Source organism: Bradyrhizobium sp. CCBAU 51753 (genome assembly GCF_015291565.1).
GTDB lineage: Bacteria > Pseudomonadota > Alphaproteobacteria > Rhizobiales > Xanthobacteraceae > Bradyrhizobium > Bradyrhizobium ivorense.
Genome location: NZ_CP030037.1, coordinates 8,146,053 through 8,199,817, shown reverse-complemented (window position 1 = coordinate 8,199,817; position 53,765 = coordinate 8,146,053). Strand labels below are relative to the sequence as shown.

The 53,765-nt window shown below is 65.3% G+C and carries 64 protein-coding genes and 1 tRNA gene (1 of these 65 only partly in view); 39 read left to right on the top strand and 26 right to left on the bottom strand.

The features are described 5' to 3' along the window. Nucleotides 1-232 carry the start of a PAS domain-containing protein gene (locus XH93_RS37695; RefSeq protein WP_194471332.1) on the bottom strand. It extends 3,497 nt beyond the left edge of the window, so 232 of the gene's 3,729 nt are visible here — the first part of the coding sequence; its start codon is at nt 230-232; the stop codon falls past the left edge of the window. A gap of 344 nt (nt 233-576) precedes the next feature. Between XH93_RS37695 and XH93_RS37690 the strand changes: the two genes are divergently transcribed. The 9 genes from XH93_RS37690 to XH93_RS37650 all read left to right on the top strand — a co-directional run bounded on the left by XH93_RS37690 (nt 577) and on the right by XH93_RS37650 (nt 8,157). Further along, nucleotides 577-960 (top strand): phasin family protein, encoded by a 384-nt coding sequence (locus XH93_RS37690; protein ID WP_194471331.1) that lies wholly within the window; start codon nt 577-579, stop codon nt 958-960. A 261-nt stretch (nt 961-1,221) separates the two neighbouring features. Beyond that, nucleotides 1,222-1,656: a phasin gene (locus XH93_RS37685; protein ID WP_139486520.1), complete on the top strand. Its 435-nt coding sequence runs from the start codon at nt 1,222-1,224 to the stop codon at nt 1,654-1,656. A 189-nt stretch (nt 1,657-1,845) separates the two neighbouring features. Further along, nucleotides 1,846-1,922, top strand: a tRNA-His gene (locus XH93_RS37680). Nucleotides 1,923-2,503: 581 nt separating this feature from the next. Then, the gene (locus tag XH93_RS37675) at nt 2,504-4,843 is read left to right on the top strand and encodes a hypothetical protein (RefSeq protein ID WP_194471330.1); all 2,340 of its coding nucleotides are present in this window, start codon (nt 2,504-2,506) and stop codon (nt 4,841-4,843) included. 93 nt (nt 4,844-4,936) lie between these two features. Next, nucleotides 4,937-5,953, top strand: coding sequence for a TAXI family TRAP transporter solute-binding subunit (locus XH93_RS37670; protein ID WP_194475494.1), 1,017 nt, complete (start codon nt 4,937-4,939; stop codon nt 5,951-5,953). Next, nucleotides 5,950-6,507, top strand: a complete 558-nt coding sequence (locus XH93_RS37665) for a hypothetical protein (protein WP_139857759.1) — start codon at nt 5,950-5,952, stop codon at nt 6,505-6,507. The genes XH93_RS37670 and XH93_RS37665 overlap by 4 nt, the downstream gene beginning before the upstream one ends. A gap of 30 nt (nt 6,508-6,537) precedes the next feature. Continuing rightward, nucleotides 6,538-7,104, top strand: a complete 567-nt coding sequence (locus XH93_RS37660; protein ID WP_194471329.1) for a DsrE family protein — start codon at nt 6,538-6,540, stop codon at nt 7,102-7,104. 261 nt (nt 7,105-7,365) lie between these two features. After that, complete coding sequence (locus XH93_RS37655; protein ID WP_139486516.1) at nt 7,366-7,671, top strand: hypothetical protein; 306 nt, start codon at nt 7,366-7,368, stop codon at nt 7,669-7,671. Between the two features lie 60 nt (nt 7,672-7,731). Further along, a complete protein-coding gene (locus XH93_RS37650; protein WP_371814861.1) occupies nt 7,732-8,157 on the top strand; it encodes a hypothetical protein in 426 nt (141 codons plus the stop codon). Between the two features lie 9 nt (nt 8,158-8,166). Here the strand turns inward: XH93_RS37650 and XH93_RS37645 are convergent, their stop codons facing one another. Then, nucleotides 8,167-8,364 carry a hypothetical protein gene (locus XH93_RS37645; protein WP_139857757.1) on the bottom strand — a complete coding sequence of 66 codons (198 nt, stop codon included), beginning with the start codon at nt 8,362-8,364 and terminating at the stop codon, nt 8,167-8,169. Nucleotides 8,365-8,398: 34 nt separating this feature from the next. Between XH93_RS37645 and XH93_RS37640 the strand changes: the two genes are divergently transcribed. Next, a complete protein-coding gene (locus tag XH93_RS37640) occupies nt 8,399-9,079 on the top strand; it encodes a ParA family protein (protein WP_139486513.1) in 681 nt (226 codons plus the stop codon). Nucleotides 9,080-9,256: 177 nt separating this feature from the next. Here XH93_RS37640 and XH93_RS37635 read toward each other — a convergent pair whose 3' ends face one another. Together XH93_RS37635 and XH93_RS37630 are read right to left on the bottom strand one after the other, a co-directional pair. Beyond that, a complete protein-coding gene (locus tag XH93_RS37635; protein ID WP_194471328.1) occupies nt 9,257-9,409 on the bottom strand; it encodes a hypothetical protein in 153 nt (50 codons plus the stop codon). Between the two features lie 146 nt (nt 9,410-9,555). After that, nucleotides 9,556-9,849 (bottom strand): DUF4282 domain-containing protein, encoded by a 294-nt coding sequence (locus XH93_RS37630; RefSeq protein WP_139857755.1) that lies wholly within the window; start codon nt 9,847-9,849, stop codon nt 9,556-9,558. Between the two features lie 329 nt (nt 9,850-10,178). On the opposite strand from XH93_RS37630, the gene XH93_RS37625 reads away from it, so the two are divergent. The 3 genes from XH93_RS37625 to XH93_RS37615 all read left to right on the top strand — a co-directional run bounded on the left by XH93_RS37625 (nt 10,179) and on the right by XH93_RS37615 (nt 11,425). Continuing rightward, entirely contained in the window at nt 10,179-10,637 is a 459-nt protein-coding gene (locus XH93_RS37625; protein ID WP_194471327.1) for a MaoC family dehydratase, read from the top strand. A gap of 1 nt (nt 10,638) precedes the next feature. Beyond that, nucleotides 10,639-11,121, top strand: coding sequence for a MaoC family dehydratase (locus tag XH93_RS37620; RefSeq protein WP_139486510.1), 483 nt, complete (start codon nt 10,639-10,641; stop codon nt 11,119-11,121). 160 nt (nt 11,122-11,281) lie between these two features. Next, complete coding sequence (locus XH93_RS37615; protein WP_172627152.1) at nt 11,282-11,425, top strand: hypothetical protein; 144 nt, start codon at nt 11,282-11,284, stop codon at nt 11,423-11,425. A 51-nt stretch (nt 11,426-11,476) separates the two neighbouring features. Here XH93_RS37615 and XH93_RS37610 read toward each other — a convergent pair whose 3' ends face one another. The 6 genes from XH93_RS37610 to XH93_RS37585 form a co-directional block, all read right to left on the bottom strand. Further along, nucleotides 11,477-11,614: a hypothetical protein gene (locus XH93_RS37610; RefSeq protein WP_172627151.1), complete on the bottom strand. Its 138-nt coding sequence runs from the start codon at nt 11,612-11,614 to the stop codon at nt 11,477-11,479. 282 nt (nt 11,615-11,896) lie between these two features. After that, nucleotides 11,897-12,313, bottom strand: a complete 417-nt coding sequence (locus tag XH93_RS37605) for a hypothetical protein (protein ID WP_139486508.1) — start codon at nt 12,311-12,313, stop codon at nt 11,897-11,899. A gap of 152 nt (nt 12,314-12,465) precedes the next feature. Beyond that, nucleotides 12,466-13,389, bottom strand: a complete 924-nt coding sequence (locus XH93_RS37600) for a hypothetical protein (protein WP_194471326.1) — start codon at nt 13,387-13,389, stop codon at nt 12,466-12,468. A gap of 244 nt (nt 13,390-13,633) precedes the next feature. Beyond that, entirely contained in the window at nt 13,634-14,071 is a 438-nt protein-coding gene (locus tag XH93_RS37595) for a nuclear transport factor 2 family protein (protein WP_194471325.1), read from the bottom strand. Nucleotides 14,072-14,527: 456 nt separating this feature from the next. Further along, nucleotides 14,528-14,788, bottom strand: coding sequence for a hypothetical protein (locus XH93_RS37590; protein WP_194471324.1), 261 nt, complete (start codon nt 14,786-14,788; stop codon nt 14,528-14,530). A gap of 133 nt (nt 14,789-14,921) precedes the next feature. Then, complete coding sequence (locus XH93_RS37585; RefSeq protein WP_194475493.1) at nt 14,922-15,365, bottom strand: nuclear transport factor 2 family protein; 444 nt, start codon at nt 15,363-15,365, stop codon at nt 14,922-14,924. A gap of 414 nt (nt 15,366-15,779) precedes the next feature. Here XH93_RS37585 and XH93_RS37580 point away from each other — a divergent pair, with 414 nt between their 5' ends. Further along, nucleotides 15,780-16,010, top strand: coding sequence for a hypothetical protein (locus XH93_RS37580; protein WP_139864817.1), 231 nt, complete (start codon nt 15,780-15,782; stop codon nt 16,008-16,010). A gap of 83 nt (nt 16,011-16,093) precedes the next feature. Further along, nucleotides 16,094-16,285, top strand: a complete 192-nt coding sequence (locus XH93_RS37575) for a hypothetical protein (RefSeq protein ID WP_229177207.1) — start codon at nt 16,094-16,096, stop codon at nt 16,283-16,285. Between the two features lie 221 nt (nt 16,286-16,506). Here the strand turns inward: XH93_RS37575 and XH93_RS37570 are convergent, their stop codons facing one another. The 5 genes from XH93_RS37570 to XH93_RS37550 all read right to left on the bottom strand — a co-directional run bounded on the left by XH93_RS37570 (nt 16,507) and on the right by XH93_RS37550 (nt 21,568). Then, entirely contained in the window at nt 16,507-16,923 is a 417-nt protein-coding gene (locus XH93_RS37570; protein ID WP_194471323.1) for a pyridoxamine 5'-phosphate oxidase family protein, read from the bottom strand. 3 nt (nt 16,924-16,926) lie between these two features. Next, complete coding sequence (uvrB, locus tag XH93_RS37565; RefSeq protein WP_194471322.1) at nt 16,927-19,851, bottom strand: excinuclease ABC subunit UvrB; 2,925 nt, start codon at nt 19,849-19,851, stop codon at nt 16,927-16,929. A 234-nt stretch (nt 19,852-20,085) separates the two neighbouring features. Then, entirely contained in the window at nt 20,086-20,292 is a 207-nt protein-coding gene (locus XH93_RS37560) for a hypothetical protein (protein WP_371814860.1), read from the bottom strand. Continuing rightward, nucleotides 20,289-20,525, bottom strand: coding sequence for a hypothetical protein (locus tag XH93_RS37555; protein WP_139486500.1), 237 nt, complete (start codon nt 20,523-20,525; stop codon nt 20,289-20,291). Before XH93_RS37555 ends, XH93_RS37560 begins: the two co-directional genes overlap by 4 nt. 140 nt (nt 20,526-20,665) lie before the next feature. After that, complete coding sequence (locus XH93_RS37550) at nt 20,666-21,568, bottom strand: LysR substrate-binding domain-containing protein (RefSeq protein ID WP_139864812.1); 903 nt, start codon at nt 21,566-21,568, stop codon at nt 20,666-20,668. A 309-nt stretch (nt 21,569-21,877) separates the two neighbouring features. On the opposite strand from XH93_RS37550, the gene XH93_RS37545 reads away from it, so the two are divergent. Continuing rightward, nucleotides 21,878-22,639 (top strand): sulfite exporter TauE/SafE family protein, encoded by a 762-nt coding sequence (locus XH93_RS37545; protein WP_194471321.1) that lies wholly within the window; start codon nt 21,878-21,880, stop codon nt 22,637-22,639. Between the two features lie 31 nt (nt 22,640-22,670). Continuing rightward, a complete protein-coding gene (locus XH93_RS37540) occupies nt 22,671-22,904 on the top strand; it encodes a hypothetical protein (RefSeq protein WP_139486497.1) in 234 nt (77 codons plus the stop codon). A 6-nt stretch (nt 22,905-22,910) separates the two neighbouring features. Here the strand turns inward: XH93_RS37540 and XH93_RS37535 are convergent, their stop codons facing one another. Together XH93_RS37535 and XH93_RS37530 are read right to left on the bottom strand one after the other, a co-directional pair. Further along, on the bottom strand, nt 22,911-23,510 hold the full coding sequence (locus XH93_RS37535; protein WP_371815139.1) for an SCO family protein: 600 nt from the start codon (nt 23,508-23,510) through the stop codon (nt 22,911-22,913). A 23-nt stretch (nt 23,511-23,533) separates the two neighbouring features. Then, nucleotides 23,534-24,649, bottom strand: coding sequence for an MBL fold metallo-hydrolase (locus XH93_RS37530; protein ID WP_194471319.1), 1,116 nt, complete (start codon nt 24,647-24,649; stop codon nt 23,534-23,536). A 223-nt stretch (nt 24,650-24,872) separates the two neighbouring features. Here XH93_RS37530 and XH93_RS37525 point away from each other — a divergent pair, with 223 nt between their 5' ends. Then, entirely contained in the window at nt 24,873-25,580 is a 708-nt protein-coding gene (locus XH93_RS37525) for a glutathione binding-like protein (protein WP_194471318.1), read from the top strand. A gap of 117 nt (nt 25,581-25,697) precedes the next feature. Here XH93_RS37525 and XH93_RS37520 read toward each other — a convergent pair whose 3' ends face one another. Continuing rightward, the gene (locus XH93_RS37520) at nt 25,698-26,489 is read right to left on the bottom strand and encodes a crotonase/enoyl-CoA hydratase family protein (protein ID WP_194471317.1); all 792 of its coding nucleotides are present in this window, start codon (nt 26,487-26,489) and stop codon (nt 25,698-25,700) included. Nucleotides 26,490-26,580: 91 nt separating this feature from the next. Between XH93_RS37520 and XH93_RS37515 the strand changes: the two genes are divergently transcribed. Then, on the top strand, nt 26,581-27,189 hold the full coding sequence (locus XH93_RS37515) for a TetR/AcrR family transcriptional regulator (RefSeq protein ID WP_139486492.1): 609 nt from the start codon (nt 26,581-26,583) through the stop codon (nt 27,187-27,189). 16 nt (nt 27,190-27,205) lie between these two features. Here the strand turns inward: XH93_RS37515 and XH93_RS37510 are convergent, their stop codons facing one another. Then, complete coding sequence (locus XH93_RS37510; protein ID WP_246799422.1) at nt 27,206-27,931, bottom strand: HAD family phosphatase; 726 nt, start codon at nt 27,929-27,931, stop codon at nt 27,206-27,208. A 284-nt stretch (nt 27,932-28,215) separates the two neighbouring features. Here XH93_RS37510 and XH93_RS37505 point away from each other — a divergent pair, with 284 nt between their 5' ends. The 3 genes from XH93_RS37505 (at nt 28,216) to XH93_RS37495 (ending at nt 31,530) form a co-directional block, all read left to right on the top strand. After that, nucleotides 28,216-29,775: a DUF1800 family protein gene (locus XH93_RS37505; protein ID WP_194471316.1), complete on the top strand. Its 1,560-nt coding sequence runs from the start codon at nt 28,216-28,218 to the stop codon at nt 29,773-29,775. A gap of 2 nt (nt 29,776-29,777) precedes the next feature. After that, nucleotides 29,778-31,001 (top strand): DUF1501 domain-containing protein, encoded by a 1,224-nt coding sequence (locus XH93_RS37500; protein ID WP_194471315.1) that lies wholly within the window; start codon nt 29,778-29,780, stop codon nt 30,999-31,001. A gap of 178 nt (nt 31,002-31,179) precedes the next feature. Beyond that, complete coding sequence (locus XH93_RS37495) at nt 31,180-31,530, top strand: endonuclease domain-containing protein (RefSeq protein WP_371814859.1); 351 nt, start codon at nt 31,180-31,182, stop codon at nt 31,528-31,530. A gap of 60 nt (nt 31,531-31,590) precedes the next feature. Here XH93_RS37495 and XH93_RS37490 read toward each other — a convergent pair whose 3' ends face one another. From XH93_RS37490 to XH93_RS37480, 3 genes are all read right to left on the bottom strand, one after another. Beyond that, complete coding sequence (locus XH93_RS37490) at nt 31,591-32,532, bottom strand: aldo/keto reductase (RefSeq protein WP_194471314.1); 942 nt, start codon at nt 32,530-32,532, stop codon at nt 31,591-31,593. Nucleotides 32,533-32,823: 291 nt separating this feature from the next. After that, a complete protein-coding gene (locus tag XH93_RS37485; RefSeq protein WP_194471313.1) occupies nt 32,824-33,285 on the bottom strand; it encodes a GNAT family N-acetyltransferase in 462 nt (153 codons plus the stop codon). 87 nt (nt 33,286-33,372) lie between these two features. After that, the gene (locus tag XH93_RS37480) at nt 33,373-34,188 is read right to left on the bottom strand and encodes a PAS-domain containing protein (RefSeq protein WP_194471312.1); all 816 of its coding nucleotides are present in this window, start codon (nt 34,186-34,188) and stop codon (nt 33,373-33,375) included. A gap of 212 nt (nt 34,189-34,400) precedes the next feature. On the opposite strand from XH93_RS37480, the gene XH93_RS37475 reads away from it, so the two are divergent. Continuing rightward, complete coding sequence (locus tag XH93_RS37475; RefSeq protein ID WP_139486484.1) at nt 34,401-34,754, top strand: DMT family protein; 354 nt, start codon at nt 34,401-34,403, stop codon at nt 34,752-34,754. Between the two features lie 86 nt (nt 34,755-34,840). On the opposite strand, the gene XH93_RS37470 is transcribed toward XH93_RS37475, so the two are convergent. The 3 genes from XH93_RS37470 to XH93_RS37460 form a co-directional block, all read right to left on the bottom strand. Next, on the bottom strand, nt 34,841-34,981 hold the full coding sequence (locus tag XH93_RS37470) for a hypothetical protein (RefSeq protein WP_172628408.1): 141 nt from the start codon (nt 34,979-34,981) through the stop codon (nt 34,841-34,843). Between the two features lie 62 nt (nt 34,982-35,043). Continuing rightward, nucleotides 35,044-35,220, bottom strand: coding sequence for a hypothetical protein (locus tag XH93_RS37465; RefSeq protein WP_172628407.1), 177 nt, complete (start codon nt 35,218-35,220; stop codon nt 35,044-35,046). 201 nt (nt 35,221-35,421) lie between these two features. Next, nucleotides 35,422-36,072 (bottom strand): glutathione S-transferase family protein, encoded by a 651-nt coding sequence (locus tag XH93_RS37460; RefSeq protein ID WP_139486483.1) that lies wholly within the window; start codon nt 36,070-36,072, stop codon nt 35,422-35,424. Nucleotides 36,073-36,666: 594 nt separating this feature from the next. Here XH93_RS37460 and XH93_RS37455 point away from each other — a divergent pair. From XH93_RS37455 to XH93_RS37420, 8 genes are all read left to right on the top strand, one after another. Beyond that, nucleotides 36,667-37,869, top strand: coding sequence for a pyridoxal phosphate-dependent aminotransferase (locus XH93_RS37455; protein ID WP_194471311.1), 1,203 nt, complete (start codon nt 36,667-36,669; stop codon nt 37,867-37,869). Nucleotides 37,870-38,114: 245 nt separating this feature from the next. Next, nucleotides 38,115-38,639, top strand: coding sequence for a DUF992 domain-containing protein (locus XH93_RS37450; protein ID WP_139864797.1), 525 nt, complete (start codon nt 38,115-38,117; stop codon nt 38,637-38,639). A gap of 238 nt (nt 38,640-38,877) precedes the next feature. Further along, on the top strand, nt 38,878-39,363 hold the full coding sequence (locus tag XH93_RS37445) for a DUF992 domain-containing protein (protein ID WP_139486480.1): 486 nt from the start codon (nt 38,878-38,880) through the stop codon (nt 39,361-39,363). Nucleotides 39,364-39,550: 187 nt separating this feature from the next. Beyond that, complete coding sequence (locus tag XH93_RS37440; protein WP_139864796.1) at nt 39,551-41,599, top strand: elongation factor G; 2,049 nt, start codon at nt 39,551-39,553, stop codon at nt 41,597-41,599. Nucleotides 41,600-41,795: 196 nt separating this feature from the next. Next, entirely contained in the window at nt 41,796-42,437 is a 642-nt protein-coding gene (locus XH93_RS37435) for a YoaK family protein (RefSeq protein WP_194471310.1), read from the top strand. 31 nt (nt 42,438-42,468) lie between these two features. Continuing rightward, complete coding sequence (locus XH93_RS37430) at nt 42,469-43,311, top strand: shikimate dehydrogenase (RefSeq protein ID WP_246799420.1); 843 nt, start codon at nt 42,469-42,471, stop codon at nt 43,309-43,311. A gap of 69 nt (nt 43,312-43,380) precedes the next feature. Beyond that, nucleotides 43,381-44,007, top strand: a complete 627-nt coding sequence (locus XH93_RS37425) for a hypothetical protein (RefSeq protein ID WP_194471308.1) — start codon at nt 43,381-43,383, stop codon at nt 44,005-44,007. 451 nt (nt 44,008-44,458) lie between these two features. Beyond that, nucleotides 44,459-45,067 (top strand): hypothetical protein, encoded by a 609-nt coding sequence (locus tag XH93_RS37420; protein ID WP_194471307.1) that lies wholly within the window; start codon nt 44,459-44,461, stop codon nt 45,065-45,067. Nucleotides 45,068-45,306: 239 nt separating this feature from the next. Here XH93_RS37420 and XH93_RS37415 read toward each other — a convergent pair whose 3' ends face one another. Further along, nucleotides 45,307-46,443, bottom strand: a complete 1,137-nt coding sequence (locus XH93_RS37415; RefSeq protein WP_139864791.1) for an alpha-hydroxy acid oxidase — start codon at nt 46,441-46,443, stop codon at nt 45,307-45,309. 121 nt (nt 46,444-46,564) lie between these two features. Between XH93_RS37415 and XH93_RS37410 the strand changes: the two genes are divergently transcribed. The 8 genes from XH93_RS37410 (at nt 46,565) to XH93_RS37375 (ending at nt 53,734) form a co-directional block, all read left to right on the top strand. Then, entirely contained in the window at nt 46,565-46,738 is a 174-nt protein-coding gene (locus tag XH93_RS37410; protein ID WP_172627132.1) for a hypothetical protein, read from the top strand. Nucleotides 46,739-46,953: 215 nt separating this feature from the next. After that, nucleotides 46,954-48,300 (top strand): phosphoglucosamine mutase, encoded by a 1,347-nt coding sequence (glmM, locus tag XH93_RS37405; protein ID WP_139486387.1) that lies wholly within the window; start codon nt 46,954-46,956, stop codon nt 48,298-48,300. 703 nt (nt 48,301-49,003) lie between these two features. Further along, nucleotides 49,004-49,855 carry an outer membrane protein gene (locus XH93_RS37400; RefSeq protein ID WP_172628405.1) on the top strand — a complete coding sequence of 284 codons (852 nt, stop codon included), beginning with the start codon at nt 49,004-49,006 and terminating at the stop codon, nt 49,853-49,855. A gap of 182 nt (nt 49,856-50,037) precedes the next feature. Further along, nucleotides 50,038-50,856, top strand: coding sequence for an outer membrane protein (locus XH93_RS37395; protein ID WP_172628404.1), 819 nt, complete (start codon nt 50,038-50,040; stop codon nt 50,854-50,856). A gap of 154 nt (nt 50,857-51,010) precedes the next feature. After that, nucleotides 51,011-51,601 carry a glutathione S-transferase family protein gene (locus XH93_RS37390; RefSeq protein ID WP_172627129.1) on the top strand — a complete coding sequence of 197 codons (591 nt, stop codon included), beginning with the start codon at nt 51,011-51,013 and terminating at the stop codon, nt 51,599-51,601. Nucleotides 51,602-51,629: 28 nt separating this feature from the next. Beyond that, nucleotides 51,630-52,100, top strand: a complete 471-nt coding sequence (locus XH93_RS37385; protein ID WP_172627128.1) for a GNAT family N-acetyltransferase — start codon at nt 51,630-51,632, stop codon at nt 52,098-52,100. A 170-nt stretch (nt 52,101-52,270) separates the two neighbouring features. Next, a complete protein-coding gene (locus tag XH93_RS37380) occupies nt 52,271-52,483 on the top strand; it encodes a hypothetical protein (protein ID WP_139864787.1) in 213 nt (70 codons plus the stop codon). Between the two features lie 78 nt (nt 52,484-52,561). Next, the gene (locus tag XH93_RS37375; RefSeq protein WP_139864786.1) at nt 52,562-53,734 is read left to right on the top strand and encodes a phosphoserine transaminase; all 1,173 of its coding nucleotides are present in this window, start codon (nt 52,562-52,564) and stop codon (nt 53,732-53,734) included. Nucleotides 53,735-53,765: the final 31 nt, after the last annotated feature.

Here is a 53,765-nt window from a genome sequence, read left to right as displayed (position 1 = left end):
CCAGCGTCCGGCCGAGCCTTGCGACCTGGCGGCGGTGCGGATCGGCCGGACCGAAGGCGCGCTTGGCGAGCTCGGTGGCGTTTGCGGCACCAAACACCTGCGCGCCGACCGGATTGGCCCAGAGGATCCGGGCGCCGTCGGCCGACCACAGCCAGGCCGGCAGGCCGCTGGCCGCGTGGTCGGCTAGCCTCGCATCGCCGAGGGCCTGGATCTGGAATTCCGCGTCATTCATCGCGCAAGATTGGGTCGCATGGGTTGAGCTTTCCTCCTCGATCGCCGGAGCGGCCGGCGGCCCAGAAAGCCTTCAAGGGGGACAGCCTTAACAGATGGTTAGTATCGCAAGCCGACAGCGGCAGGTCCACGGCACGGCCCGGCCGGGGCGCGGCAAAGGCGGGATAACGTTAACTCGGCTGAACGATCCACCGCGCTCTTGCGTTGAAGGGAAGCCGTTGCAGCAGGCGCAGGACGCGGAACCGGAGCGGCGCCGCGTCACACCTGCGATGCGGCACCCCGGTATATCTGCCGCGGCCTGCCAGGGCCATCCGGCAGGTCGATCATTCAGCCAAGGAGACGCCAATGACCAGTAACGGGCGTGACCATTTCGAGATTCCGAAGGACGTGCGATCGATGGCCGAAACCAGCTTCGACCAGGCGCGCAAGGCGTTCGAGCAGTTCGTCTCGAACGCGGAAGCCGCGGCTGACCGGGTCGAGGAGCGCAACGCCACGATGCGCGCCGGCGCCAGGGACATTTCCGCCAAGGCGCTCGCCTATGCCGAGCAGAACGTGCAGGCATCGCTGGACTATGCCCAGTCGCTGCTCAAGGCCAAGGATTTCACCGAGATCATGAAGCTGCACGGCGAATATGTGCAGGGCCAGATGCGTGCGCTGGCCGAGCAGGCCAGCGAGATGGGCCAGACCGTCGGCCGCGCGGCGATGGAGGCGGTGAAGCCGAACAACTGACCGCCGGCCGAGCTGGCCGGCATCCCTTCGCCGGGCGCAGGTAATCGAATATTCCGTGTCATAAAAAATATGGCGTCGCACACGATCTTACGTTGCGTTGCACAAAATTGACATGATATGGGTGTTTACTTGTGAGGCCCGACGAAGGGCATTCCCCGTGAACCAAGGCAGCGTGATCCTCCTCAACGTTCGGACTTTCCAGGTTCCGGGACGTCGCGAGGGGTCACATCGATTACCACCCGTTGCGAAGGATGCACGTCAATGACCAATCCGTCCGATCCGTTTTCCGCTTCGATCATCCCGTTTGAGGTTCCCGAGCAGATGCGTGCGTTCGCCGAAAAGGGCGTGCTGCAGGCCCGCGACAGCTACGCCAAGTTCAAGGACGCTGCCGAGACCCACAACTCCACGGTCGAGGCCGTGTTCTCGTCCTACAACAAGGGCGCCAGCGCCTACTCGGCCAAGCTGATCGAGTTCTTCAAGGCCAACACCACCTCCTCGCTCGACTTCGCGCAGGAGCTGTTCGGCGTGAAGACGCCGTCGGAGGCGCTCGAGCTGTGGACGGCGCACGCGCGCAAGCAGTTCGAGACCTACACCGCGCAGGCCAAGGAACTGGCCGAGCTCGGCCAGAAGGTCGTCAACGAGGCCGCCGAGCCGATCAAGGCCAACGCCTCGAAGTACTACAAGCCGGCCGCCTGAGCGCGACCCGCAGACCATCAGCGAAGGCCCGGGCCGCGCGTCCGGGCCTTTTTCTTTAACGATGGGGCGCGAAAATCGCCCATGCCGAAGGTGCAAAAGCCTGCGTTACGGCCTTGCCAAACTCCGGCGTTGCACCTAGTTTCCGCCCGAAATCGCCGCCCCCCTTTCGGCGGGGCCGCGCGTCAGGATGCAGTTGTAGCTCAGTTGGTTAGAGCGCCTGTCTGTGGAACAGGAGGTCGGTGGTTCGAGCCCACCCAACTGTACCATCACCGTTTGCAGCGCTCAGCCCTCAGCGTCTTACCGACGGGCCAGATCTGTCGCCCAAATCTGCTTGCCTCCGCGACGTTGGCGCAGCCCCACCGAACGCGTTGACCTCGCGGAATCTTCGCCTCGAGGTTGCGGTTGATGCGTTGGGCTGAGGTGCTCCTTCCACCCAATTGAGCTCGACGATCCAGTCCACTCGGCCTTTGCGCCTGCTTCACTGTATTGCGGTGGCCGCTCCACATGGAACCGTGCCAGTGGACGCGCTGACGCCATCGCTATTTTTTCACCTTCGCCGCAGGCACAAATTCGGTACCCCTGAAGGAGTATTGAGGCGCTGTCCGTGCGGGCATAGCGTGCCGCGCTGGGGGAATGGAGCTGGAATAGTCCGATCACATCGTCAAAATAAATAATCGTCCTTGCTATGCGCCACGCGATCGAGACTGCACCGAGGGACGGGACAGTACTTATCCTCGAGCACGATCCGACTGGGACCAGTGATATCGCTTACTGGTCAGTTGAAGCCGGTCAATGGGTCGCTGAAGATGGTACGCCAAGCGAGATCACGCCGACGCATTGGCGGTCAGTGTCGGACGACGATGAATATCTCCCAGAAGAGTTCGATCAATCGAGCAACTCCTCTCGACTTGGACAGTGGTCGTTGGGCGCGCGGCTGCTTGCGGCCTGTCTGATCGCTGCGGCGGTCTTCGCGGCGGCGTATATGCGAATCAATTCCGATCTTGAGCAAGACAGCTTGTTAGCGGGCGAGGGCTCGCGGAAGACCGAGATGTCGGCGCTTCAGCAGCAGTCCGGGACCAAGGCCACACCGCAGGCGGCCGTGCGGGCCGGGCAGTCCGTGGACGCGTCGACGTCGCAGACGCAATCATCTCTGGAGCCGCGTCGAGAGTTCCTGGCGAACGAACTGTCCGAGGCCCGGCAGGCCGTCGAGCGGCTCGATGCGCAGCTAAGGGCGGAAGCCGCGAGGAGCGCGCAATTGCTGGACAAGGAGCAGCAGAAAACGGCTGCTCTCGCGCAGGAAGCCGCAGCCGCGCGACAGGAGCTGGCCACAAGCACGGCAGGACATCGTCAGGCGCTCGACGACGAACGCGCACGGAGTGCCGCGTTGGCGAGCGAACTCGCCACCGCGCAGCGCGACAACGAGGTGCAGGCTGCGCAATTGCGCAAGACGCGTGCGGAAATGGAGCAGCTCAGACAGGCAAAAGCTGCAGATAGCGCCCAATTGCTCGACCAGGAGCGGCAGAAAACGAATGCCCTCGCGGAGGAAGCTGCAGCCGCGCAGCGAGCGCTGACCGCAAGCACGGCAGCACATCGTCAGGCGCTCGACGAGGAACGCGCGCACAGCGCCGCCTTGGCGAGCGGACTCGCCACTGCGCAGCGTGAAAACGAGATGCAGGCGGCGCAATTGCGCAAGGCGGGCGAGGAGATGGAGCGGCTCAAGCAGGCGAGAGCGGCGAACAGTGCACAAGCGCTCGACCAGGAGCGACAGAAGACCGATGCCCTCGCGCAGGAGGCGGCGGCCGCGCGAGAAGAGTTGACCACAAGCACGGCAAGACATGATCAAGCGCTCGACGAGGAGCGCGCGCACAGTGCCGCACTGGCGAGTGCGCTCGCCGCAGCGCAGCGCGAAAACGAGACGCAGGCGGCGCAATTGCGCAAGGCGAACGAGGACGCAGAGCGGCTCAAGCAGGCGGCAACAGCGAACGACGCACAATTGCACGACCTGGAGCGGCAGAAGACGGATGCCCTCACGCAGGCCGCGGCCGCGCAACAAGCGCTGACCGCGAGCACGGCAAAACATCGTCAAGCGCTCGACGAGGAACGCGCGCACAGCGCCGCGCTGGCAAGCGGACTCGCCACGGCGCAGCACGACAACGAGATGCAGGCGGCGAATCTGCGCAAGACGAGCGAGGAAGCCGAGCAGCTCAGGCAGGTGGAAGCCGCGAACAGCGCGCAGGCGCTCGACCAGGAGCGGCAGAAAGCGGCTGCCCTCGCACAGGAGGCCGCCGCCGCGCGACAGGAGCTGGCTACGAGCACGGAGGAACATCGTCAAGCGCTCGACAAGGAACGCGCGCGCAGCGCCGCACTGGCGAGCGCGCTCGCCACGGCGCAGCACGACAATGAGGCGCAGGCGACGCAATTGCGCAAGACGGGCGACGAAGCCGAGCAGCTCAGGCAGGCAGAAGCGGCGAGCAGCGCAAAATCGCTCGACCAGGAGCGGCAGAAGGCGGCTGCCCTCGCACAGGAGGCCGCGGCCGCGCGGCAAGAACTGGCCACAAGTACGGAAAAGCATCGTCAGGCGCTCGACGAGGAACGCGCGCGCACTGCCGCACTGGCGGACGAACTGGCCACCGCGCGGCGCGACAACGGGGTACAGACGGCGCAATTGCAGAAGGCGAGCGAGGAAACGCTGCAACTCCGGCGTTCGACGGAGAGTTCGATGACCGAGTTGCGACAAGCCCTGCAGCAAGAGCGCAGCCGGACCGAGGCGACGGCACGCGACGTCGAGTCCGCGCGGCGTGCGACCGATCTACGTGTTCCCGCCGAGGCCGCGGTCAACAGTAACACCTCCAGAACAGCGCAGGCGACGGACGCAGCGGCGACGGTGCAGCCGGCGACCGGAGAAGCGCGAGAAAATCCGGAGGCAACGAGGCTGATCGCGCGCGCCCGCACGCTGCTCGGTCAGGGAAACATCGGCGCGGCGCGGACCGTGCTCCAGCGCGCCGTCGAGACCGGCAGCGCACTGGCAAACTTCACGCTCGCGGAGACCTATGATCCCGGCATTCTCTCCACATGGGGAACGTACGGAACACGGGGCGATGCGACGAAGGCGCGGGAATTTTACGTGAGGGCGCAGGCCGGCGGAATTCGGGTTGCGAAGGATCGATTGGACAAGCTGAATCAGTAGAAGAATTGACGTCGGATATTTTGCGCGTCGGGCTTCGACGTGGCCAGCGGCACCGAAGCCGAGGCGGTTTTGCGAGGGAGTTTTCCGATGAATATGACCCTTATATCGCGCTTGTTGCTCGCCGTGTTGGCGCCGGCGATTCTGGCTCTTCAGCCCGTCACTGTGGAGGCGCAGACGCAGCGCGTCCGCCAGATGCAGCGTTCTCCCGCCGAAATAGAAAGAAGGGAGCGGATGAATGCCTGGACGGTCGGCCTTGCCGGCGGGTTGATCGAGGGGGCGCCGCTTCGGCTTGCGGCGGAGATCGCTCGCGTCGTCGACGACGGGCCGAATCTGCATGTCCTGCCGATCGTCACCCGCGGCGCCACCGAGAACCTGAATTCGCTGCTCTATTTGCGCGGGGTCGATGTCGCGATCATCAATTCCGATGCGCTCGAAGAGTACAGGATCCAGGTCCCGGGGATTCAGCGCCGGATCACTTACCTGCTCAATCTCTTCCCCTCGGAGCTGCATGTTTTTGTTCGGCCCGAGATCCAGAGCCTGCAGGATCTCGCCGGCAAGAAGGTGAATTTCAACACCCAGGGCACGGCTGCCGCCTATTCGGGGCCGCTGATCTTCAGCCGTCTCGGCATCGAGGCGGAGAAGACCTTCATTCCGCATCAGGTCGCGCTGGAGCAGATGCGCAAGGGCGAGATGGCGGCGGTCGTTTTCATCACCTCGAAGCCGGTCGATGCGTTCGTGCGCGGACGCTGGGATCCCGGCTTCAAGTTCCTCCCCGTGAAATATGAAAGCAAATTCGAGGATTACTATCTTCCCGCGGTGCTGGAGGCGCGCGAGTACCCCAACCTGATCAAGGAGGACCAGAGCATACCGACCATTGCGGTGCCGACCGCCCTGGTTGCGTATAACTGGCCGGCTGAATCCAACCGCTATCAGCGCGTCGCCCGCCTCGTCGATACCCTGTTTTCCCGGATCGATAAGCTGCAGGCGCCGGGCTTCGACCCGAAATGGCAGTCGATCAATCTCGCCGCGACGGTGCCCGGCCTCGACCGGTTCGGGGCAGCGCAGGAGTGGCTGGATCGACAGGCGCGTACTGCGCGCGTATCGCGATGAGAGCGATCGCTCTGGCCATCGCATTGGAAATCGTGAGCGGGTTCGCTCTTGCGCAAGGCGCGACCGATGCGACCGGGGCTCTTGGGCCGGCTCGCCCGGCCACGGCGGTCGACAATTGGATTGTCAGCGCGACGACGTCGCCCGTGGACTACAAGCCGATTGTCACCGCCACGACCTTTTCGCGCGACGGCTCAAGTGGCTCGTCGATGCATCTGTCGATTCATTGCCATGCCGGCCGTACGGAGCTTGTCGTCGCAGGGCCGGCCTTCGAGCGCAGCAGGGACGGTTACGCGATTTCCTATCGCATCAATGACCATCCGCCGGTGACGCTTGCGGGAGCTTCGCCATTGTCTGGAACGGGCGTTGCGTTCACCGGCGACGTCGTGGGCTTGCTGCAATCTTTTCCTGAAGAGGGAGAGGTTGCCATCCGTCTTGTGAGCCGAAACGGAGCGGCACTGGAAGGGCATTTCCTGCTTGCCGGACTGAAGAGGGTGCGGGGTCGGTTCGCCGAGGTGTGTAAATGGCCACAAGCCGCAGCGAAGCCACGCGGCTGAGTGTAGTCGAACTCTCAAGGGAGATACGTCATGATGAAGAGTGGAAATACCGCCGCAGTGATGGCCTGGGTCATAGCGCTGTTCATCGCGGTGTCGCCATCTGCGGTCGCACAGGAGAAAACGCTCGCGACGCCGCCGTCGGTGGCAGCGCAGCCGAAGGCGCACGTGGCGCCGTCGTCGGCGAAGAAGCATGTGGCGACGGCGCAATCGAAGGGCCCTGCCGCCGCAAAATCGCATCGCCTGATCCTTCAGGTCAATGCCAACGATCCCGCGATGATGAGCCTTGCGCTCAACAACGCAACCAACGTGATGCAGTATTACAAGGACCTCGGCGAGGAGGTGAAGGTCGACATCGTCGCTTACGGTCCTGGCCTGCACATGCTGCGCGACGACACCTCGCCGGTGAAGACGAGGATCAAGACCATCTCGGAAAACTCGCCATCGATCTCCTTCGAAGCCTGCGGCAATACGCGGGAAAACATGAGCAAGGTTGAAAGCAAGGAGATCCCCCTGATTTCGGAGGCGAAGGTCGTGAAATCGGGCGTCGTGCGTGTCATGGAGCTGCAGGAGCAGGGTTGGTCGTATGTGAAGCCGTGACGCGCTGCGATAGCAACGCCGAACCGGCACCATCACCGCTCCGCATCATCTCCGTGATGCCGCCCTGCTGCGTCACGGAGCCAGATCTCGGGAAAAAATATAAGGATCAAGCCTATAAAGGGGGCCAAAGCCCCCAACCACCCCGGCGTGTCATCTCGCCCGCTTGCGCTTCCTCGTCCGTTCACCCACTATCCCCCGAAACGCCGCCTTGGGGGGATGCGCATGGGGATCGCTGGTTCAAGGACAGTTTCGTTTGCGCTGATGTCAGCTTTCGGGCTTGCGGTCGCGCTGGTGCCGAGCCGGGGCGAGGCTTATACAGCCGAGCAGCAGCAGGCCTGCACGCCGGATGCGTTCCGGCTCTGCGGGCCCGAGATCCCGGATGTCGATCGGGTCACCGTCTGCATGATCAGGAACAAGGCGCTGCTGTCGCCGGCGTGCAAGGCGTTCTTCCGCCCGGGTCCGGAACCGCGCGAGGCGCGCGAGCGCATGGAACGGCGGCCGGTCGCGGTCAAGCGCAAGCCCGCGAAGTCGCACCGGGCGAAGAAGCCGAAACCGGCGGCCAACTGAGCGCGTTGGTCCACGCAGCCGGCGCCTGGCTGTGAACGCGTCGGCGGTTTCAAGGCCTGCATGCGCGACAGACTGACGCGTTGTGACGCTGTCACGCAGCATCATCTCTGCTGCTTGTGTGCTTTACGGACTCCGTTCCGCCATGCGGGATGGATGGAGAGGACAAGCGTGAGCGAATACTACAAACTGGAAATCGATCGGCACTTCGCCTGGTTCGAGGCCAAACTTCCCGCCGGGCCGGCGCGCTTCGTCGCGTGGCTGCGCAAGCCGTCGTCGATCTATGTGCGGATTCCGCTCGCGTTGCTGTTGATCGTCGGCGGCATCTTCAGCTTCCTGCCGGTGCTCGGACTCTGGATGCTGCCGCTCGGACTCCTTTTGTTCGCGCAGGATGTTCCGTTCCTGCAGAAACCCACCGCGCAATTGCTCGGCTGGATCGAACGCAAATGGATCGAGCGCGAGCGCGCGAAGGCCGCCGAAAAGCGCTAGGGCCTCGAGTCAAATCAAGCGGTTAGCTTTTTGTTTTGACTCGGCTTCTTCACACGGGACGCCGCTCGCGTCGCGCGCAAATCCATGCTCCATTTCCGGTTGTGTCATAAATGAAGTGTGACTCAAAAACCAGAATGCGCCGGTAATCTTGGCGGCTTTGCGATTTGCAAGAAGTTTTTTCTTTCGCGAATCATCGTGCTGATTCATTTTCGCCTCCTGGGGTCAATGTGGAGGCCAAGGTATGAACGTCATTGTTTTCGCTTCGCGTAAGGGGGGCTCGGGGAAAAGCACCCTGGCTGCTCACCTCGCCGCGCAAGTGCACAAGGCAACGAAGCCGTGTCTGCTGATCGATGCCGATCCGCAGGGCTCGCTGACCCTGTGGCACAAATTGCGCGGCACCAACGAGCCGCAGATCAAGACGGCCGTGAACTCGGTCAGTGGAATCCTGGCGCAAGCCAAGCGTGACGGTATCGAATGGGTGTTCATCGACACGCCGCCGAATCTCTCGGCCGTCGTCGACGACTCCATCAAGAACGCAACGATGGTGATCATTCCGGCGCGGCCCGGCGTGTTCGACGTCAATGCGGTGCAGGAAACCATCCAGACCTGCCGCTCGATGCGCAAGCCCTACGCCGTCGTGATCAACGGCGCGCCGGCGCAGCGTGACAATGCCGAAAGCCGCATCGTCGCGATCGCGCGCGAGGCGCTGGCGAAATTCCGCGCACCGGTGTGGAGCGGCCAGATCACCAACCGCGCCGATCTCTTGATGGCGCTCGGCCAGGGTGAAGGCGCCCGCGAATACTACGCGGAAGGCCGCGCCGCCGCCGAGATCCAGCGGCTGTGGGGCGCGATCGAACGCTCGATCAAGGCGATCCGCGGTACGGCGTCGGCGTCCGGCGCGATGCACAAGCAAGCGGCGTAACAACGCCGCTTTTTTTTGCCCGAACTGGAAGAACGCGCGGGACCCGCGCGTTTTTTGTGACTGCAACATGTCTAGTCTAAGAGACATTCCGGGGCGCTCGTTAGAGCGAACCCGGAATCTCGAGATTCCGGGTCTGGTGCTCGCGCACCATCCCGGAATGACAGGATGGGATTGGCCTCAGGCCACCATCAGCAAATAAAACAGGATCACCGGCGCCAGGGTCAGGATCACCGACCAGATGCCGACAGCCCACAAAATATCCTCGGTGGTAAAGCCCGGCTTGACGACAAGTCCCGGCCTCACCGCAATCAAACGGCTATTCGAATTCACGACGCCCCCGCGTTGGTCTTCAGCTCAGCGGGGACGCTGATACGCGACCGGCCTTTAAAATCCCGGTCGCGATTTGTTTGGCATTTGCCGGCGGCTGCTACTTCGGATTAACCACGCGCGGGCCGATCGGACGTCCGCAGCAAGGCTCAGCGCGTGCCGCCCTGGTCGCGGATCGCGCCGAGATGCTCGTTGATGCGAAACACGATCAGGATGAACTCGGCGACGATGCGCGAGAACACGATGCCGACGATGACGCTGGCGATCGATGCCAGCAGCAGGATGAAGCCGACGAACGGGCTGATCGCCATCGCCGACAGCGCCGACAGGATGCCGGAGATCCCGAACAGCACGATGACACCGATCACCAGCCAGTAGAACGTCTTGATGATCGTGGGCGTGATGAAGCGGTCCCACTGGAACAGATCCTGGAAATCGAACATCGATGGTTCTCCCGGCAAGCCGAATGTGATTCGCGTCTCATCCTACTGCGTCATAACCGGCCTGATTACCTCATCCTGAGGCGCCTGCGCAGCAAGCGTCGCGGCGGACGAGGGCACCGGCCGGGCCGCATGGTTCGAGAACAGCGCCAAGGCGCCTCCTCGCCATGAGGCCATTCAAGCCGCAGCAAACTGTCCCCGCAAAGGGCCGGCCCTCAGCCGCGCGCCGGCGGCGAAGGGCGAGCTATGCGAGTGGGCCGGTTGTGATTGCCGCAAATAACGGCCACAATCGGGCTCCCTCGGCACATATCCTCATCCCATCACCGCGCTAAATGACCACGCTGACCTTCGAAGACTTCAAGCCCGGCCGCCTCGGAACGTTCGGCCCGCGCCATGTTTCGCGCGAGGAAATCCTCGCTTTTGCCGCCGAATTCGACCCGCAGCCGATGCATCTCGACGAGGAGGCGGCGAAAAAATCCATGCTCAGGGGGCTTTCCGGCTCGGGCTGGCACCTGGGCTCGCTGATGATGCGGATGCTGTTCGACGGCTTCATCGGCCGCACCGCCTCGCTCGGCTCGCCCGGCGTCAACGAGATGCGCTGGATGGCGCCGCTGCGTCCCGGCGACGATCTGACGCTCGACGTCGACGTCGTCGAGGCCCGCGTCTCGAAGAGCCGCCCCGCGACCGGCATCGTCACCTTCAAGGGCACGATCCGCAATGCGCGCGGCGAGGTGCTGTGCGAGATGGAGTCGCCGATCATCGTCAGCCGTCGCGACGGCGGGGGTGTGTAACATGGCCTTCTTCGAAGACATCGAGATCGGCGACCGCCGCGCCTTCGGCTCGTTCACCTTCACGGCGGAGGACATCAAGCGCTTTGCCGCGCAGTTCGATCCGCAGCGCTTCCATCTCGACGAGGAGGCGGGGCGCAATTCGCTGTTCGGCGGGCTTGCCGCGTCGGGCTGGCACGTCGCCGCGGTCTGCATGAAGCTCTTGGTCGCCGACGGCCAGCGGCGGTCGGCGGAAGAGGCCGCGCGCGGCGAGACGGTCGCGGTCTGGGGCCCGTCGCCGGGCTTCCGCGAGCTGCGCTGGATTCGCCCGGTGTTGGCCGGCGACACCATCAGCTTCACCAACGAAGCCGAGACCAAGCGCACCTCGTCGAGCCGGCCCGAATGGGGCATCCTGCAGGCCCGCAACACCGGCACCAATCAGCGCGGCGAAGTGGTGTTCTCGTTCCTCGCGACCGCCTTCGTGCCGCGCCGCAATCCCGGTTCCTGATGTTGCCCGCGGGCATCTGATCTGTTGCGCCAAAGCCATGGTTGGCAGGCGACTTGCCGGCCCGCGCAGTTGTGCGTTGCATGGAACCCATTTTTTGCTAACGCATTTTGAACCTTTGTGCCTGCCTATGGATCGCGGGCACGAACTTCAGGGGATGACCATGGCAGACCGCAGCGCACTGAAGCTGGTCGGCATTATCTTCGCAACGGTGACGCTTGTGGTGATGTTGGCCACCGGTCTGGTCGTGAAGGGCTTTGCCGACGGCAATTACTCGTTCGAGACCACCGCGAGCATCAATCGCTAGTTCAGACACCGCTAACCATCGGCGCGGATCCGCGCCCGATCCACACCTGACTTATCGATTCCAGATCAGCACCAGCACCACGGTCGCGGCCAGCAGCAGTCCGACAAACCGGATCATGATCGTGCCGACGCTGGTCTGTGGCCGGCGCAGCGGAATGGGATCGGTTTTATCCGGTCGAATGCTCTGCATGAACGCCTGCCCCAGCCTGCCCGCCGCCTGATCGCGGCTGGAATTGGTCGCGGCCTGCGCATTTAAAGTTCAAATCGAATTCTGCAAGTTGTTTGGGCAACGGTCTGGGCCCCCGGGGGCTCCCGTAGCCCGGATGAGCGAAGCGACATCTGGGTCTCGTGCAACAGGAAGCACCGGTCCCGGATATCGCTTCGCTCATCCGGGCTACGGACCTTACCCCGCCGCAAATGAAAACCGCCGCCTCGGAGAGGCGGCGGCTGTCAGGTTAACGCAGGTCCGAGATCAGCTGTTGCGCAGGCCGTCGGCGGCGCGCTTCCACTGCGAGACGTTGTCGGCGATCATGCGCGTCGACTTCATCGCGGCCTGGCTGAGCTGGGCATAGCCGGAGATCTCGCGCTGGACGCGCTGGCCTTCGGCATGCAGCAGGTCGCGCAGGCTCTCGAGCTCACCGATCAGCTTCTCGATCTCGGCCAGCGAGGTGCCGGCGACGCGCTGGATCAGCGAGTTGACGTTGTTGACGGTGGCGTCGGTGTTGGCCTCGACCGGCGCGGTCTCCGGGCTCGCCACCGGCCGCCGCAGATAGGCGATGTCATTGCGGACGAAGTCACGGATGCCGGCCTCGACCTCCGAGACCGCAGCGAGATTGGTGTCGACCTCCGCCGTCTGTTCAACGTCTTCGGTACGGTTGGTAGCGTTCATCGGCTTTTCCCCTGGTGCATCGCGAAGCGCGGCTGTCCCCCGCACGACGAAGTGATGAAGTTACCGGCCCATCAGTCCCGCCGAATTTGACAGCATCTGGGCCAAGTTGCGGCAATGATTGATCATTTAGCACGACAAGGCTAACGGAGTGTTCACCATGTGCGCTTGTAGCCGGCGCGGATGCTCTTGTCGGTGGTGCCCTGCGCGGTCTCGCCGACCGAGCCCGAGACGGTGACGCCGTCGAACAGTTTCTGCTCGGCGCCGACCCGGCGCAGCCATTTGTCGTCGGAGGTCAGGGTCTGGCCCGCGGTGATGCTGGTGCCGGTATCGTTGACCGAAAGGCTGGCCGACTGCTCGGTGTCGTAGCTGCGCTGCGGGTGGCCGACGATGCCGCCGACGCCCTGCTGGGTGACGTTGTAGCCGTTCTGCAGGGTCAGCGAATACTGCTCCGACAGCGGCACCGCCTTGCTGATCGAGGTGCCGAGCTTGGTCTGGTCGGTGCCCGGATCGACCCGCGCCTCGACCGAGGTTTTGTCCCAGATCGAGGCCACGCCGGGCGCCGAGATCGTGGCCCAGGCCGAGCCGCCGGATTGCGGCAGGCTGCCGCCATTGGCGAGCCGTTCCGAGATCTGCTCCTGGGTCGTCATGGTGCCCTGCCGGGCGACCGTCATGTCGGCGCCGATCCGCGTGTCGAGAAACGGCGAGACCTGTTGCTTGACCGAGACCGCCGACGAGCCATTGCCGTTGCGGTTGGTCGACCACGACGGATCGTTGCTCGCGGTGCTGCTCGGCGTGGCCGAGCGGCGCGGCGCCAGCGTCGGCAGGCTGGTCGAGTCGGTGTCGAGCTGGCTCCAGTCGAGCTTGCTTACGTCGATGTCCTTCAGGATGTCGGCGTTGGCGTCCGCCGGGGCATTGGCATCCGCCGGCGCGGTCTGCTCGGTCGCCTGCTCGCTTGCCTCGTCAGTGTCGACCTGCGCGGGCGGGGTTTGCGCCGCTGCCGAAAGCGCCATGGCCATGCCGAAGCCGGCCGCCAGCACTGGCAGCCTTGCCCAGCCAAATCGTGATGTAAGAGTCATTCCCAGCCCGCAAATTCCAGGCCCGCATCATGCGGTTTTCGTTGGTACAAAATTGTGGCGACGGCGCCGTGACGGCAAGACGTCGACAAGACGCCGTCATGTCCGGGCTGCACGACAGGATCGCGCAGCATCCGGCCCGCGGCCCGTTCGGGGCTGGCAAAACACGCCGCGGAGGCCGGAGCATCGACGCGAAGCCTTCGCGCCGGTGGCCCGGACATGACGAACTCGTGAGATCAGGAAAGCGTCAGACCGCGACCATGCGCGGCAGATGGATCGGATAGCCCACCGTCTGCTCGACCAGATCGAAGGTGTCGACCAGCACGCGGAAGCTCGTTAGCTTGCCATCGCGGAACTGGGCGAAATGCGCGATCCGGAGCGAGATCGGCTTGTTGGAATCCAGCGCCGTCAGCGAATAGCGCAGCATCGAGGCCGCCGAATCCGTACCCAGCATGATCTGCTCGCGGTCGAAGCGGTGCACCCGCAGGTTCTCGCCGATCTGCTTGATCACCTCGAGCACGGCGGCCTTGCCGTGGCGCGAGCCGAAAAACGAAAACAGGTCGATCGGTCCGAAGATCGCCCATTCGACCTCGTCATCGAGCAGCGGCTCGATGTCCTCAAGCTGGCGTTCGTTGATCGCGCGATGCAATGCGCGCGAAAAACGCCAGAGGCTGTGCTCTGTCATTTTGTCGTGGTCCTGAAACTGGATTTTCAAAGCGGCCGGCGAGGGCCTCAGCGTCGACGCCGTGCCCAATTGCTGCACACGCTATTGCACGGTGAAATAGTACGGAGCGGCCAAAACGCAACTGCAGATTTTGCATTGCACAATTGCGCGGAATTCTACGGGAATGTGAACGACGTCACGTAACGCGAGTCGGACTGGCACGCTGCCGTGCCGTGGTGAGGTGAGCACGCCGGTCAGGCTCCCTCTCCCCTTGCGGGAGAGGGTCGGGGAGAGGGGTGGCCCCGGGCGAGATGGATTGAAGCGAGCGCGCGCACGCAACAACGGTTACCGGCGTTCAGGTGCAGATCGAGAGAGCACGTCGCGCGGTACCCCTCTCCCCAACCCTCCCCCGCAAGGGGGGAGGGAGCCCTTCCAGGGTGCTCACCTCACGTTGTGGGGAATAGACCCGCCAGTCGCCTAACGGTCGCGATGCCGCACCGGCTGGCGCTCGATCATGATCTCGGCGTCGCGGATCGCGATCACGGCGAACAGCAGCGCGCCGGCGATGCCGCCGATCGCGGCGCCGAGCGGCATCAGGGTGAAAAACACCAGCGCGCCGTTGTCGATGCTCGCCGTTCTGACGAGGCCGACCCAGGTGAGTCCGGCGCCGATGCCGAGCGCCGCGCCGCCAAGCGCGCCGAGCGCCAGGCCAAGCAAAGCCAGCAATGTGATTTTCATGGTGGTGTTCAGCCCCCGCCGTCCGCAACAGCCCAGTGAGTACGTCAGCGCGGGGTGCGGGAGGTTCAACGCCGGGGTGCCGTTCACCGGCTTGTGACGCCGGGCGTCGCACGAGGCAGGAGATGGGCCCGCGCTACAGCCCGGTGCGGCCGGTCAGCAGGGCCGAGATGTCGCGCTCCAGCACCTGCTGCACCAGGTCGAAGGTGTCGATGATCTCGCGGATCTCGGTGATCAGGCCGTCGCGCAGGGTGTAGAACACCGCGACGTCGAACTGCACCACGCGCTCATTGGTGCGCTTGCGGAAGAATACGCGCAGTTGCGCGGCGACCCGGTTGCCCTGCGCCACCACCACAGGCGCCTCGTAGCGCATCTCGGAATAGCGCTCGTGGATCGTGGTCCACATCTGGCGCAGCGCGGCCTTGCCGCGGTGCTGGCCCATATGCGGCAGGATGTCGACCGGCGCATTGGCGAGGAACGCGATGTCGTCGCTGCAGCGTTCGAGCGCGCCCTCGATGCCGCCGGCATAATAGACGTCGAGGAAATTCAGCACGCGCTGTCGGTTTGCATCCTCGCCCATGTACTCGCCCATGTCAGCTCCGCAGGTTTGGTCCGACTCGGCGTCGCATTGTAGCCCGAACCGGTCCTCGATCGATCAAATGTTTGACGCGCCAGCGGCGATTTGGTTCGGCAACCAGGGCGTGCATCTGTAGCGAATCTGCACGCCAGAGATCAAGCCGTCGCGACCGGATCGTGAAGAGCGCCGGGCTCGCCGTGGCGCGGTCGGCTTGCTGCGATGGCGCGACCTTGCGGTCACAAGATCGATGGTGAGCGAAGAACGATGCCGACATCGGAGCGATGCTGCCGTTGGAAATGATACGCACGGCCGTCTCCGTTTGCCGGCCCCGCGGTTCGGACGCGCTCGGCTTCACCAGGAACCGGCCTGCCACCATCGCCGTTGAGAGCATGAATCTTTCAACGGAGTGATTGCATCATGAAATCGATCGTTCTCGCTACCGCCATTGCCGTCACCGCGCTTGCCGCCGCAACTCCGGCCGACGCCAAGGGCTGCATCAAGGGCGCCGTCGTCGGCGGTGTCGCCGGCCATTATGCCGGCCATCACGGCATGCTCGGCGCCGCCGCCGGCTGCCTCTACGGCCGCCATCGCGCCAAGGAACATGCGCGCGAGCAGCAGGCGCCCCCGCCGCGGCAGGAAAAGCTGTGAGGCCACCGGCCAAGATGTGAAGAGAGGTTTCCGGAACGCCGTCCGCGCGGGCGGCGTTGTCTCCTTGCGTAACGGAGACACTGATGACGAAACCAAAGACAACAAACATCCGGCCCGTTCCCGACGACAACCAGAGCCACAAGGGTCCCGGCAGCGCGCCCGGCGTTCCCCTCGACACCACCAAGGGCCATCGCGACGACGAGAAGCACAACATCCGCGAACAGGCCGCGCACGGCAACCTGACCCAGAACACCAGCAACCGGCGATCGGGGTAGGGTAAGCGGCGGCGCTTTGCTGCGCGCGAGTGATGCCGAGCGGAGTTCCCGCTATTTCCACGTCATTGCGAGGAGCCAACGGGTCGCGCGAAAACGCGCCCGATGACAGGCTCCGCGACGAAGCAATCCATCGACCCGCATATGCGGAGCCATGGATTGCTTCGCTTCGCTCGCAATGACGGGGTGCGATCAGGCAATCCGAACGCAGGAGATGACGCTGTCTAAGGCAGCGTCATCTCCTCGATCCGCGGCGGTGTCTGCGCAAAATCGCTGAACCTCACCCATTGCGGCCGCATCCGCACATAGCCGATGTTCGGCCACGCCTCGCGCCCCGGACCGTCGGGCCACGCCGCGAAGTAGACCTGCTTGCACGCGGCAAGCTCCGCCCCAACAGGAAAATCGGCGACGCCCTCGTATTGCACGGTCTGTTCGGCGTCCCAGCCGATCACCAGCGCCGCGCGGGGATCGCTGCGGAGGTTGTTGTACTTCCGCGACGTCGTCAGCGTGTCGAAGATGATCTCGAGGTCGTCGGTGACGGCGATGCCGACGACGGCGGCCTGCGGCGCGCCGTCATGGAGCGTGCTGACGACCGCGAGCCGATGCATCCGCAGGAAAGCGAGGAGCTCGGCGCGGGTCATGGCCTACCTTTTCTTCCACCCGCCCCGCTTCCCCGGCGCGCCGCCGCTGCTCCGCGGCGAAGGTCCGAACTCGGGCCCCGACTGCCGCGAGTCGGTCGGTTGGATGATTCGGCTGCTTCCGCCGAACGGCTTTGCCGGCAGCGCGCCGGCGGGGCGGAACGGCAACGATTCCGGGCCGTGCATCTCGTCGAGATGGGGCTTGTGGACCCGTGAGCCGGACTTGGCGCCGCGGCCGGCCTTGACCGAGGTTTGCGCCGCCTTGTTCTTCAGCGCGCTGACCGGGAGGTTGGCGGCGTCGCCGTATTTTCTGGTGCCGGCGTAGGCGCCGGCCTGCTTCTGCACGTTGCGCTGTTTCGCGGTGGGGTCGTCGACCACAGCCATCTCGGTCGCGCGCAGGCGCTTGACCTCGTCGCGCAGGCGCGCGGCTTCCTCGAAATTCAGATCGGCAGCGGCTTCGCGCATCCGGGTTTCGAGGTCGCTCAACACCGCCTCGAAATTGTGGCCGATGCTGATGACGTCGTCGGCCATGCCGCCGTCGCCGATCTCGACCAGCACGTGGTCGCGCTCGTAGACCGAGTTGAGGATGTCGCCGATCGACTTCTTGACGCTCTCCGGCGTGATGCCGTTGGCCTCGTTGTACTCGACCTGCTTCTCGCGACGGCGGTTGGTCTCGGCGATGGCGCGCTCCATCGATCCGGTCATGCTGTCGGCGTAGAGGATCACCTTGCCGTCGACATTGCGCGCGGCGCGGCCGATGGTCTGGATCAGCGAGGTCTCGCTGCGCAGAAAACCTTCCTTGTCGGCATCGAGGATCGCGACCAGCGCGCATTCGGGAATGTCGAGGCCCTCGCGCAAGAGGTTGATGCCGACCAGCGCGTCGAACGCGCCGAGCCGGAGATCCCGGATGATCTCGATGCGCTCGATGGTGTCGATATCCGAATGCATGTAGCGGACGCGAATGCCCTGCTCGTGCAGGTATTCGGTGAGATCCTCCGCCATGCGTTTGGTCAGCACCGTGATGAGCGAGCGATAGCCGGCAGCCGCGGTGGCGCGCACCTCGCCGACGAGGTCGTCGACCTGGGTGCGGGCCGGACGAATGTCGACCGGCGGATCAATCAGCCCGGTCGGGCGGATCACCTGCTCGACGAACACGCCGCCGGACTCGTTCAACTCCCAGCCGCTCGGCGTCGCCGACACGGCGACGGTCTGCGGCCGCATCATGTCCCACTCCTCGAAGCGGAGCGGGCGGTTGTCCATACAGGAGGGCAGGCGGAAACCGTATTCGGCCAAGGTCGCCTTGCGGCGGAAGTCGCCGCGGAACATGGCGCCGATCTGCGGCACGGTGACGTGGCTCTCGTCGGCGAAGATCAGCGCGTTGTCGGGGACGTATTCGAACAGCGTCGGCGGCGGCTCGCCGGGGCGGCGGCCGGTCAGATAGCGCGAATAGTTCTCGATGCCGGCGCAGCTCCCCGTCGCCTCCATCATCTCGAGATCGAAGGTGGTGCGCTGCTCGAGCCGCTGCGCTTCCAAAAGGCGGCCCTGGTCGTTGAGCTGGTCGAGGCGGATCTTCAGCTCCGACTTGATCGACTTGATCGCCTGCACCAGGGTCGGGCGCGGCGTCACATAGTGCGAGTTGGCGTAGATCTTGATGAATTCGAGCTCGTCCTGCTTGTGGCCGGTGAGCGGATCGAACTCCTCGATATTCTCCACGGTGTCGCCGAACAGGTTCACGCGCCAGGCGCGGTCTTCATAGTGCGCCGGGAAGATGTCGATGACATCGCCGCGGACGCGGAAGGTGCCGCGGGTGAACTCGGCCTGGGTGCGCTTGTACTGCAGCGCGACCAGGTCGGCGATCAGCTGCCGCTGGTCGATGCGCTCGCCCTTCTTCAGCGCAAACGTCATCGCGGTGTAGGTCTCGACCGAGCCGATACCGTAGATGCAGGACACCGAGGCCACGATGATGACGTCGTCGCGCTCGAGCAGCGCGCGCGTCGCCGAGTGGCGCATGCGGTCGATCTGCTCGTTGATCGACGAATCCTTCTCGATATAGGTGTCGGTCCGCGGCACATAGGCCTCGGGCTGGTAATAGTCGTAATAGCTGACGAAGTACTCGACCGCGTTGTCGGGGAAGAAGTTCTTGAACTCGCCGTAGAGCTGCGCGGCCAGCGTCTTGTTCGGGGCGAGGATCAGGGCAGGGCGCTGCGTCGCCTCGATCACCTTGGCCATCGTGTAGGTCTTGCCCGAGCCGGTGACGCCGAGCAGCACCTGGGTGCGGTCGTTGCGCCCGATGCCCTCGACCAGCTCGGCGATCGCGGTCGGCTGATCGCCCTTCGGCTGATACTCGGACTTAATCTCGAAGCGCACGCCGCCTTCGGACTTTTCCGGACGCGGCGGCCGGTGCGGGGTCCACACCCGCATCGAGCCGTCGTCCTTGCGGAATTCGGGGCGGCCGTCGCGGATCAGATTCTCCAGCGCGTCGGCGGTCGCCTTGACGCCGAGCGCCTCCATCTTGCTGCGCGGCGGGCGGGCCAGCGCCTCGTCGTCGTCCTCCGCAGTCGGCAGGCCGAGCTGCCGCGCCAGCTCGGGGTCGAGCGTCGGCACGGTCGCCGAGGTGCCGTAATTGGCCTGCGGGGCCTCGCCAAGACCCGCGCCAGGACCCGTGGCATCGCGCTTCGCGACATCGCCACTGGTCTCGCGCGTCGATGCCCGGGCGCGATGCGCCGCGGCCTCGCCGCCTGCGCGGCGATCCCAGGAATTGTCCGGCGGCGGCTGCAGGCCGGTGCCGGAGCCCATGCCGGCGTCGCCGCGATTGATCGCGGGATTGAGCAGCTCAGCCAGTGCAGGCCCGATCGGTTGGACGTCGGGCCGGTGCGCTTTGGATTTTGGGGTTTTGCCGGGCTTTTTCGGAGTGCTGGGTGTCTTCGCCATGGCCGGAATATGGGACGAGTCCGGCAGCGAGAAAAGGGCAAAGGGCGCGAGCTCTTGGCCCGGAATTTAGCTGTCAGCAGATGTCAGTAACGCTCTCGTTCCCGTTCTTCACGGGAAGAGGGAAAGGGTGAGGGGCCTATCCACGAGTTCAGCGAGTTGTGAGACCTGTACCCCCTCACCCGGGTCGCATCTTGCGATGCGATCCGACCTCTCCCCGCAAGCGGGGGCGAGGTATCAGCCTCGCGGCCGGTCGACGATGTCCATGTGGATGCCGCCGCAGCCGGCGCAGCGCAGGGTCCAGTATTCGGCGGCGCGGCCGGGGATGACACGCAGCAGTTCGAGCCTGGCGGTGCAGTCCGGGCAGCTGGTGCGCACTTGCGCGGGCCACACCGGATCGGGTTCGCATTGCGGAACGACGGCGACCATGGCGCTGCCGTTCACGACAAGGCTTCGGCTGACGGCACTATCGTGGCAAATCGCTGCGGGAACCGGTCGATGAGCCGCCTCGCGTCCGCGATCGCCGCATCCGGATCTGACCACGCAAAGCCGATGTCGAGCGTCGGAAACGACATGCCATCGATGACGACCGGCCTTTGATCGACCCGTTGAATCCTGGCGTGCCATTGCCCCTTCCCCACCTCGAATGACTTGATTTCACAATCGCCGTAAATCATCCGCCGTCCTCTGACGTCCTTGTCAATCGAAGCACGGGCGCGCGGTGCCGAGTGTGAAGGAGATCACAAACCGGCTGGTTTATTTGTGCGGGGCAGCGCCGGAACCGGCGCGTCGACGCTGGGCCGGTATGGGGATGGGATCAGCCGGCGCTGCGCGCGCCCTTGCGTGCGGCGGCGGGCTCGGCCGCGGCGCGGATGATCCAGCGGCGGAACGCGGCGAAGTCGCGCTGCTCGGCATGGAAGCCGCGATAGACCAGATACCAGCGCATCCCCTTCGGCACGCTGAGCGCGAACGGCGCCACCAGCCGGCCGGCGGCGAGGTCGTCGTCGATATAGGGCCGGATCCCCATCGCGATGCCGAGCCCGTCGCTAGCTGCCTGCAGTGCCTGGCCGTAGAACTGGAACTCGGGCCCGCGCGCGGTCAGCCGCGGCACGCCGGCCGCCTTCAGCCAGGACGGCCAGTCGTCGGGCGAATGCGCCACCCGGATCAGGCTCGGCCCCTTGAGGTCGGCGGGGCGTTTCAGCGTGTTGGCGAGCCGCGCCGTGCACACCGGCATGAGGTCGGCGGCGAACAGCGGCTCGGCGACGAGGCCCGGCCATTCGCCGTCGCCGAGCTTGATGCCGCAGCTCCAGTCGTCGCCGAACGGCACCGCGATGCCGCCGGTGGTGATCCGCACCTCGATGTCGGGCTCGGCTTTGCGGAATTCGGCGAGGTGCGGGATCATCCATTTCATCGCGAAGGTTGGGCCGACGCCGACGGTCAAGACGCGCGTGCTGGCGGCGGTGACCTGCGCGGTGAGGCTCGCCAGCGCGTCGAAGATCGGCGTCAGCCCGCTCTGATAGGCGCGGCCCGCCGCGGTGGTGACCAGCCGGTTGGCCTTGCGCTCGAACAGCGCGACGCCGAGCCGCTCTTCCAACAGATGCACCATCCGGCTGATCGCGGCGGCCGAGACGTTGAGCTCATGGCCCGCGGCTGCAAAGCTGCCGGTCCGCGCCGCGGCCTCGAATGCCTTGATGCCGTTGAGAAAGAGCAGCCGCCGCAATTTGTCACCCTCAGGAAAGCTGATGCAAGGGCAAGATATCTCAGTTTGCGGGAATACGCCAAGCGGAGCAGAAGAGTGGGCATTCGTTTAGTTGCCGAGTCTGCGCAGTTTCTTCGCCTCTCCCCGCCTGCGGGGAGAGGCCGGATCGCATCGCAGATGCGATCCGGGTGAGGGGGAGCGCCCACGAACCGGTTCTCACCGACCTCGCGGAGAACCCCCCTCATCCCGACCTTCTCCCCGCGCGCGGGGAGAAGGGGAAGATATCCGTGCTCGGGTCCTGCAGTTCGACTCGCACAGAAGAGATTTCAAATGTCGCCATTACTCATCGCAGCGCTCGGGGCCTTGATGGTCGCCACCGCATTCCTGTCGGGGCTGTTCGGCATGGCCGGCGGGCTGATCCTGATCGGCGTGCTGCTGGCGATCCTGCCGCTGCCGTCGGCGATGGTGCTGCATGCGATCACCCAGATGGCCTCCAACGGCTGGCGCGCTCTGCTGTGGCGGAAGCATATCCGCTGGCGGCCGGCCGCGGTCTACATGATCGGCTGCGCGATCGCGCTCGGCCTGTGGTCGATCACCCGCTACGTGCCCGACAAGCCGGTGGCGCTGCTGCTGCTCGGCGTCACGCCGTTCATGGCGCGGCTGATGCCAGCCAGCATCAAGCCGAATCCGGACAGTGTTTGGCAGGGCGCGTTCTACGGCTCGGTCTGCATGGGGCTGATGCTGATGACCGGCGTCTCCGGACCGCTGATGGACACCTTCTTCCTCGGCGGCAATTACGACCGTCGCGAAACCGTGGCGACCAAGGCGACCTGCCAGGTCGCGAGCCACTTTACCAAGCTGATCTACTTTGGCGGCATCATCGATCAGGCCGCCTCGCTCGATCCGGTGCTGGCGGCGGTTGCAGTCGCGGCCTCGATGCTCGGCACCTCGCTGGCGCGGCGCATCCTGGAAGCGATGAGCGACCAGCAGTTCCGCACCTGGGCCAACCGCCTGATCACGACGGTGGCGAGCTATTATCTGCTGTACGGCAGCTGGCTGATGTTCGCGGGTGACACTGCGGTCGCGAAGTGAGCTTTGGAATGCGCAACGGCAGGAGGACAGGATGGCGGAGACCCCTGATGCCCTGGTGCTCGATCTCGTCGAATGGGTCGCGCGCGAGCCGCGGCCCTATGCCGAGGTGATCGAGGTCTGGCGCACCTCATGCCCGCGGCTGACGATCTGGGAAGACGCCGTCGACCGCGGCTATGTCGCGCGCCGGCCCTCGGTGGAGGGCATGCGGGTGACCGTGACGGAAAGCGGCGAGACGTTTCTGCGCGCGCACGGGCGGATGCATTGAGGCGCGTCAGCGTCCCGGCGCGGCGAGCCGCGGCTTGATGATCTCGACCATGCGGTCGGCCGAGGTGCCAGGCGGGAAGAAGCCGAGATAGCTGCCGTCGCGGTCCATCAAATAGATGTAGGCGGTGTGGTCGACGGTGTAGTCGGCATCCTGCAGCGGCACTTTGGCATAGTAGACCTTGTAGGCATCGGCCACCCTGCGGATCGCGTCACTGCTGCCGGTGAGGCCGATCAGGCGCGGGTGGAACAGCGGGACATAGTCGGCGAGATGGCTCGCGGTGTCGCGCTCGGGATCGACGGTGATGAAGATCGGTTGTACCTGATCGGCGTCGCGGCCGAGTCTGTCGAGCGCAAGGCCGATCGCCTGCAGGTCGGTCGGGCAGACGTCGGGGCAAGTGGTGAAGCCGAAATAGACCAGCATCAGCCGGCCGCGGAAATCGCGGTCGCTGCGTTCATGGCCAGCCTGATCGGTGAGCGTGAACGGGCCGCCGACCGGCTCCCTGTTCCACATCAATATGTCCATGATCTCGGCCGCCGAGCGCGCCGGTGCGTCGCCGGCGGCGGCCGCCGCCAGCGTCAGCCACAGGCCGACGCTAAGGCATGCGATGGCGCGCAAGATTACATGCGCGATCATATGCCGAAGGAGAGGCGGCTGCCGGTGGTGGTGACCAGCACCTTGTCGCCGAGCTGCGCGCTCGCCTCCTGCACGAAGTTGAGCCCGGAGCAGTGCATGGGCACCACGACATCGGGATCGAGCTTCTTGATCTCGGCGACCACCTCGGTGAGGTAATCCTTCGGCGCCGGGCCGAGATGGAAGCCGCCGACGATGGCGTGCACCTTCTGGATCCCGGAGACCTCCTGCGCCTGCTTCACCGAGTTGACGATGCCGACATGGCCGCAGGAGGAGATCACGACGAGGCCCATGTCCCTCACGTTGAAGCAGGTGGCGTGCTCATGGATGTGCTCGTCGGGCACGATCTTGCCGTCCAGCTCGGCGGGCAGATAGTGGCTGGTGTTGCAGCCGAGCCCATCCTTGATGCCGAACTCGACCCAGGTCTGCGGCAGAATCCGCTCGATGCTGCGGCGGGTGATCTTGCCGGTGGTGAAGGCGTGGCCGGCGATCACGGTCGGGGTTTCGCACAGCACCGTGGTGACGCGCTGCGCGGCGAGCTGGCGGCGGTCGAGCGTGCCGAAATCGGCGAACTGGCCTTTGGTCGGCGTCGCGCTGACGCGGTGGCAGAAATTGTCCTCGCCGCCGGCATAGAGTTTTAGGTCGGCCGGCAGCTTGTCGCGGAATTTGTCGAGGAGGCCGTTGAGGCCGCCGAAATGATCGTAATGCCCGTGGCTCACGATCAGCGCATCCAGCTTCGTTGGATCGACGCCGATCAGCGCCATGTTGTTGAGCAGCACCTCGGGCGTGTAGCCGTAGTCCAGCATCAGCGTGCGCTGGGCGCCCTTGGCCTCCGACTCCAGCCACAGCGACAGGCCCCATTCATTGTGCAGCGACTTCTGGTAGTCGGCGCTGCGCGGCGGCGGCGCGATCGTGACGCCAGCCGCCTGCTTCGGCTTGAAGAACTGATCGAAGCTGGAATCGACCAGCACACGGATCGAGAGCTTGTCGACGCTCGGCACCTCGATCGGCGCCGCGCTTGCGATCTCGACACAGCAAAATGCGCCGGCTGCCGCGGCGCCGGCGAGCGCCGCCGAACCCTTGAGAAAATCACGCCGTGCCAAATCGCGCGTCATTGCAAATCTCCCCTGCTTGAAAATTATTCGGTGTTAGCTGCCGGAGCCTAGGAGCAATCCGGGCGCGGCTCAATCGCGCGCCTGCGCGAAGCGCACATCACATTCGCGCGCGGTGCAATGCACGCGGCATTGACTTGGCCGCGGGGGTGCGGCCAAATCCATGCATCCGCATCTTTCTCCCATGCTGTCAGATATGTCTCTCAGGAAACGCAGGATCGCCGCCATGATCGATCTCTATTACTGGTCCACGCCGAACGGTCACAAGATCACGATGTTCCTCGAAGAGACCGCCCTGGAGTACAGGATTTTCCCGGTGAACATCGGCAAGGGCGATCAGTTCAAGCCGGAGTTTTTGCAGGTCGCGCCGAACAACCGCATCCCCGCGATCCTGGATCACGCGCCGAAGGGCGGCGGCAAGCCGGTCTCGATTTTCGAATCCGGCGCGATCCTGCTCTATCTCGCCGAGAAGACCGGCAAATTCCTGCCGAGCGATCTGCACGGCCGCTATGACGCGATCCAGTGGACGTTCTGGCAGATGGGCGGGCTCGGCCCGATGGCCGGCCAGAACCATCACTTCCGCAACTACGCGGTCGAAAAGCTGCCTTACGCGATCGACCGCTATGTCAACGAGACCAACCGGCTCTATGGCGTGCTCAACAAGCGCCTCGCCGATCGCGAATTCATCGCCGGCGATTATTCGATCGCGGACATGGCGAGCTATCCCTGGGTGGTGCCGTACAAGAACCAGGGCCAAGACATCGAGGATTTTCCGCACCTGAAGCGCTGGCTGGAGACCATCGGCAAGCGCCCCGCGACCGAGCGCGCCTATGCCAAGGCGAAGGAGGTCAACCCGAATTTCGGCCAGCCCGCGATCCGCACCGAGGAGGAGCGCAAGCTCTTGTTCGGACAGACCGCGGCCGTGGTGCGGTAGGTCAGGTCTCTCTCCACGTCATTGCGAGCGAAGCGAAGCAATCCATATCGCGGCATAACGGATGGATGGATTGCTTCGCTTACATTCCTCGCAATGACGGCGGTGGAATGAGCGTGCTCATTCCCCAACATACGTCGCGTCGCGCCGCTCCTTCCACGCCGCCATCCCCTCGGCGAGATCGCGGCTTCCCACTAGTGCGGCGAATTGTTCGCTCTCGACCAATAAGCCCTCTCCAATCGGCATGTTCAGCCCGCGCGTCACCGCGGTGATGACGCCGGCGACCGAACCAGGTGAATGCCTGACGATGCACCCCGCGAGCTCGCGCGCGGCCGGCAGCAACTGCTCGTGCGACACCACCTTGTTGACCAGCCCGATCTCGCGCGCGTGCGCCGGCGTGAACGGGTCGCCGGTCAGCAGCAATTCCAGGCCGCGCTTGCGGCCGGCCAGCCGCGGCAGCCGCTGGGTGCCGCCGAAGGTCGGCGGCATGCCGAGCTTGATCTCAGGCTTGGCAAACAGCGCGCGCTCGCTGGCGATCGCGAGATGCACGGCCTCGGTGATCTCGCAGCCGCCGCCATAGGCCAGCCCGTTGACCGCCGCGACGACCGGCTTCTTGAACGCCTCGAGCCGCGCGGTCATCGCCTGGCCGCGGCGGACGAAGTCGCGCACGGCGATCGCGGGCCCCTGCCGCACGCTTTGCGAAAATTCGTGGATGTCGGCGCCGGCCGAGAAGGCGCGCTCGCCGGCGCCGGTCAGGATCACGGCGCGGATATCCGCGTCACCCTCGATGCGGTCGAGCGCCGCCATCAACTGGTCGATCAGCTCAAAGCTCAGCGCATTCAGCCGCTCCGGGCGGTTCAGCGTGATCAGGGCGATCCCGTCGCCGATCTCGATCAGGATGGGTGCGGTCATGATGGTCTCCGGCATTTGCGTCAGTGTGTCCAAGCGAATGTAGGGGCGGCTGCGATTTGTGTATATTCACTGGTCGGTATACATACGCGCCATGCCAAGAGCTTCCGAACCGACCCGCGAGCGCATCATCCAGGCGGCGAGCGCGCTGTTCTACAATGAAGGCATCCGCCGCGTCAGCGTCGACGAGGTGGCCGCCAAGGCCGGCCTCACCAAGCGCACGCTGTATTATCACTTCCGCAGCAAGGACGATCTCGTCGCCGCCTATCTCGCCGCGCGCGACCAGCCCAATCTGGCGCTGTTCCGAAAGTGGTTTGCCGAGGCCGACGGCGGCCTGCCGGCGAAGGTCGAGGCGATCTTCCGCAATCTGGCGCGTTCGGCGCGGCATCCGAAGTGGAAGGGCTGCGGCTTCCTGCGCACCTCGGCTGAGCTTGCCAACATGCCCGGCCATCCCGCGATCAGGATCGGCGCCGCGCACAAGAAGAAGTTCGAGGACTGGCTGCGCGCGACCTTCGCGGCGGAAGGCATTGCCGATCCGCTCAAGCTGGCGCGGCAGATCCTGCTGCTGCTCGACGGCTCGTTCGCCGTCGTGCTGCTGCATCGCGACGCCAGCTATATGGAGACGGCGGGCGAAGCGGCGCGCGCGTTGATCGAGACGGCGCTCGCCGGCCGCCGCGGCCGGCAGCGTCCACCGCGCGATTGACAGCGGCGCGGCGCGTTTAGCGGCCGAGCGCGCCGCGCTCGCGCAGCAGGGCCAGCACCGCGTGGAGGTCCGGCAGCACGGCGGCGCATTTGCCGCGGGTTTCATTGGTCGGCGGCGCCATGTCGGGCACCATCAGCGTGATGGCGCCGGCGGCATGAGCGGCGGCGACGCCGTGGTTGGAATCTTCCACCGCGACGCAGGCCTGCGGCATCACGCCGAGGCGTGCGGCGGCTTTCAGATAGAGCTCGGGGTCCGGCTTGCCATGCGTGACGTCGTCGAGCGTCAATAAGGTGTCGAAGCGCTCGCGGATGCCGGCGATGGCAAGATGGCGCTCGGTCGTGCGGCGGGATGACGAGGTCACGATCGCGATCGGGCAAGCGGCGGCGGCAAGACCGTCGAGCAATTCGATCGCACCACGCTTCAGCGGCAGGGCGGCGTCGAACATCCGGTCGCGGTGAACGATGAAGGCGCGGTTGACCTCGGCGAGCGGAAACGCCGCGCCGTAGCGATCGAGCAGCATGGCTTCGCAGACCGGACCGGGCAGGCCGACCATGGAATGACACAGCGCCGCGACGTCATCGGTATAGCCGCACCCGTTCAGCGCCGCGACCAGGCTGTCGAAATAGACTTTTTCGGTGTCGAGCAGCGTGCCGTCCATGTCGAGCAGGACGGCGTCGACGTGCCAGCGGTCGTTCACCTCGCGCTCACCATGGCCGGTTGGTCCGCCAATTTCCGCAGGCATGACGGGCACAGGCAGTCGCCGCCATCGGTCGGCAACGGCAGACGAAAGCGCTCGTCGGAACACCAGCACGGCCCACCGAGCGTGCAGGAGAATTCGCTGCCGCACTTGGTGCAGGCGAGGCGTCGGGGCGCAGTGTTTTGGTTTTGATCTGTCATGGCTGGATGCGAATTCTTACCGCGATTTAATCGCGGAATTAATCTCGGGTTCATCGCGAACCGCGCTATGATGCCGCGCAGCACGTATACAAGGGGCGTGCCGTCAAGGGAACTCCCGAGGACACTAACATGGCTCGCGATTCGCAAGCAGCGCTGGTTGCCCTCAATCGCTTTGGCTTCGGCGCCCGCGGCGGCGCATCCGGTGATTTCATCAACGCGGCCTCCGATCCGCGCGGCTTTGTCATCGCCGACCTGGCGCGCCCGAACGGCGCGCTGCTCGAAATGCCCGGCCTGCTCTCGACGGCGGAGCTCGGCAAGCAGGTGTTCGACTATCAGTTCGAGGTGCAGCAGGCGCGCAATGCGGCGAAGGCCGCGCAGTCCGCCGCCAGCGAGAGCGCGCCGCAGGGCGCTGATGCCAAGCAGCAGCAGCGGCGCAATCTGTCGCTCTCGTCAGCCGCCAAGGAGATCGCCGGCAAGGATCCGGCGATGCAGGCGCCCGGCCAGATGGCCGATACCGCCAATGCCGGCGCGATGCAGCCGTCGGCCAATCCAGCCAAGCCGCCGGCCGAGCCGCCCAACATCATCCAGAAGACGTTTCGCACCGAAGCACTGGCGCGGCTGCAGCGCGGCGTGGTCGCCGATTGCGGCTTTGCCGAGCGGCTGGTGGTGTTCTGGTCGAACCACTTCTGCATCTCGGCCAACAAGGGCGCGCTGGCGCGGATGTGGGCGGGCTCGTTCGAACGCGAGGCGATCCGCCCGCATGTGCTCGGCCGCTTCGCCGACATGCTGAAAGCGGTCGAGCAGCATCCCGCGATGCTGTTCTTTCTCGACAATCAGCAATCGCTCGGCCCCGACTCGCGCGCCGGCATCAACCGCAAGCGCGGCCTCAACGAGAACCTCGCCCGCGAGATCATGGAGCTGCATACGCTCGGCGTCGGCGGCGGCTACACCCAGGATGACGTCACGGCGCTGGCGCGGGTCATCACGGGGTGGACCTTTGCCGGTCGCCAGGGTCAGCTCGGCGCGCCCGGCAGCTTTGTGTTTAATGCCAATGCGCACCAGCCCGGCCCGCAACAGGTGCTCGGCAAGACCTATGCGCAGAACGGCGTCGCGCAGGGCGAGGCGGTGCTCGCTGACATCGCGCGGCATCCCTCGACCGCAAAATTCATCGCGACCAAATTCGCCCGCCATTTCGTCGCCGACGATCCGCCGCCGGCCTTGGTGGCGAAGCTGCAGGATGTCTTCACCCGAACCGACGGCGACCTCAAGGCGCTGGCCACCGCGCTGGTGCAGTCCAACGAAGCCTGGCAGACGCCGCTGACGAAGATGCGCTCGCCGTATGAGTTCCTGATCGCGTCCGGCCGGTTGTTGGCGCGCAATCCGGAGGATCCGGGACGCTATCTCAACGGCCTCAATCTGCTCGGCCAGCCGCTGTGGACGCCGGCCGGGCCGAACGGTTTTCCGGACAGCAACGCTGCGTGGGCGGCGCCCGAGGGCATCAAGCTCCGGCTCGATATCGCAGCCCAGCTCGGCGCGCAGCTCGCCGACCGGTTCGATCCGCGCGAGCTGCTCGAACTGGTCGCCGCCGACGCCGCCTCGGCCGAGACGCGGCGCACGGTCGAGCGCGCGGAATCGCGGCCGCAGGCGCTGGCGTTGCTGTTGATGTCGCCGGAATTCCAGAGGAGGTGACGATGGAGTGCTCCGAGAGCGCGATGATGCAGGCGACCTCGCGGCGCGCGTTGCTGCTCGGCGGCGCGTCGTTCGCGGCGTGGGCGTATTTGCCGAAATTCGCGCGCGCGGCGGACGGCCGCGATCCGCGCTTTGTCGTGATGATTTTGCGCGGCGCGCTCGATGGGCTTGCCACCGTGGCGCCGCTCGGCGATCCCGATTATGCCGGGCTGCACGGCGCAATCGCGCTGAGGGGCGACGGTCCGAATGCCGCCGTGATGCTCGATGCGTTCTTCGGCCTGCATCCGGCGATGCCGGAATTCGCGCGGATGTACCGCGCCAAGCAGGCCGCGGTGGTGCATGCGGTCGCGACCTCCTATCGCGACCGCTCGCATTTCGACGGCCAGGACGTGCTGGAGAGCGGTTTTCCGGGGCCCGGCCGCGTGCAGTCCGGTTGGCTCAACCGCGCGCTGGAGGCGCTGCCGAAAGGCGAGCGGGTGACGAGCGCCCTTGCGGTCGGTCCGACCACGCCGCTGGTGCTGCGCGGCACAGCTCCGACCGTCGGCTGGGCGCCGACCGCGCTGCCGCAGGCCGCCGACGACACCGCGATGCGGCTGCTCGAGCTCTATCAGCACCGCGATTCCATGCTGGCGAGCGCGCTGACCCAGGGCTTGCAGCTCGAGAAGCAGGCGCAGGGCGACGACATGAAGCCGAAGCCCGGTGGCGGCGGCGCCGCGGCGATGCGGCTGGTGGCGCGCGGCGCGGCAAAGCTGATGGCGGCGGATGACGGCCCGCGGATCGGCGCGCTTGCCTTCGACGGCTGGGACACCCATGCCAATGAGGGCGGGCCGGTCGGCCGCCTCGCTCAGCTGCTCGGCGGGCTCGACGCCGCGCTGGCCGAATTCCAGAACGGGCTCGGCGCGCGCTGGCGCGACACCGTGATCGTGGCTGCCACCGAGTTCGGCCGCACCGCGCGCATCAACGGCACCGAAGGCACCGACCACGGCACCGGCACCATCGCGCTGCTCGCCGGCGGCGCGGTGGGCGGCGGCAGGATGATCACCGACTGGCCGGGCCTCAAACCCGCCAACCTCTACCAGGCCCGCGACCTCGCCCCGACCACCGACCTGCGCGCGGTGATCAAGGGGGTGCTGCACGACCAGTTCGGCATCGCCGAGCGCGTGCTGGCGGAAGCGGTATTCCCCGACAGCGTCCCGGTGAAGCCGATGAAGGGGCTGGTGGTGTAGCCTCTCCTCGCCCTTCTGTGGATAGAGCCCCTCACCCCGACCCTCTCCCCGTGAAGGACGGGGAGAGGGAGCGAGAGAGCTTCGTTTGCGGCGAATGCAGGAGTTGCTTTTCTAACCTCTCCCCGCCCTTTGCGGGGAGAGGTCGGATCGCATCGAAGATGCGATCCGGGTGAGGGGCATGGCAATGCGGGGCCGCAAGCAAGCGCCTATCCGACTCGCGAGAGGACTGCGCGTTAATCAAACCGACGCGGAGACCGCGCTGTGGAATCGCATTCGCAATCGCCAGATCGATGGCCACAAGTTCGCGCGGCAAATCCCGATCGGACGCTACATCTGCGATTTCGTCTGCCGTGAGAAGAAGCTTGTGATTGAGGTCGACGGTGGGCAGCACGCCGAGTCGGTCTCTGATGAGATCCGTGATCGGTATCTAGTTGGCGAGGGATATCGGGTGCTGCGCTTCTGGAACAACGATGTGCTCGGCAACATCGAAGGCGTCTTACTCACAATTCAGTCTGAACTCGCCGGATAGAGCCCCTCACCCCAACCCTCTCCCCGTGAAGGACGGGGAGAGGGAGCGAGAGAGCCGGGCCTACCCCTTCGTGATCCGATCGATCTCCGCCATCTCCTCCGCGCTCAGCTTCCAGCTGATCGCTTTCACGTTCTGCTCGACTTGCTCGACGCGCGTCGCTCCCGCGATCACGCTGGAAACTTGCGGGCGGGCGGCGAGCCAGGAGAAGGCGAGCTCGAGCATGGTGTGGCCGCGCGCTTTCGCGAACGCCTGCAGCTTCTCGACGATGTCTTCGTTGCGCGGGGTGACGTAGCGGTCCTTCAGGGCGGGAGCCTTGGCAAAGCGCGTGTCGGCGGGCGCGGCGGCGCCGCGCTGGTACTTTCCGGTCAGAAGACCGCTGGCGAGCGGGAAGAACGGCAGCAGGCCGAGATTGTACTCCTGTGCCGCCGGCAGCAGGTCCTTCTCGATGTCGCGCACCAAGAGGCTGTATTCATCCTGGCAGGAGACGAAGCGGCTGACGTTCATCTGCCGCGCGACGTACTCCGCCTCGGCGATGCGCCAAGCCGGGAAGTTGGAATTGCCGATGTAGCGCACCTTGCCCTGGCGGACGAGGTCGTCCAGCGCGCGCAGTGTCTCGTCGATCGGGGTCAGCGGATCGTAATCGTGCTGCTGGTAGAGATCGATGTAGTCGGTCTTCAGCCGCGTCAGGCTGGCTTCCACCGCCTGCATGATGTAGCGGCGCGAGGCGCCCTGTTTGGTGCCGTCGGCGGCCATCGGCTTGGCGTATTTGGTGGCGAGCACGATGTCCTTGCGGCGGTCGCCGAGCACGGTTCCAAGCACGGTTTCCGAGCCGCCCATGCCGGCATAGATGTCGGCGGTGTCGAACAGGGTGATGCCGAGGTCGATCGCCTTGTGGATCACCTTGCGCGAGGTTTCCAGATCGGTGCGCTGGCCGAAATTGTTGCAGCCGATGCCGACGGCCGACACGCGCAGGCCGGAACCGCCGAGGTTACGAATTTCCATGAGATAATCCTGTGGGATAGGCGAGGGATGCGGCGCATTGTGAGGCGCGCACCAAGGCGCGGCAAGGTGCCGCCCTACCGTCGCTGATGCATGGCACTGTCGCAAAAAGGCGATGTCACGAAGAATGCAATGCCGCAAAAAAAGCGGTCCCGGTCAGACGCGGCGACTGACGGGGACCGCTCGGGGCGCGAGATCCGAGACGGGGGGCCTGATCTTACGCGAGGCGAAGCCTAGCCGTGGTTTGTAACGCCCCGGTGACATCTGCGCGCAATCCACAGGTGACAAACGCGCTCAGAAAACCTTGCGATAGATGACGAAGCCCGGCTTCTCCGCGATCTTGTCATAGAGCTGCATCGCAGTGTGATTGGTCTCGTGGGTCTGCCAGTAGACCCGTGACAGTCCCGCCAGCTTGGCCTGGGTGTAGACGCCCTCGATCAACGCGCGGCCGACGCCCTTGCCGCGCGCGGCCTCGCTGGTGAAGACGTCCTGCAGATAGCAGTTCGACGCGATCGAGATGGTCGAGCGGTGAAACAGATAGTGCGTCAGCCCGAGCAGCGTGCCGCCGCGATCGGCGACCAGCGCGTGCATCGGCTCATAGGCGTCGAAGAAGCGCGCCCACGTCGTCGCGGTGATCTCGGGCGCCAGCGCCGTCGGTCCCGACCGTCCGTAGAATGCGTTGTAGCCTTCCCACAACGGAAGCCACTGAGCGTAGTCGTCGCGGGTGACGAAGCGGATGGTGACGTCGTCGGACATGAGCGTTCCTCGCGTTGAGCGATGCACGCATCGCTTCAACGCGTTGTATCGTCGCGCTGGTGCGGGATCAATTGCGTGAGCCGCGCCTCACTCGGCAGCGCGCAGCAGCCGCGCCGGATGGCGCTCGCCGCCGCCGCGCTGGGCGCGATATTCGTCGGCCTTCGCGGGATCGTCGGTGTGCCGTACCAGGTCGGTCACCGGCGTGTAGCTCAGCATGCGGCCGCCGTCGGGCAGCGCGGTGCAGGAAAAGCGCAGCACCTGGCCGTCGGCCAGATTGAGGTTGATCGGCGTGGAATCGCCGGCGCGCATCATCGCGATGCGCTCGGCGATGAATGCGCTCAGTTCCTCTTCCGGCAGTTCGTACGCGCCGGTGTCGCGGCCGTGATACATCAGCGCGATGAACGGCGGCTTGCTGTCGGCCTGCGCGTCGGACAGTGCGAAAGTATCGCGGAAGGCGCGGTTGATGAATTCGGCGCGGGTGTCGGCGTCGAGCAGCACGATGCCGATGTCGACCTGGTCGAGCGCGGCCGCGAGCCGCGCCGCGGTGGCGTGATGCTCCTGGTCGGCGGCGAACGCATCGATCCATTTCTGCCGCAGCAGACCGGTGATCAGCGCGGTGCCGGCGGCGGTCGCCGCCAGCATCAGCATCCGCGCGATGTCGGAGGCGTCGTAGCCGGGCATTGCGCGATGGCCGAGGAAGAACAGCGCCGAGGAGGCCACCGCGATGATTGCACAGACCAGCCCCGAGGTGATGCCGCTGACGGAGCTCGCCAGCGCGACGATGCAGACGAACAGCGGCGCGGGGTTGGGCACGGCGACGATGAAGCGGTCGATCACGAACGCGGCGACCGCGACGACCGCCGTCAAGGCCGGACCAGAAATTGCGCGCCAGTCGAACCGCATGCTCGCTCTCGTTGCTCGTCGAACAGACAATAAGGCCGCAGTTTGACGACAGGTCTGCAACGCCACCGGCATTTCCGGATCAAGCGTTAAGTCGCGCTTGCGCCGTTCGAGCCAGCTTTCGCTGCTTTCAATTCAAATGCTATGCAGTCGCGGCACGGAACCGGGTTCCGTGCCCGCCGGTTACCGCATGCCCGCTTGCAAGAGGTCCTTCGATGTCCGCCATTTCGCCGTCGCTGCTGCCGATCCTGATGCTGTTCGCCTCGAACGTCTTCATGACCTTTGCCTGGTACGGCCATCTCAAGTTCAAGGATCATTCGCTCCCCATCGTCATTCTGGTGAGCTGGGGCATCGCCTTCTTCGAGTACTGGCTGGCGGTGCCGGCCAATCGCTGGGGCAGCGCGGTCTACAGCGCGGCGCAGCTCAAGACCATGCAGGAGGTGATCACGCTGGTCGTGTTCGCCGGCTTCTCGGTGCTGTATCTGAAGGAGCCGTTGGGCTGGAATCACGCGCTTGGCTTTGCCTTCATCGCCATGGGCGCGTTTCTGATCTTCCACAAATTGGGCTAGCGCTTCCTTGTATCAGCATGGTCTCCGCGCAAACGCTAAGCGTTTGTCGCGAGGGAAAACCGCTTCACGCTTTTCCGGATCATGCTCTATTTGGACGCAGGCGTCATGATGCGCATCCGCAGCGCGCGATCCTCGCCCTGCGTGCCGGTCACGATCAGCAGCGATGCGGCGAGCAGGATCGCCACCGCCAGGGTCACGGTCACAAGTCCGACGGGTGTCTTCAACATCTCGGGCCGCGCTGTCTTGGTTGCGCCTTTCGCGCGTTAAGGTGCCAACGGGGAATGCCTGATTACGCCGGGACCGGCGTCGCCATGGTGATGTTGCTCGACAGCAGCGTCAGCGTGACGACGAGGCACAGCGCCAGCGCGCCGATCGCAAGCGATGCGGCGATCGCGCTGGTCAGCCGGGAAGACGCCACTGGGGCAGGGCGGCCCTGGAAGCCTGCCGTGCCGGACCACCGTGTCATGGTCGAAATCCTTGGCCAGAATCTCTGGCCTGAATCCTTCGCGTCGCGGGCGAATCACCCGGGACATCCGCGGGAATTTGCCGGCGGTCGCCGGCAACATTGCGGCAGCCGCCATCCCGGAAAGCGGCGGAAATGCGGCGGGATACGGCAATAAGCGCGGTTTTGCCCGCTATTCGGGCGGTTTTCCCGCTATCCCCGCTATCAGACGCCGGCGGCGAGGCGGGGCGGGGGCTCGGTCTCGGTGCCGCCCTGCCAGTCCATGGTGATGAAGCCGGGGGTCTGCTCGACCCGCTTCAGCCAGGCGCGGACCGATGGAAACGGCGCCAGGTCGAAGTCGCAGCGGTCGGCGACGTGGGTGTAGCCGTAGAGCGCGATGTCGGCGATGGTGAACTGCTCGGCGGCGAAGTAGGCGTGGTCCTTGAGGTGGTTCTCCATCACCTGCAGCGCCGCATAGCCGCGCTCCATCCAGTCTTCCAGCGCATGCGTCTGCAGGTCGCGCCCGCCCTTGACCAGCGACAGCCAGAAATAGGCGGCGCCGATGTTCGGCTCCAGCGCGTGCTGCTCGAAGAACATCCATTGCAGCGCCTCGGCGCGCTCGATCCGCGACTCCGGCGCCAAGGGCGTGCCGATCGCGACGTACCAGAGGATGGCGTTGGACTCGGCGAGATGACGGCCGTCGACCTCGAGCAGCGGCACTTGGCCGCTCGGATTCTTGGCCAGGAATTCCGGGGTCCGGCTCTCGCCGCGCAGAATGTCGATCTCGACCGCCTCGTACGGCGTGTTCAGCACCGCGAGCGCCAGCCGGACCTTGTAGCTGTTGCCGGAGCGCTGCATCGAATAGAGCTTGTACATTGCGTCGGGGTTCACTCGATCGGGAAGACGGTACGCTTGAAAACTGCGCGGCCTGTCACACCGCAACGCCGCTAAACAATGATGCCGATGCGCGTGCCTCGCAAGCCCCGCACCATGGAAAAAGTCGAAACGTCTACCGCACTGCACACGCGCAGAACGATTCCATCAACACGGCCGAACAACTCGGATCACGCTTGCGCGACGCTCTGCATGGTGCCGGTCGATGCAGGCAGTGGACGTGTTGCGATTTACAAATCTTAACGCGGCACGGCGGTCGGCGCCGGTTACGGGCGACAGGCTGTCGACACTGTCCGGCGGGTGTCGCGCGACAGATTGTCCTCGGAGCAATTCGTGCTCGCGTGCGCCGCCGGAGGCCTTGCAGGCCAGGCTCTGGGGCCGCGGCCGGCCTTGCCGGATATGATCGATTCGGACCCGGAACTTGCGGAATATTGCGCGCTTGTCCGCACGCGCGCGAAAGTTTTCGCGCGCAGCCGCCAAGCTTCTTGCGGCGCAGCGGCGACAGGCCTAGGGTGCTGCGATCCCATTCAAATCAAGTCGTGGCCAAGGGCTCACGACGTTTGCCAGGAGATGATTATGGCCTTCCTGTCCGCTGCGCTCGACCGTGTGAAGCCGTCCGCGACGATCGCGGTCACGGACAAAGCACGCGCGCTGAAAGCCGCGGGCCGCAACGTCATCGGCCTCGGCGCCGGCGAACCTGACTTCGACACGCCCGCCAACATCAAGCTGGCGGCGATCCGCGCCATCGAGGCCGGCAAGACCAAGTACACCGATGTCGGCGGCATTCCGGAATTGAAGGAAGCCATCATCGCCAAGTTTCAGCGCGAGAACGGCCTCTCCTACAAGCCGAACCAGATCATCGTCGGCACCGGCGGCAAGCAGGTGCTCTACAACGCGCTGATGGCGACCATCAACCCGGGCGACGAGGTGATCATCCCGGCGCCGTACTGGGTCAGCTATCCCGAGATGGTGGCGCTGGCCGGCGGCGAGTCCGTGCCGGTGGTATGCTCGGCCTCGACCGGCTTCAAGCTGCGCCCCGAGGATCTCGAGAAGGCGATCACGCCGAAGACCAAGTGGGTGATCCTGTGCTCGCCGTCGAACCCGACCGGCTCGGCCTACACCAGGAGCGAGCTGAAGGCGCTCACCGACGTTCTGGTCAAGCATCCGCACGTCTGGGTGATGACCGACGACATGTACGAGCACCTAGTCTACGACGACTTCGTGTTCACCACCGCGGCGCAGGTCGAGCCGAGCCTGTACGAGCGCACGCTGACCGTGAACGGCGTGTCGAAGGCCTACTGCATGACCGGCTGGCGCATCGGCTACGCCGGCGGTCCGGCACAGCTGATCAAGGCGATGGCCACGATCCAGTCGCAGTCGACCTCGAACCCGTCGTCGATCGCGCAGTGGGCGTCGGTCGAGGCGCTCAACGGTCCGCAGGACTTCATCGCCGCCAACAACAAGGTGTTCAAGGAGCGCCGCGACCTCGTGGTGTCGATGCTCAATCAGGCTGCTGGCATCGAGTGCCCGCGGCCGGAAGGCGCGTTCTACGTTTATCCGTCCTGCGCCGGCACGATCGGCAAGACGGCGCCGACCGGCAAGCTGATCGACAACGACGAGGCCTTCGTCACCGAGCTGCTCGAGAGCGAAGGCGTCGCCGTGGTGCAGGGTTCGGCGTTCGGACTTGGACCGGCGTTCCGCATCTCCTACGCCACCAAGACCTCGGATCTCGAGGACGCCTGCAAGCGCATCCAGCGCTTCTGCGGCAATCTGCGCTAAGCAGTTTGGATCGACAGAACGTTCCCGCATCCGCGTGCGGGAACGTTTCTGTTTGTGTCGCTAGATTGCGCGCGCCGGTATAATCGGCGTGTCAAATCACGCCTGCTCACATCTGCGTTTCTGCGCGCGGGCATCGATGTCACACGCCGGAAGTTTTTAGGGCGTCTTTGCGAACTGCCTTGTTTTGGACACGACGCTTGCCTTGTGTCCGCGCGCAATTCAGTTCACCTGCGGAGACAGACCCAATGCGACTTTCGACACTCACCCTCGCCACGCTCGCGCTGCTGGCACCGATCGCCACCGCCAACGCGATGCCGGAGCAGGTTCAGGCCGGCGTCCTGCAATGCCAGGGCGGCGAGAATGTCGGCTTCGTCGTCGGCTCGGTCACCCAGCTGCAGTGCGTGTTCCAGAGCGGCGGCCGCCGCCCCGAGCCGTATCTTGCGACCGTGAAGCGGATCGGCGTCGACCTCGGCGTCACCGCGACGACGCAGCTCGCCTGGGCGGTGAGCGCGCCGACCACGCAGGTGCCGCGCGGTGCGCTCGCCGGCAGCTACGGCGGCGTCGGCGTCAACGCATCGGTCGGCCTCGGCGCCGGTGGCAACTTCCTGTTCGGCGGCCCGAACAATTCCTACGCGCTGCAGCCGATCAGCGTGCAGGGCCAGACCGGCCTCAACGTTGCGGCCGGCATCGCCGGGATCGACCTCGAGCCGGTCCGCGTCGGCGGTCCGCGTCGGCATCATCATCACCGCCGGCACCACCGCCACCATTAAGCCGATCAAGTCATCGTCAAAGAGGCCCGCGCAAGCGGGCCTCTTTTTTTGCCGATCGATCGCCGCGTGCAGCCGCGGCGCGTATAGCAACGCCGCCACATCCGCCGACAATCCGAACTCGAAGGTCTCGCCTTCTGGCCGGCTGTGCGATGATGTGGCATAGCAGGCGCGGGTGCCGCAGCCACGGCATTCATCTGCTCCCTGTTCGCGTCACGCCCTTCAGCCGGAGATTCCCGACATGCGTCGCTTCATCCTTCTCGCCGGTGCCGCCATTGCCACGCTGGCCGCTGCAGTCAGCGGCGCCAACGCCCAGCAGCCGTTGCCGCGCGTGCAGGTCGGCGTCTTGGAATGCCGCGGCGGCGCGAGCATCGGCTTCATCGTCGGCTCGGTGACCAATCTCGGTTGCGTGCTGCGGGCCGACGGCCTGCCCGAGGACCGCTACATCGCCACCATCCGCAAGGTCGGCATCGATCTCGGCATCACCCAGGAATCGGCGCTGGCTTGGGGCGTCTACGCACCGGTGTCGCGGCTCGGGCCGGGCGCGCTGTCCGGCAATTATGCCGGCGCGCAGGGCAGCGCGACGCTCGGCGTCGGCGTCGGCGGCAACGTGCTGGTCGGCGGCTCCGACAACACCATCGCTTTGCAACCTTTGAGCGTGCAGGGCCAGGTCGGCGTCAACATCGCGGCGGGGCTCGAGAGCCTCGAACTGCGCCCGGGCCGCTAACACACCCTTCGCGTGCACTGTTCCGCGCCGGCGACCGCTCTCCGCAAAGCACGGGGAGAGGCAGAGGCGCGCGGCCATGCCGCCGCACCGCAGCGACGTTTTCCCGCTTGCCAAACGCCCGACGCAGGCAGAGCATGAACGGTCGCCGACCCAATCATGGGCCGAGCTCCAACACGAGGAGGCGGCAATGGGACAAGACGTCAGAAGTCCCCGAGGTCCACGGTGCATCGCACTGGTGGGCCCTTTCCAAAGCGGTAAAACCACACTTCTGGAAGCGATCCTGGCGCGTACGGGCGCCATCAAGACAGCCGGCAGCGTTGATGCCGGAACCTGCGTCGGCGATGCCAGCCCCGAGGCGCGCCTGCACAAGATGGGCGTCGGGCTGACCGCCGCCACCACCAGCTTCATGGGGGACAGCTACACCTTTATCGATTGCCCCGGCTCGGTCGAATTCGCGCACGATATGCGTGCCGCGTTGCCGGCGGTCGACGCCGCGGTCGTGGTCTGCGAGGCCGATGAAAAGAAGCTGCCGCAGCTGCAAATCATCCTGCGCGAGCTCGAGGAGCTCGGCATTCCCCGTTTCCTGTTCCTGAACAAGATCGATCGCGCCAACAAGCGCATCCGCGAGACGCTTGCGACGCTGCAGCCGGCCTCGCGTGTGCCGCTGGTGCTGCGCCAGATTCCGGTCTGGAACGGCGATCTGATCGAAGGCTTTGTCGATCTCGCGCTGGAGCGCGCCTTCGTCTATCGCGAGCACAAGCCGTCGGAGGTCGTCGAGCTCGAAGGCGGCAATCTCGATCGCGAGAAGGAAGCGCGCTTCTCGATGCTGGAGAAGCTCGCCGATCACGACGATGCGCTGATGGAGCAGCTTCTAGAGGATATCCAGCCGCCGCGCGACGCCGTGTTCGACGATCTCGCCCGCGAATTGCGCGAGGGCCTGATCTGTCCGGTGCTGCTCGGCTCGGCCATCCGCGAGAACGGCGTGTTGCGGCTGATGAAGGCGCTGCGCCACGAGGCGCCCGGCGTCGCCGAGACCGCCAAGCGGCTTGGCGTCAAGGACAGTAAGGACGCGCTGGCCTATGTGTTCAAGACCGTCCACCTACAGCACGGCGGCAAGCTGTCGCTGGCCCGCGTGCTCGCCGGCCGGCTTGACGACGGCGCGACGCTGCAATCGTCGTCCGGCGAGAGCGGGCGCGTCTCCGGCGTGCTCGCGGTGTCGGGTACGCATGACAGCAAGCGCCCGTCGGCGGAAGCCGGCGACGCCGTCGCGCTCGGCAAGCTCGACGCGATCAAGACCGGCGACACGGTCTCGAGCGGCAAGACCGCGCCGGCCTCGCTGGTCAGCGTCGTGCCGGCCGCACCGGTGCTATCGATCTCGATCGCGGCGACCGACCGCAAGGACGACGTCAAGCTCGGTCAGGCCTTGCTGCGGCTCAACGAGGAGGATCCCTCGCTGACCATGATCCAGAACCCGCGCACCCACGACACCGTGCTGTGGGGACAGGGCGAGATGCATCTGCGCGTCGCGCAGGAGCGGCTGAAGGACCGGTTTGGCGTTAGCGTCAAATCGCATCCGCCGGCGATCGGCTATCAGGAGACCATCCGCAAGCCGATCACGCAGCGCGGCCGGCACAAGAAACAGTCCGGCGGCCACGGCCAGTTCGGCGACGTCGTGCTCGACATCAAGCCGAAGCCGCGCGGCTCGGGGTTTGAATTCCACGAGAAGGTGGTCGGCGGCGCGGTGCCGCGCAACTATATCGGCGCGGTGGAAGAGGGCGTCGTCGACGCGCTGGCGCGTGGGCCGCTCGGCTTCCCGGTGATCGACGTCGACGTGACGCTGACCGACGGCTCATATCACAGCGTGGATTCCTCCGATCTGGCATTCCGGACCGCGGCGCGGATCGGGGTCAGCGAAGGGCTGCCGCAATGCCAGCCGGTGCTGCTGGAGCCGATCCATCTGGTCGAGATCGTCTGCCCGACCGATGCGACCGCCAAGATCAACGCGATCCTGTCGGCGCGCCGCGGCCAGATCCTCGGCTTCGACACCCGCGAGGGCTGGAGCGGCTGGGACTGCGTGCGCGCCACGATGCCGGAAGCCGAGATCGGCGACCTGATCGTGGAGCTGCGCTCGGCCACCGCCGGCGCCGGCAGCTTCACCCGCCAGTTCGACCGCATGGCCGAAGTCACCGGCCGCGCCGCCGACCAGATCATCGCTGCCCACCGCGACGCGGCGTGAGTTAGCCACTGTCATTCCGGGGCGGTCCGCCAGGACCGAACCCGGAATCTCGAGATTCTCGGTGCGCAATTGCGCACCTGAGGGTTCGATGCCTACGCATCGCCCCGGAATGACGGTGCGTTTGTGGTCCGCTCCCTTTCCAAGCCAATTGCTTTCATGAACACTGCTGGCTTCACGCGCAGTGGTCTCGGACATCATGCTTGAATCCCGCCGCAACCTGGCGCTGGCCTGTGCGTTGAGCGCGCTTGCGGGCTATATCGACAGCATCGGCTATCTGCATCTCGGCGGGCTGTTCGTGTCCTTTATGAGCGGCAACTCGACGCGGCTTGGCGTGACGCTCGCCGAGGGGCATTGGGAGCACGCGGCCGAGGCGTTCGCCCTGATCGCGCTGTTCGTTGCCGGCGCTGCGGCCGGCAGCCTGATCGTGCTCAGCCGCATCGCATACCGCCAGCCGCTGATGCTGCTTGCCGAGGCGCTTCTGCTCTCGGGGGCGGCCGCGGCCTATACCTACAACCTGCCGGCGACCGCGATCGCCGCGATCGTGCTGGCGATGGGGCTCGAGAACGCCGTGTTCCAGATCGAAGGCGGCGGCGGGCTCGGCCTGACCTATGTCACGGGGGCGCTGGTCAAGGTCGGCCAGCTGATCGCCGCCGCGCTGACCGGCGGCGCGCCCTGGGCCTGGCTGCCGAACCTGCTGCTGTGGGCGGCGCTGGTGATCGGCGCGGTGGCCGGCGCAGCCGCCTATCGCTGGATCAACCTCGCGGCGGTCTGGTTTGCCGCCGGCGTGGCATTCGCGCTGAGTGCGCTGGTTGCCGCAACCGTAAAGTGGACGGATTGACAGCGGCGGCGCCATGCCCGATGTCACGGTCATGACATCGTCCGCAAAAACCCGTGCCGCGTGCCTGATCGGCTGGCCGGCGGCGCATTCGCGCTCGCCGCTGATCCATCATTACTGGCTGCGCACGCTTGGCATCGAGGGCGGCTATGTGATCGAGGCGGTGCCGCCGGACGATTTCAAGGATTTCATCTTCCGCCTGTCGCTGCGCGGCTTCGTCGGCGCCAACGTCACCCTTCCGCACAAGGAGCACGCGCTGGCGCTGTCGACGCCGGACGAGCGCGCCCGCGCCGTCGGCGCCGCCAACACGCTGTGGTTCGCCGACGGCGAGCTGCGTTCGACCAACACCGATGTCGAAGGCTTCATCAACAATCTCGACGCCTGTGCGCCTGGCTGGGACAAGACTGGCGACGCGCTGGTGTTGGGGGCCGGCGGCGCGGCACGCGCGGTGGTGTTCGGGCTGATCGAGCGCGGCATTGCGCGCGTGCATCTGGTCAATCGCACGATCGACCGCGCCCGCGCGCTCGCCGATCAGTTCGGCCCGCGCGTGCACCCGGCGACATGGGATGCGGTGCCCGATCTGCTGCCACGCGCCGGCCTGCTGGTGAACACCACGTCGCTCGGCATGCACGGCCAGCCGGCGCTTGAGATCGATGTCGGCCGGTTGCCGCAGCACGCCGTGGTGACCGATCTCGTCTATGTGCCGCTGGTGACGCCGCTGCTGGCGGCGGCGCAGGCGCGCGGGCTGAAGACCGCGGACGGGCTCGGCATGCTGCTGCATCAGGCGGTGCGCGGCTTCGAACTGTGGTTCGGCCAGCGCCCGCAGGTCACATCAGAATTGCGTGCGATCGTCGAAGCCGATCTCACAAAGACTTGAGGCGCGGAATAGCCTCACCGGGCGGGGGTCATTGCTACATCACCCAGCATCCTCTCCTGGAGATCCGGTATGCCGTTCCGCCGTTCCACCTTTATACGTCCGGTCATTGCGCTTGCGATGGTGACGGGCTCCACATTCTACGCCATCGCACAGCAGTCACCGACGCCGACGCGCGTTCGTGGAACCGTCGAGAGCGTCGACGGCGATACGCTCGCGGTCAAGTCGCGCAGCGGCGAGGACGTCAAGCTGCGCATGGCCAGCAATATGATGGTGCTCGGCCTGACCAAGATCCCGCTGTCCGGCATCAAGGTGGGTTCCTTCATCGGCACCACCACGGTGCCGGGACCCGACGGCGTGCCGAAGGCGGTCGAGGTGCATGTGTTCCCCGAGAACATGCGCGGCACCGGTGAGGGTTCCCGCGCATGGGATCTCAAGCCTAACAGCAGCATGACCAACGCCACGGTCGCGGATTCTGTCATCGGCAATGACGGTCACACGCTGCTGGTCAAATACAAGGGCGGCGAGAAGAAGGTCGAGGTGCCGCCGGACACGCCGGTCGTGACCTATGTTCCCGGTGACAAGTCGGAGCTCAAGGCCGGCGCCAAGGTGATCGCCTTCACGAAGCAGCTGCCGGACGGTTCGCTCGAGACCGACCGCGTCAGCGTCGGCCGCGACGGACTGACACCGCCGATGTGACGCGAAGGCGCGTCTCTTTTAACACGTCGTCCCGGTGAAAAGCCGGGACTACGATCGCCGCTATCACTCCCGTCATCCCCGCGCAAAGGCGAAGCCTTTGTCGCTGGAGGTGCGAGCTCTTGCGAGCCTCGAAGGATGCACGGCCCGGCTGTCGGCCGATTCATCCTTCGAGGCTCGCCGAAGAGGCTCGCACCTCAGGATGACGGGATTAAGAAGTGTAGCCCGGATGCAGCGCAGCGAAATCCGGGGTCTCTCCCCGCGACATGACCGTCCCGGATTGCGCTTCGTTGCATCCGGGCTACGGCACCTTTGATTGTGGCCGGGGGTAACAAACCCAAATCCGCCTCGTATCAGTTGGTGCGAACGACTTTCTCCCCGAAGGTCAGGAGCGTGGGAATACCGCCGACGCTCCGGTGTTCGTGAATCCGCCAGCCGATCCCCGGAGGACATCATGCCAAAATCGCCCCTGTTCGCGGCGCTGCTCGCCGTTGCTTTCACGTCTGTCGCATCCGCGCAGCAGCCGCCGACGGTGCGGATCCGCGGCACCATCGAGGCCGTCGACGGCGCGATGCTGTCGATCAAGTCGCGCGACGGCGCCGACATGAAGGTGCGCACCACCGACAACGTCGCGGTGTTCGGCGTCGCCAAGACCGATCTGTCGGAGATCAAGCCCGGCTCCTATATCGGCATCACCGCGATGCCGGAGCCCGACGGGACGCAGAAGGCGATCGCAGTGCACATCTTTCCGGAGAACCAGCGCGGCGCCGCCGAGGGTTTTCGTCCCTGGGACCTGCGCGCCAACTCGACCATGACCAACGCCACCGTCGCCGAGACGGTGGAGGGCACCGACGGCCAGAACATTTTGGTGAAGTACAAGGACGGTGAGAAGAAAGTCGTGGTACCGCCGGGCACGCCGGTCGTGACCTTCGTCGCCGGCGACAAGTCGGAGCTGAAGCCCGGCGCCCAGATCATCATCTTCGGCGCGGCGAAGAAGGAGGATGGCACGCTGGAAGCCAACCGCGTCAATGTCGGCCGCGACGGCATCACGCCGCCGATGTGACCATTCTTACCCTCTCCCCCTGTGGGAGAGGGTCGCTTCGCGCAGCGAAGCGGGGTGAGGGGTTGTCTCCGCGGATAGAGACCCCTCATCCGTCGCGGACTACGTCCGCGCCACCTTCTCCCACAAGGGGAGAAGGGAAGAGGAGCGCGTAGCCCGGACGCAGGGGAGCGAAATCCGGGGTTCGTTCCGCGGAAAGACTGTCCCGGATTGCGCTGCGCTCCATCCGGGCTACGTCGGCCTCACACCGCCAGCACGTGATCGTCGATCTCGGCAATGGTGTTGACGCCGCAGAGCCCCATCGTGGTGGTGAGCTCCTTCGCCAGGATGTCGATCGCCTTGGCGACGCCGGCCTCGCCGCCGGCGCCAAGGCCGTAGGCATAGGCGCGGCCGATCATGCAGGACTTTGCGCCGAGCGCGAGCGCGCGCATGATATCCATGCCGGTGCGGATGCCGCCGTCGAACATGATCTCGAGCTGCGAGCCGACCTCGTCGACGATTTCCGGCAGCACCTCGATCGAGGACGGTGCGCCGTCGAGCTGGCGGCCGCCATGGTTGGAGACCACGATCGCCTGTGCGCCGCTCTTGGCGGCGATCTCGGCGTCCTCGACATCGAGGATGCCTTTCAGGATCAGCTTGCCCGGCCAGATCGAGCGGATCCAGTCGATGTCCTTCCAGTTCAGCGTGGTGTCGAACTGCGACGCGGTCCAAGCCGCCAGCTTGGTGAGATCCTCGGTGTCTTTGACGTGGCCGACGATGTTGCCAAAGCTGCGGCGCTTGCCGCGCATCACGCCGGCGACCCAGGACGGCTTGCTGGCAAAGTCGATCAGTTTCGACAGCGACCATTCCGGCGGCACCGTCATGCCGTTCTTGATGTCCTGGTGCCGCTGGCCGATCACCTGGAGGTCGACGGTCAAGACTAGCGCCGAGCATTTGGCGGCGATCGCGCGCTCGATCAGCGACTTGATGAAGCCGCGATCCTTCATGACGTAGAGCTGGAACCAGAACGGCTTGTCGACCGCGGCTGCGATCTCCTCGATCGAGCAGATCGACATCGTGCTCTGGGTGAAGGGAATGCCGGCCGCCTGCGCGGCGCGGCAGGCGTGGATTTCGCCATCGCCGTGCTGCATGCCGAGCAGGCCGACCGGCGCCAGGATCAGCGGCATCGCGGACGGCTCGCCGAGAATCGTGGTCGACAGATTGCGCTTGGAGACGTCGACCAGGATGCGCTGGCGGAACTTGATCTGCTGCAGGTCCGCCGAGTTCGCGCGCAGCGTGTCCTCGGTGTAGGAGCCGCGGTCGGCGTAATCGAAAAACGCGCGCGGCACCCGCCGCTTGTGCAGCTGGCGCAGGTCTTCGATGCAGGTAATGTGCTTCATGGGCGTTCCCGGGGGCCTTCTTCTTGATCGCAAATCTTGCGGGTTCGAGGTCTCGTCGTCATCTACCATGGTTGAACCGCTTGCCAAATCGGAGCGAAGCGAAACCACGATGGAGAGCGCGATGACGGCATCAGGCGCCAAGCCGAAAGCGGATCAGAGCGCGGAAAAGCGCCGCCTCGACGAAGCCCTGGAAGAGGGGCTGGAGGAGACGTTTCCGGGTTCCGACCCCGTCAATGTCACCCAGCCGGCGCCCAGCAAGGGCGACCAGCACGTCCGGCGCAGCGACAAGGAATAGCGGCGCAGGTTCAGGCCAGGCTTGCGTATCAGACAATAAGGGTATATTTTTCAAAGTCTTAGGCGCGAGCCGCGTGGTTCGATCGCCGTAATGATTCATCATATTTTTTGAAGTCATTTTAGCGCCTGGCAGTCTATAAGGCCGATGCACGCTAGACTGGTGGGCGTTCGGGGCTCTCTCGCCATCCGATTCGAGGGGCCCGTCTTGGGGGATACATGAGCCGCAAATATTTCGGGACCGACGGGATTCGGGGCCGCGCCAATGGACTGATCACGCCGGAGCTGGCGCTCAAGGTGGGGCAGGCCGCGGGCCTGGTGTTTCAGCGTGGCGACCATCGCCATCGCGTCGTGATCGGCAAGGACACACGGCTGTCCGGCTACATGATCGAATACGCCATGGTTGCGGGCTTCACCTCGGTCGGCATGGACGTGCTGCTGCTCGGCCCGATGCCGACGCCGGCGGTCGCGATGCTGACCAAGTCGATGCGCGCCGATCTCGGCGTCATGATCTCGGCCTCGCACAATCTGTTCGAGGACAACGGCATCAAGCTGTTCGGCCCGCAGGGCTTCAAGCTGTCCGACGATGTCGAGAAGCAGATCGAGCAGCTGCTCGACGAATCGCTCGACCGCCGCCTGGCGCAGAGCGCGAGCCTCGGCCGCGCCCGCCGCATCGACGGCGTCCATGACCGCTACATCGAATTCGCCAAGCGCACGCTGCCGCGCGATCTCTCGCTCGAGGGCCTGCGCGTCGTGATCGACTGCGCCAATGGCGCCGCCTACAAGGTGGTGCCGGAGGCGCTGTGGGAGCTCGGCGCCGATGTGGTGCCGATCGGGGTCGAACCCGACGGCTTCAACATCAACAAGGAATGCGGCTCGACCTCGCCGGAGGCGCTGGCAAGGAAGGTGCGCGAGATGCGCGCCGACATCGGCATTGCGCTCGATGGCGACGCCGACCGCGTCATCCTGGTCGACGAGCGCGGCCATCTGGTCGACGGCGACCAGCTGCTCGCGGTGATCGCGCAGAGCTGGAAGGAAGACGGCCGGCTTGCCAAGCCCGGCATCGTCGCCACCGTGATGTCCAATCTCGGGCTGGAGCGCTTCCTGCAGGGCCAGGGGCTGCAGCTGATCCGCACGCCGGTCGGCGACCGCTACGTGCTCGAGCAGATGCTCACCGGCGGCTATAACCTCGGCGGCGAGCAGTCCGGCCACATCATCCTGTCCGACTACGCCACCACCGGCGACGGTTTTGTCGCCGCGCTGCAGGTGCTCGCGGTGGTGCAGAAGCTGCGCCGCCCGGTCTCCGAAGTGTGTCGCCGCTTCGATCCGCTGCCGCAGATCCTGAAGAACGTGCGCTATCGCTCGGGCAAGCCGCTCGACAACGCCGAGGTCAAGTCCGCGATCACCGACGGCGAGAAGCGCCTCAACGGCCATGGCCGTCTGCTGATCCGCCCCTCCGGCACCGAGCCGGTGATCCGTGTGATGGGCGAGGGCGACGACCGCATCCTGGTCGAAGAGGTCGTCGACAACATCGTCACCGCACTCGGCCACGCCGCCGCGGCGTAGAGTCCGCTGTCCGATCATCAGCTTGCCAATTCCGTCATCCTGAGGTGGCCGCTTCTTCAGCGGCCCTCGAAGGATGCACGGCCCGGCTGTTGCCGCTGTGAGAGCCGGGCCGTCGACCCTTCGAGACGCCTGCTGCGCAGGCTCCTCAGGGTGACGGTGTTGGTTTGCTCAGCTTGCTCGGTGTCATCACCCGGCTTGACCGGGTGATCCAGTATTCCAGAGACGCCGGTGATAGAAGCGAGAGGCCGCGGCGTACTGGATCGCCCGGTCCATGTGCGCAATTGCGTACAGGCCGGGCGATGACAGCGGTGGGTGAGGACAAAGCTTCACATCCTCTCAGGGTGACGGTGAGAGAGGGCTCGCGGCGTTCCAGCCGAAGATGCCGAACGCGATCGCTATAGCGGCTCGCTCCGGCGCGGCACCCTCTCGTTAATCACTCGCTAACAGATGCGGCTCGGTGCGCCGCAAACCCTTCGTCTCCGTCAAGACATCGTTAGCACTTGTGGCGCGCTTGCCATCTTTCGCGCTGCGTGCGCCGCGATTTATGGACCCATAAGCACGGCCTGCGAAAAAAGGTCAGAGAAAATCAACCTTAAAAATTAGGGTTAAGTGCCGCTTAAACATTTGCTGCCATCGTCCAGCCCGTGAGTTTCAGACGTGGGGCTTTCGTTGTCGCCTCACCGGCCAACAAAGGACGAAGCCAATGCGTAGCGTAAAGTCTCTGATTGCCGCCGGCGCGGCATCCCTGCTGTCCTCGGCGGCGTTCGCCGCCGACATGCCCATCATGCCGCCGCCTCCGATGGCGTATGCACCGCCGCCGGTTCAGCAGGATTTTGGCGGCTGGTATTTGCGCGGCGACATCGGCATGACCAACACCCAGGGCAGGCTGCACGTCAACGCCTACGACACGCTGCCGGCCGGCGCGACGATCAACCACCTTGGCCACAGCTTCGACAGCGGCATGGTCTACGGCCTCGGCGTCGGCTATCAGTTCAACAACTGGTTCCGCGCCGACATCACCGGTGAGTATCGCTCCAAGGTGAGCTTCAACGGCACCGACTTCGCAACCTTCCCGACCAACCCGCTCGCCGACGCCTATCACGGCGGTTATCAGGCCTGGGTCGGCCTCGTGAACGTCTACGCCGATCTCGGCACCTGGTGGTGTCTGACGCCGTTCATCGGCGCCGGTGTCGGTGCCGCGTCGATCAAGACCACGGCGTTCTCCGATGTCGCCACCTTCCCGAGCGGGTCCGGTCTCACCGGCACCTTCGTCGCGGACGGCGCCACCAAGACCAATTTGGCCTGGGCGGTGCACGCCGGTGTCGCCTACAAGGTCACCAACAACTTCACCGTCGAACTGGCCTACCGCTATCTCGACATGGGCACGGCCAAGCACGGCAATGGTCGCTCGTTCGACGGCACCAACACCGGTCCGTCCTCGTTCGAGTTCCGCGACCTGACCTCGCAGGACGTCAAGCTCGGCGTGCGCTTCGCTCTGCCGTGCTGTGACGTGCCGCCCCCGCCGCCGCCCCCGCCGCTGATCCGCAAGGGTTAATTTCCGGCCTTCACGGTTAACGATTGCCGACGGCGCGGGAGCACCCCGCGCCGTTTTGCATTTGGTGCGCCATCGCGCAGCCGTGCAACGCAGCAAGTCAAAAGCGGCCGGCGACAACGATTGGTTAAGGTTAACAGGCGATGATCAACGCGTAGTTCGTGGGGTTGGATGGAGCGTTTGGGATGCGCAGGTTCTTGCTGGCAGCGATGATGTTCGGAGCGGTGACCGCTGCGCAAGCTGCGGATCTTTCCGAGCTTCCGGTTTTGCGCGGCTCGTACAGCGATGCGCCGCGAACCACCAACTGGGCCGGCTTCTATGTCGGCGGCCAGGGCGCCTATGGATCGTCGAACGAGAATTTCTCGGGGACCAACACCAACCTGCTCACGCCGCTGCTCGACCACAACGTGATCCAGCAGATGGACGTCGCGAACTGGAATCTCGGGCTCGGCAAGGTGTCACAGCATGGCTCGGCGTTTGGCGGCTTTGCCGGCTACAACTGGCAATTCGAAGACGTGGTCGTCGGTGCCGAGGTGAGCTACCTGCACGGCAACTTCGGCGGCACTTCGACTGCGAGCAAGGAGTTGATCAGCAGCACGGCGCTGACCGACAGCTTCTTCCACGACGTGCGCGTCGATTCGACCGCGTCGATCAAAATTACCGACATGGCCACGTTCCGCGGCCGCGCCGGCTATGCCTGGGGCTGCTTCCTGCCCTACATCTTCGGTGGCGTCGGCTTCGGCAATGCCAACATCTCGCGCTCCGTGACCATCTACGATTCCATCAGCACCTCCGCGCTGGGCCCGTTCTCGGCGCCGTTTGTCAACGGCGCGACCGACGTCCGGCACAACAACCTGGTGGTCGGCTACAGCGGCGGCCTCGGCATCGATATCAGCCTGATGGCCGGCCTGTTCATGCGTGCCGAGTGGGAATACGCGCGCTATACCACCGTCGTCGACACCAGCATCAATACCGTGCGCCTCGGTCTCGGCTACAAGTTCTGACGCGCTGCCGCTGCGGCGTGCCGGCGAACGGCGCGGCTGACCGGATGCCGCAGCCGTCATGCACAATCAATCATCGACGCGCCCGCTCCGTTGTGTGAGCATGATTTCGCGCGGCAGGTTCGCCGCCGGATATCGCCCTGGGGAGCGCAATCGCATGAAGATCTACGGCGACAGCAATTCGGGCAATTGCCTGAAGGTGAAATGGGTCTGCGACCGGCTGGCGTTGCCCTACAGCTGGATCGAGATCGACACCCTGAAGGGCGGCAGCCGGACACCGGAATTCCTCGAGCTGAACGGCTGGGGGCAGGTGCCGACGGTCGAACTCGACGACGGCCGCACGCTGGCGCAGTCCAACGCCATCATCCGCTATCTCGCGCGCGGCAGCGATCTGGTTCCCGCCGACCCCTATCGTGCGGCGCAGATGGATGCCTGGATGTTCTGGGAGCAGAACACCCACGAGCCCTATGTCGCGGTCTGCCGCTTCCATATCGTGTATCTCGGCAAGGCCGTCGCCGAGCTCGATCCCAACCTGGTGAAGCGCGGCTACGCGGCGCTCGATCATCTGGAGCGGCATCTCGCCGGCACGCGCTTCCTGGTCGGCGAGGCGTTTTCGCTCGCCGACGTCTCGCTCGTCGCCTATACCCGCGTGGCGCATGAGGGCGGCCTCGACCTCGACCGCTATCCCGTGATCCGCCGCTGGATCGCCGATGTCGAGCGCGTGCTCGGCCTGCCGCCGGCGCGCTGAGATCTGACCAGGACTGCCAAGGACCACCATGACCGAAGCTGCATCGATCACGATCCGCCGCGCCCGCCGCGAGGATGTCGCCGCGATTGTCGGCATGCTCGCCGACGATCCGCTCGGCAGCGGACGCGAGCGGATCGAGGATCCGCTGCCGGAACTCTACTATCGGGCCTTCGAGCGGGTCGATCGCGATGCCAATGTGCAGCTCGTCGTCGCCATTGACGGCGAGGGCGCCGTGGTCGGCTGCCTGCAGCTCGCCGTGATGCCGGGCCTCAGCTCGCAAGGCACCTCGCGTGGCCTGCTTGAGGACGTTCGCGTCGCCAAGCACTGCCGCAGCCGCGGCATCGGCGAGCTATTGGTGCAGTGGGCGGTCACCGAGGCGCGGGCGAAAGGCTGTGGGCTCGTCGAGCTCCTGACGCATCAAACGCGTGTCGACGCGCAGCGCTTTTACGAACGTCTTGGTTTCGCGCGCAGCCATCTCGGCATGACGCTGCGCTTTTGAAATGCGTGCGTGAAGTTGTGTTTTCTCGCCTGCGATGCCTGCGGTAGTTGTCGCTCTGCGTTCCGGTTAAGGAGCAATAAACTACGCCCGCCTCCGTAATTTTACGGCCAGGAACGACTGGGCTATGTCAGCGTCTCCCATCGGGCGCGGCGGCAGCTTGGGGATTTCAGATGCCAAATTACTCAATCGTGCGGCTCGGCAACGAGTACATCGTACAGGCCGGCGAGAAGAGCATTCTGAAAATATCCAGCCGGCGCAAGGCGGTTAAGCTCATGACGCTGGCGGCAGATCTGCTCGATCAGGAGCTGATGCAGCAGGCCGAGCAATCCCCATCAATCAGCCGTGATCCCCCCGTCCATCCCGACGTATCTGAACTTCCTTGACGCTTTAGCGCCTTTCCAATATCTCCGGCGGCGGGAAACCTCTCCCCACCGAGAGGCAGCTATCTGGAAGGGTAGATTATGACTGCAGCGAAGCCCGCTTCGCGGCCTCACGTGCCGCATTTTTCTTCCGGCCCCTGTGCCAAGCGCCCCGGCTGGAACCCCGACAATCTCAAGGACGCCGCCCTCGGCCGCTCGCATCGTGCGAAGGTCGGCAAGGCCAAGCTCAAGCTCGCGATCGAACTGACGCGCGAAGTGCTTGAGGTGCCGGCCGATTACAAGATCGGCATCGTCCCGGCCTCAGATACCGGCGCGGTCGAAATGGCGCTGTGGTCGCTGCTCGGCGCGCGGCCCGTCACCACGCTCGCCTGGGAATCCTTCGGCGAGGGCTGGGTCAGCGACATCGTCAAGGAATTGAAGCTCAAGGACGTCACCAAGCTCAACGCGGCCTACGGTGAGATCCCCGACCTGTCCAAGGTCGATCCCGCTTCCGATGTCGTTTTCACCTGGAACGGCACCACCTCCGGCGTGCGCGTGCCGAACGCCGACTGGATCAGCGCGACCCGCGAAGGCCTCACGATCTGCGACGCCACCTCGGCCGCCTTCGCGCAGCCGCTGGACTTTGCCAAGCTCGATGTCGTCACCTTCTCCTGGCAGAAGGCGCTCGGCGGCGAGGCCGCGCACGGCATGCTGATCCTCTCCCCGCGCGCGGTGGAACGGCTCGAGACCTACAAGCCGGCCTGGCCGCTGCCCAAGATCTTCCGCCTCACCAAGGGCGGCAAGCTCAACCAGGGCATTTTCGAGGGCGAGACCATCAACACGCCGTCGATGCTGTGCGTCGAGGACTATCTCGACGCGCTGAACTGGGCGAAGTCGATCGGCGGCCTCAAGGCGCTGATCGCGCGCGCCGACGCCAACACCAAGGCGCTCGCCGACTGGAAGGCGAAGACGCCGTGGATCGATTTCCTGGCAAAGGATCCCGCGATCCGCTCCAACACCTCGGTGTGCTTGAAGTTCACCGATCCCGCGATCACCTCGCTTCCCGCGGATGCGCAGGCCGACTTCTGCAAGAAGCTGGTCGCGCTGGTGGAGAAGGAGAACGCCGGCTTCGACTTCGCGTATTACCGCGATGCGCCGGCGGGCCTGCGGATCTGGTGCGGCGCCACCGTCGAAGCCAAGGACGTCGAGCTGCTGACACAGTGGATCGACTGGGCCTTTGCCGAGACCAAGGCCGCGCTGCCCAAGGCAGCCTGATTTTCCCCTAGTCACCTCTCCCCGTTCTTAC

Coding starts and splice junctions, on each gene's coding strand:
- XH93_RS37690 (WP_194471331.1), top strand. CDS start 577: ATGACCAGTAACGGGCGTGACCATTTCGAGATTCCGAAGGACGTGCGA.
- XH93_RS37685 (WP_139486520.1), top strand. CDS start 1,222: ATGACCAATCCGTCCGATCCGTTTTCCGCTTCGATCATCCCGTTTGAG.
- XH93_RS37670 (WP_194475494.1), top strand. CDS start 4,937: ATGACCCTTATATCGCGCTTGTTGCTCGCCGTGTTGGCGCCGGCGATT.
- XH93_RS37665 (WP_139857759.1), top strand. CDS start 5,950: ATGAGAGCGATCGCTCTGGCCATCGCATTGGAAATCGTGAGCGGGTTC.
- XH93_RS37660 (WP_194471329.1), top strand. CDS start 6,538: ATGATGAAGAGTGGAAATACCGCCGCAGTGATGGCCTGGGTCATAGCG.
- XH93_RS37655 (WP_139486516.1), top strand. CDS start 7,366: ATGTCAGCTTTCGGGCTTGCGGTCGCGCTGGTGCCGAGCCGGGGCGAG.
- XH93_RS37650 (WP_371814861.1), top strand. CDS start 7,732: ATGCGCGACAGACTGACGCGTTGTGACGCTGTCACGCAGCATCATCTC.
- XH93_RS37645 (WP_139857757.1), bottom strand. CDS start 8,364: ATGAATCAGCACGATGATTCGCGAAAGAAAAAACTTCTTGCAAATCGC.
- XH93_RS37640 (WP_139486513.1), top strand. CDS start 8,399: ATGAACGTCATTGTTTTCGCTTCGCGTAAGGGGGGCTCGGGGAAAAGC.
- XH93_RS37630 (WP_139857755.1), bottom strand. CDS start 9,849: ATGTTCGATTTCCAGGATCTGTTCCAGTGGGACCGCTTCATCACGCCC.
- XH93_RS37625 (WP_194471327.1), top strand. CDS start 10,179: ATGACCACGCTGACCTTCGAAGACTTCAAGCCCGGCCGCCTCGGAACG.
- XH93_RS37620 (WP_139486510.1), top strand. CDS start 10,639: ATGGCCTTCTTCGAAGACATCGAGATCGGCGACCGCCGCGCCTTCGGC.
- XH93_RS37615 (WP_172627152.1), top strand. CDS start 11,282: ATGGCAGACCGCAGCGCACTGAAGCTGGTCGGCATTATCTTCGCAACG.
- XH93_RS37610 (WP_172627151.1), bottom strand. CDS start 11,614: ATGCAGAGCATTCGACCGGATAAAACCGATCCCATTCCGCTGCGCCGG.
- XH93_RS37605 (WP_139486508.1), bottom strand. CDS start 12,313: ATGAACGCTACCAACCGTACCGAAGACGTTGAACAGACGGCGGAGGTC.
- XH93_RS37600 (WP_194471326.1), bottom strand. CDS start 13,389: ATGACTCTTACATCACGATTTGGCTGGGCAAGGCTGCCAGTGCTGGCG.
- XH93_RS37595 (WP_194471325.1), bottom strand. CDS start 14,071: ATGACAGAGCACAGCCTCTGGCGTTTTTCGCGCGCATTGCATCGCGCG.
- XH93_RS37590 (WP_194471324.1), bottom strand. CDS start 14,788: ATGAAAATCACATTGCTGGCTTTGCTTGGCCTGGCGCTCGGCGCGCTT.
- XH93_RS37585 (WP_194475493.1), bottom strand. CDS start 15,365: ATGGGCGAGGATGCAAACCGACAGCGCGTGCTGAATTTCCTCGACGTC.
- XH93_RS37580 (WP_139864817.1), top strand. CDS start 15,780: ATGAAATCGATCGTTCTCGCTACCGCCATTGCCGTCACCGCGCTTGCC.
- XH93_RS37575 (WP_229177207.1), top strand. CDS start 16,094: ATGACGAAACCAAAGACAACAAACATCCGGCCCGTTCCCGACGACAAC.
- XH93_RS37570 (WP_194471323.1), bottom strand. CDS start 16,923: ATGACCCGCGCCGAGCTCCTCGCTTTCCTGCGGATGCATCGGCTCGCG.
- uvrB (WP_194471322.1), bottom strand. CDS start 19,851: ATGGCGAAGACACCCAGCACTCCGAAAAAGCCCGGCAAAACCCCAAAA.
- XH93_RS37555 (WP_139486500.1), bottom strand. CDS start 20,525: ATGATTTACGGCGATTGTGAAATCAAGTCATTCGAGGTGGGGAAGGGG.
- XH93_RS37545 (WP_194471321.1), top strand. CDS start 21,878: ATGTCGCCATTACTCATCGCAGCGCTCGGGGCCTTGATGGTCGCCACC.
- XH93_RS37540 (WP_139486497.1), top strand. CDS start 22,671: ATGGCGGAGACCCCTGATGCCCTGGTGCTCGATCTCGTCGAATGGGTC.
- XH93_RS37530 (WP_194471319.1), bottom strand. CDS start 24,649: ATGACGCGCGATTTGGCACGGCGTGATTTTCTCAAGGGTTCGGCGGCG.
- XH93_RS37525 (WP_194471318.1), top strand. CDS start 24,873: ATGATCGATCTCTATTACTGGTCCACGCCGAACGGTCACAAGATCACG.
- XH93_RS37520 (WP_194471317.1), bottom strand. CDS start 26,489: ATGACCGCACCCATCCTGATCGAGATCGGCGACGGGATCGCCCTGATC.
- XH93_RS37515 (WP_139486492.1), top strand. CDS start 26,581: ATGCCAAGAGCTTCCGAACCGACCCGCGAGCGCATCATCCAGGCGGCG.
- XH93_RS37510 (WP_246799422.1), bottom strand. CDS start 27,931: ATGCCTGCGGAAATTGGCGGACCAACCGGCCATGGTGAGCGCGAGGTG.
- XH93_RS37505 (WP_194471316.1), top strand. CDS start 28,216: ATGGCTCGCGATTCGCAAGCAGCGCTGGTTGCCCTCAATCGCTTTGGC.
- XH93_RS37500 (WP_194471315.1), top strand. CDS start 29,778: ATGGAGTGCTCCGAGAGCGCGATGATGCAGGCGACCTCGCGGCGCGCG.
- XH93_RS37495 (WP_371814859.1), top strand. CDS start 31,180: ATGGCAATGCGGGGCCGCAAGCAAGCGCCTATCCGACTCGCGAGAGGA.
- XH93_RS37490 (WP_194471314.1), bottom strand. CDS start 32,532: ATGGAAATTCGTAACCTCGGCGGTTCCGGCCTGCGCGTGTCGGCCGTC.
- XH93_RS37485 (WP_194471313.1), bottom strand. CDS start 33,285: ATGTCCGACGACGTCACCATCCGCTTCGTCACCCGCGACGACTACGCT.
- XH93_RS37480 (WP_194471312.1), bottom strand. CDS start 34,188: ATGCGGTTCGACTGGCGCGCAATTTCTGGTCCGGCCTTGACGGCGGTC.
- XH93_RS37475 (WP_139486484.1), top strand. CDS start 34,401: ATGTCCGCCATTTCGCCGTCGCTGCTGCCGATCCTGATGCTGTTCGCC.
- XH93_RS37470 (WP_172628408.1), bottom strand. CDS start 34,981: ATGTTGAAGACACCCGTCGGACTTGTGACCGTGACCCTGGCGGTGGCG.
- XH93_RS37465 (WP_172628407.1), bottom strand. CDS start 35,220: ATGACACGGTGGTCCGGCACGGCAGGCTTCCAGGGCCGCCCTGCCCCA.
- XH93_RS37460 (WP_139486483.1), bottom strand. CDS start 36,072: ATGTACAAGCTCTATTCGATGCAGCGCTCCGGCAACAGCTACAAGGTC.
- XH93_RS37455 (WP_194471311.1), top strand. CDS start 36,667: ATGGCCTTCCTGTCCGCTGCGCTCGACCGTGTGAAGCCGTCCGCGACG.
- XH93_RS37450 (WP_139864797.1), top strand. CDS start 38,115: ATGCGACTTTCGACACTCACCCTCGCCACGCTCGCGCTGCTGGCACCG.
- XH93_RS37445 (WP_139486480.1), top strand. CDS start 38,878: ATGCGTCGCTTCATCCTTCTCGCCGGTGCCGCCATTGCCACGCTGGCC.
- XH93_RS37440 (WP_139864796.1), top strand. CDS start 39,551: ATGGGACAAGACGTCAGAAGTCCCCGAGGTCCACGGTGCATCGCACTG.
- XH93_RS37435 (WP_194471310.1), top strand. CDS start 41,796: ATGCTTGAATCCCGCCGCAACCTGGCGCTGGCCTGTGCGTTGAGCGCG.
- XH93_RS37430 (WP_246799420.1), top strand. CDS start 42,469: ATGACATCGTCCGCAAAAACCCGTGCCGCGTGCCTGATCGGCTGGCCG.
- XH93_RS37425 (WP_194471308.1), top strand. CDS start 43,381: ATGCCGTTCCGCCGTTCCACCTTTATACGTCCGGTCATTGCGCTTGCG.
- XH93_RS37420 (WP_194471307.1), top strand. CDS start 44,459: ATGCCAAAATCGCCCCTGTTCGCGGCGCTGCTCGCCGTTGCTTTCACG.
- XH93_RS37415 (WP_139864791.1), bottom strand. CDS start 46,443: ATGAAGCACATTACCTGCATCGAAGACCTGCGCCAGCTGCACAAGCGG.
- XH93_RS37410 (WP_172627132.1), top strand. CDS start 46,565: ATGACGGCATCAGGCGCCAAGCCGAAAGCGGATCAGAGCGCGGAAAAG.
- glmM (WP_139486387.1), top strand. CDS start 46,954: ATGAGCCGCAAATATTTCGGGACCGACGGGATTCGGGGCCGCGCCAAT.
- XH93_RS37400 (WP_172628405.1), top strand. CDS start 49,004: ATGCGTAGCGTAAAGTCTCTGATTGCCGCCGGCGCGGCATCCCTGCTG.
- XH93_RS37395 (WP_172628404.1), top strand. CDS start 50,038: ATGCGCAGGTTCTTGCTGGCAGCGATGATGTTCGGAGCGGTGACCGCT.
- XH93_RS37390 (WP_172627129.1), top strand. CDS start 51,011: ATGAAGATCTACGGCGACAGCAATTCGGGCAATTGCCTGAAGGTGAAA.
- XH93_RS37385 (WP_172627128.1), top strand. CDS start 51,630: ATGACCGAAGCTGCATCGATCACGATCCGCCGCGCCCGCCGCGAGGAT.
- XH93_RS37380 (WP_139864787.1), top strand. CDS start 52,271: ATGCCAAATTACTCAATCGTGCGGCTCGGCAACGAGTACATCGTACAG.
- XH93_RS37375 (WP_139864786.1), top strand. CDS start 52,562: ATGACTGCAGCGAAGCCCGCTTCGCGGCCTCACGTGCCGCATTTTTCT.